The following is a 56,209-nucleotide window of genomic DNA, read 5'->3' as shown; positions in this document are numbered from 1 at the left end:
CTGCGCGATGCGATTGGTCAAGGCGTCAATCGCGGCCCGGGCGCGGTTTTCCTGATCGCTCAAGGTATCGCGCTGTACACCAAGCCGCTGCACGATAGCGGCCGCGATCGCTTCTTCCTCACGCAGCGGCGGCAAAGCCTCTTCGGCTTTTTGCCGTGCCACAGTGGCCTGACGTACGGCTTTTTCCGCCTCGGCGGCGGTGGCCATCTGGCTGCGCAGCGCTTCGGCCGTCGTTTGACGAGTATCCTCGGCCACGCGCCAGCGCCGATACAGCAGCACCCCTTCGGTCCGGCGCAGGGCATCCCCGATATCGCGATAACGCGCAGCCTGACGGGCCTGGCGCGCCAATTGCGAAAGCTGACTGGCAAGCTGTTCAACCACATCGTCAACGCGCGCAAGGTTGGCTTCGGTACCATTCAGCTTCAGTTCAGCTTCGTGACGGCGGGCATAAAGCCCTGAAATACCCGCGGCTTCTTCAAGGATACGGCGCCGGTTCTTCGGTTTGGCGTTGATCAGTTCCGAAATCTGGCCTTGGCGTACCAATGCTGGCGAATGGGCTCCCGTTGATGCGTCGGCAAACAGCATTTGCACATCGCGCGCGCGCACATCCTTTCCAGCCGCTTTATAGGCGCTACCGACATCACGGGTGATCCGCCGGATGATTTCGATGCTATCACCGTCGTTAAACCCAGCCGGCGCGAGACGTTCGGAGTTGTCGATATGCAACGCAACTTCGGCGAAGTTCTTGGCCGGACGAGAGGACGCGCCCGCGAAAATCACATCTTCCATACCGCCACCGCGCATAGCGGTCGGACGGTTTTCGCCCATCACCCAACGGAGCGCTTCAAGCAGGTTGGACTTGCCGCAACCATTCGGGCCAACAACGCCGGTTAGACCATCCGAGATGATCAGATCAGTGGGGTCTACAAAGCTTTTAAAGCCTGTCAGCCTGAGTTTGGAAAACCGCAATGTTCGTGCCCGCCTGATTCTTATGGATAGCCAGAATTGCGGATCATCGGGTTTAGAGTCAACGCGACCCCGCTAGGTAGAGCGGGAAGTAGCCGCCTTATCCACAAGATATTGTTATTCTATGCCTGTTATCGCGTTTTCCTTTCACTATGGTTGTTTGACGGTTCTACGCCTCATCCGCAGTCCAGCTTTCCGACGGCAAGCGCTTGATCCCCCGCGACATGCGTGACCTCGCACCCGCTGACCTGCGCCATCGCCCGCGCCGCACGGTCGCGGATTGGGCCGAAGCGGGGGGCGTATTCCATATTGGTGCGTATCGCTTCAGCCTGATTGCCGTTAACGCGCACGTCAAAGTCAGAACCGTCCACCGTTATGGCAGTGGCAGGCAGGCCACTGAAATGCGCGCTTGGCATGTTGCAGCCCGTGACAATCACCATCACCAAGGCGCACAGCAAGACGGTAAGGAATCGTGTATCTATCATCATGAGCCCATCTAACGCGCGGCACCCTAAGCAAGTGTTAATGCGGACCAACATTGTGCAGAAAACAATCGCGTTGCCGCCCCGCCCCTCCGGTCATATAATTTGACCAATCCAAGGAAACGCCGATGCCCTTTCAGCCTATCACCTCCGAAAAACTGTCAGCCGCTGTCGTTAGGCAGGTTGAACAGCTAATCCTGCGTGGCATTCTGCGGCCCGGCGAACGGCTACCCGCAGAGCGTGAGCTTGCCGAGCGTCTGGCCGTTTCGCGCCCCTCGCTTCGGGATGCTATTGCCCAGCTTCAGGCCAGCGGATTGCTGACCGCAAAGCCCGGCGCGGGGGTCTATGTCGCCGATGTGCTCGGCAGCGCGTTCTCCCCTGCCCTGACAGAGCTTTTTGCACGTCACGACGAAGCCGTGTTCGACTATCTTTCGTTCCGCCGCGACATGGAAGGGCTGGCAGCCGAACGGGCCGCGCGGCTTGGTTCTGACACCGACCTTGGGGTCATTCAGGCAGTTTTCGACAAGATGGAAGCGGCGCACCAGAAGCGTAACGCAGATGACGAAGCGCAACTGGACGCGCAGTTTCATATGGCGATCACAGAGGCGAGCCATAACGTCGTCATGCTGCATATGATGCGGTCGATGTATGATCTGCTGCGTGGCGGCGTGTTCTACAATCGCGAAGTCATGTTCAAACAGCGCACAACGCGCACCGCCCTGCTGGATCAACACCGCGCCATCAACGACGCATTACAGGCACGTGATCCCGCCGCAGCACAAGCCGCAGTTGAGGCGCATCTGACCTATGTCGAGAACGCCCTGCGCGATCATCAAAAAGCCGAGCGTAATGAAGATGTCGCGCGACAACGTCTTCAACACGAGACAAACACCTAGCCCAACGTAAAAAGGCCCCGGTCAATACCGAGGCCTTTTAAAGTCAGTTCGTTAAAACTTAGTGAAGCTTTGTGTCGACTTCTGCAATTGCACTGTCGATCAATGCATTGCCTTCCGCGGCTGTCATCTTCTTGGCGATAACATCCTTGGCAGCGGCAATAGCCACAACGACAGCTTGATCGCGGACTTCTTTAACGGCAGCAGCCTGAGCGGAGTCGATCTGCTCTTCGGCCGCGGCCATACGGCGCGCGATGGATTTCTCCAGGTCGGCACGTGCCTGATCCGCGGCTTCGTTCGCTTCGGCCTTGGCCGATGTCACGATACGGTCCGCTTGCTCTTTCACTTCCTGCTGCTTGCGTTCGTAGCTGGCAAGAAGCGTCTGCGCTTCTTCACGCAGCGCACGGGCTTCGTCCAGTTCGGACTTGATGCCTTCGGCGCGGCTGTCGAGCATGCTGCCCATCATCTTTGGCACTTTGAAATAGATCAAAACACCGACGAAAAGCAGGAAAGCCAGCAGGACGATAAAGTCCGTATTGCGCAGCGAAAAGAACACGTCACCAGCTGCAAAAGCAGGGGAGGCGACCAGACCGGCGATGAGGGCTGAGAAGGTCAAACGCATGGCTTATCCTTTCATCCGGGCATCGACGGCCGCGGAAATTGTTTTCGCGTCAGCAGAGCCACCGACGGCGGCGACGATTGCCTCGGCGGTGTCTTTGGCGACAGCTTCAACGTTCTCCATCGCGGAGGCGCGGATTTCGCTGATCGCTTTTTCGGACTCGGCGGATTTGGCGGCGATCTCGGCGTCTGCCTTGGCAATCGCTTTGTCCAGATCGGCCTGAATGTCGGCTTTCGCGGCGGCGATGATCTGCTGTGCTTCTGCACGGGCGTCGATCAAGGCTTTGTCGTAAGCGGCCTCTGCCTCCGTCGCTTTGACCTTCAGGTCTTCGGCGGCGGCGATGTCATTGGTGATGGTGCCCTGGCGCTCCGCCAGAACAGCGCCGATGCGTGGCAGGGCAACGCGCGACAGAATAAAGTAAATTGCGACCAGAGCGACGATAAGCCAGAAAATCTGGTTGCCGAACCAATCAATGCAAAGCTGTGGCATACCAATGGCGCTGCCAAATTCGTTGACACATGTGCCAGCGATTTCCCTAGTAATCGGTTCCGTCGCCATAGCGGGCTCCTGTCAAAGCGTGGAAGTCTTTCGGGCAGCGCGCCATAGCGCACTGCCCGAAGCGTAAGGACGTAGGTGTCTTAAGCTTAGACAGCGAACATCAGCAGCAGTGCGACGAGGAACGAGAAGATCCCCAGGGCTTCTGCAAAGGCGATGCCGATGAACAGAGTTGCTGTTTGACCAGCAGCAGCAGATGGGTTGCGCAGTGCGCCAGCCAGGTAGTTGCCTGCAACGTTGCCCACACCGATGGCTGCGCCACCCATGCCGAATGCTGTCAGACCTGCGCCAATGAATTGGCCCATTTGTGCGAGTTCGCCTTCCATGTCATTTCTCCTTACAATGGAATTTTGGTGATTGGTCAGGCGGGAATATCCCGCCTTGGTGTTAGTGGTGCGGGTGCAATGCGTCTTTCAGATAAACGCATGTGAGGATCGCGAAAACATATGCCTGGATGAAGGAAACCAACACCTCGAGACCATACATTGCCGTGATCGCAAGAACCGAGAAGGGGGCGATGGCAGCAAGTGCCGCGAAGCCCGCGAAAACCTTGATCACGGCGTGACCCGCCATCATGTTACCCGCAAGACGGATAGAGTGGCTGACCGGACGTACAAAGTACGAGATCAGCTCGATCACGGCCAGAACCGGACGCAGTGCCAGGGGCGCGCTGCTGACCCAGAACAGGCTCAGGAACGATGCGCCGTTCTTGACGAAACCCAGAATGGTCACACCGAAGAACACGGCAAAGGCCATCACGGCGGTGACCGAGATATGCGATGTCGGAGTAAACGCCATCGGCAGCAGACCCAGGAAGTTCGAGAAGACGATAAACATGAACAGGGTCATGATGTAGGGGAAGTATTTCACCCCTTCTTTACCGCAGATATCCTCGACCATCTTGTAGATGAAGCCATAGGCCAGTTCAGCGACCGACTGCATGCGCGACGGGATAACCGACCTTTTCGAGGTGCCCAGAACCAGCAGCGCAAAGATCGCCAGAACGGCAACGGCCATCCAGACTGTTGCGTTGGTGATTGTGTACCAGGATACAGCGCCGTCGCCAAAGAATGGCTTGACGATGAACTGATCCATCGGGTGAAAAGCCAAACCGCCTGTTTCTTCGCCGTGTGCTTCTGCCGCCATGTCAGGGCCCTTTTTCTTCATCGGCCACATCGGCCATCTTCTTTTCCTGGATTTCCTGCGCGGAGCGGAGCATCGTCTTCACCCCTGCCGCAAGGCCCAGCATTACAAACAGCACCATGAAAATCGGGAGCGTTCCTAAGAACCAATCCAACGAGTATCCGATGCCAAAACCGATCCCCAGACCGGCGCAAAGTTCGATCACCATTCGCCAGGCCAGCGATGCCTGGGAATAATGTTCATCCGCCCGGGGTTTTGGAGCCTGCGCCCGTTTGGCTGCTTCGATCTTTGCCTCAAGCTGCTTTAGCCGCTGCTGTTGGTCCGGATCGGTCACGCCAAAATCCCTGTTGGATGTGTTGCGCAGTAGCTACTTTCACACCGCTTCAGAGTCAACTCTGTTAGCCGACTACCCAAGGCACTGTAATCAAAAGATTTTACGCTGAGCCGCGGTTCATATTCAGGTGCAAACTCCCCGCACCCCTTGCAAATTCGCGCGGCAATCATATTCAACCTTTTGGTTAAGCGTGGTTTCCGCTACCTCATAAGAACCGCCCCTACCCGCGCATCAAGGACATCCAGACAGCCGTGCCCCAACCGCCCGCCACACAGCTCGACGCGATTTTTGCCGCGCTCGCCGATCCGACGCGGCGCGCCATTCTGGCGATGCTTCTTGAGGATGATATGGCCGTCACAGACGTTGCCGACCCCTTCGGTATTTCGCTCGCTGCGATATCGAAACATCTGTCGGTGCTGGAACGTGCAGGTCTGATCGTGCAGGAAAAGCGCGGGCGGCTCAAATGGTGCAAGCTCGAGCCGGCAGCCCTAAAAGCCCCGTCCGTGTGGATGCAGGGCTTCGGTCAATATGACCCGATCAATCTTGATGACTTTGAAAGGTTTCTGGCCGCCGAAATACGCGAAACGTCAGGGGATGCGGCGCAGAATGATCCGGGGACGTTGGAAGACTAGGTAAATATTGGCCCTCCTGCGACGAGGTTTTACACAGAAGGGCCAAACTTGATGTTATTAAATGACGCCGAACGCAAAGCGCAGGATCGCCAGAACAACAACAATCAAACCGATCAGATAAATAATGCTACGCATTAGAATAGTCCCTTTATAAACTTTATGTGATCTTAACGCTGGATATGTCGGATCGGTTCCCGCCCTTTTGATCAAACCGCTTTGGTATCGTCCCGCAACAGCAGATACAGCGCTACAATCGTCAGCCCGACGCCCCCGAAAACAAGCGGGCCGGGTGCGCCATTGCCCAATGCGACTTCCCAGAGAATAACCCAGCTGGGCGTCAGATAGGTATAGGCCATCACCTTGGCCGATGGCAGCCGCAGGGACGCGAATTGCAGCAACACAAAAGTCGCGGCAGACGCAGCGATCGCGACGTAGAGGATGGTGATCCAGACAATCGCGGGCAGCGCGGTCCAATCTGTCCCCAGCACATCGCGCCAGCCATAGATGAACAGCAACGCACCACCGGCGATCAGCGTGCCCAAGGTGAACACCACCGCCGGCTCTCCGCGGTTCAGCTTGCGCACCATCGGCGTATAAAGCGCATGGCTTACGCAGCCGACGAAATACACCGCTTCGCCATACCCGAGCTCGAACCGCCGCAGCGCGGCCAGATCCGCGCGAAAAATCACCCAAAGGGCGCCGACCGCACCGATGGCCAGCGCCAGCGCCATCCGCCCTGTCGTCACCTGCCGCAACAAGAGCCACCCAAACCCCGCAGCAATCACCGGCGTCAGCGTAAACACCGCCGCCGCACTGACGGGGCGCGCGGTCTTCAACCCTTCAAACATCAGCACGAAATAGACAGCGAAAAGCCCCCCAAGCACCAGATAGCGCCAGGGCGCGCACGAGGCCCCTTTCGGCACACCCGTCGTCGCAGCGACCGCCACGGCAATCACCATGCCCGCGATCACGAACCGCGCCGCATTCAACGCCGTGGGCGAGATCAGATTGGCCGACAGCGACCCAAGCGAAAATGACCCCGCCACCAGCGCCGAAAATGCCAGCATCGCCAGATGCCCCTGCAGATCAGAACGCATCACAGCCCCGTCTTCACGGCTTTTTTCAGGTACGACAGCAAGGCCTGCACCTTGGGCGTGCGGTGCAGATCAACATGGGTGACCAGCCACAGCATCGAATCCCATTCCGGCAGATGCGGGTGCACCTCGACCAGATCGGGGTTGGCGCGCCCCTCGATCAGATCGACAAACCCGATCCCCGCCGCCTCCAGCACCGCAACGCGGAGCGCGTCTGCATGGAGACCGCGAAAGGAGATCGCATGGGCAGGCACCACCTCGCGCATCCATTTGAAGAAGGGCGCACGCATCTGCGCGTCGTCATGGCCGACAAACCGATGGTTGCCATATTCCTCGACCCCTGACGGCATCCCGAAGGCGGCGATATAGTCCTTATGCGCGAACAGCCCCATCTGGAACTGATAGAAAGGCTGCACCACATTGTCCGGCTGCTCGGGCACCTGCCCCGCGCGGATCGCGATATGCGCCTCGCCATACTCCAGCCGGAACAATCGCTCCCCGGTCAGAAAGCGCAGAGTCACATCCGGGTTTTCCCTCTGGAACGCGACCAACAAAGGGGTCATCCAGCTTGAAAGCTCCATCAGGGAGGTCACGACCAGCTCGCCCGACACCGCTTCGCCGCGCCCCTTGATGCGACTGGCAAGCTGGCTGAACTGGTCATCCGTGGCAGAGGCCACACGCAGCAGATCCTCGCCTGCCTCCGTCGTCTTGTAGCCGCGCGCGTGCCGTTGGAAGAGCTTCACCGACAACCGTCGTTCCAGCGCATCCACATGGCGGATCACCGTCGCATGATGGACCCCCAGAACCTCGGCCGCGCCACTGACGGTGCCCATGCGCGCCACCTGATAGGCCGTCTTGATTTCTTCCCAATTGTCCATTCTCGGCCCCTCGCCTTCCACTGTGCATTATCGAACACATCACCTGCAGTTTCGCCAGTTGCGTTCGTACGGGCAAGGATCATGTAGAGGGAAGAAAGTTAACACGAAAGGATATCCTCCCATGTCTATCTTGCGTATCGATTCCTCTGCCAACACCACCAGCTCTGTGACCCGCGGCCTCACCGACCGGATCATCGCGCAACTGGGCGACAATGATGTAACCGTCCGCGATCTGGCTCTCGAACCCTTGCCCCAGATCACCGAAACATGGGCCATCGCCCGCGCCACCCCCGAGACAGGCCGCACGCCCGAGCAAAGCGAAGCGCTGGTTGAATCCGACAAGCTCGTCGCAGAGCTTCTGGCCGCCGACACCATCGTCATCGGCGCGCCCATCTATAACTTCAGCGTGCCCGCGTCGCTGAAGGCGTGGATCGATCTGGTCGCCCGTGTCGGCGTTACCTTCCGCTATACCGAAAACGGCCCCGAAGGCCTGGTCAAAGGCAAGCGCGTGATCGTGGCGATGGCCTCCGGTGGCGTGCCCGCCGGCTCCGAGGCGGATTTCAACACCGGCTATCTCAAGGCCGTTCTGGGCTTCATGGGCATGACCGACGTGACCATCGTGGCCGCCGACGCGCTGGCAACAGATGCCGAAGGCACCATCGCCCGCGCGAACGAAGCTGTGGATGCGCTCAAGGCAGCATAATCCTCGGGCGGTGCGGCGGGTTGACTCAGACCCGCCGCTCGCCTAAACGATCCGCAATCTCCGGAAGCACCATGTCTTCCGGTCTCTGGCGCGGCCAGAGATCGCCCCCCACCAGCGTGTTACGCCCGTGGGGGCATTTGCGTATTCAACGCGGGCATCCTATCTGAGGGGCACCGCAACCGATCGAAGGGGGCCATGGCCCATGTTTGAGAATCTTTCCGAACGCCTCTCCGGCGTCTTTGACCGTCTCACCAAACAGGGTGCCCTCTCGGAAGAGGATGTGAAAACCGCCCTGCGCGAAGTCCGCGTCGCCCTGCTCGAGGCCGACGTGTCCCTGCCCGTCGCGCGTGATTTCGTCAAAGCGGTGCAGGACAAGGCCACCGGTCAGGCCGTCACCAAATCGATCACCCCCGGCCAGCAGGTCGTCAAGATCGTCCACGACGCGCTGATCGACACGCTGAAAGGCGAAGGCGAACCCGGCGCGCTGAAAATCGACAGCCCCCCCGCCCCGATCCTGATGGTCGGTCTGCAAGGCTCCGGTAAAACCACGACCACGGCCAAGCTCGCCAAACGTCTGAAAGACCGCGACGGCAAGCGCGTGCTGATGGCCTCGCTCGATGTGAACCGCCCTGCGGCGATGGAACAGCTGGCGATCCTCGGCGTGCAGATCGGCGTCGATACCCTGCCCATCGTCAAAGGCGAAAACCCCGTCCAGATTGCCAAACGCGCAAAGACGCAGGCATCGATGGGCGGCTACGACGTCTATATGCTCGACACCGCGGGCCGCCTCTCCATCGACGAAGAGCTGATGCGCCAGGTCGAAGCGGTGCGCGATGTCGCCAACCCCCGTGAAACCCTGCTGGTCGTCGATGGCCTCACCGGCCAGGACGCCGTGCAAACCGCCGAAAACTTCAACGACCGCATTGGCATCTCCGGCGTCGTGCTGACCCGTATGGACGGCGACGGCCGCGGCGGTGCTGCGCTGTCGATGCGCGCCGTCACCGGCAAACCCATCAAATTCGTCGGCCTGGGCGAAAAGATGGATGCGCTGGAAACCTTCGAACCCGACCGCATCGCGGGCCGTATCCTTGGCATGGGCGACATCGTCGCCCTGGTCGAGAAAGCGCAAGAAACCATCGAGGCTGAACAAGCCGAAAAGATGATGAAGCGCATGGCCAAAGGTCAGTTCAACATGAACGACCTGAAAATGCAGCTTGAACAGATGCTCAAGATGGGCGGGATGCAGGGCATGATGGGTATGATGCCCGGCATGGGCAAAATGGCCAAACAGGTCGAAGACGCGGGCTTTGATGACAAGATCCTCAAACGCCAGATCGCCCTGATCCAATCCATGACCAAGAAAGAGCGCGCCAACCCCGCGCTGCTTCAAGCCAGCCGCAAAAAGCGCATCGCCAAAGGCGCAGGCATGGAAGTGTCCGAACTCAACAAGCTCATGAAAATGCACCGCCAGATGGGCGACATGATGAAAAAGATGGGCAAAATGGGCAAGGGCGGCATGCTCAAACAAGCGATGAAGGGCATGATGGGCAAAGGCGGCATGCCCGGTGGCATGGATCCGTCCCAGATGGACCCCAAGGCGCTGGAAGCCGCGGCCAAACAGATGGGCGGCAAACTGCCTGGTGGTCTGGGCGGAATAGGCGGCGGTGCCGGCCTGCCCGGCGGCCTCTCCGGTTTCGGGAAAAAGAAATGATCCGCGCTTCATTTTGCCAGATAAACTCCCGCCGGAGGCGCCTGCCCGTGCAACGCGCCCTCCCCTTCGCCGTGAAAGGAGCCGCCGCATGACCGATCCTGTCACCCGCGCCGCCGAGGTTCTGAAAGAACACCGCGCCTCCATCGACCGTCTGGACGCGATCCTGGTCTATACTCTGGGCGAGCGGTTCAAACACACGCAGGCTGTGGGGAAACTCAAAGCCGAACACGACCTTCCCCCCTCTGATCCGGACCGCGAAGCGAACCAGATCAAGCGGCTCGAAGATTTGGCGAAAGAGGCTGACCTCGATCCCGAATTCGCCAAGAAGTTTCTGAACTTCATCATCGCTGAAGTCATTCAGCACCACAAACAACACCAATCATAGGTCAGGGCGCGTCCCTGACCCTAGTCTCAACTAAAGGAAACTACCTATGTCCATGAAAATTCGTCTCGCCCGTGGCGGTTCCAAAAAGCGCCCCTTCTACCGCATCGTTGCAGCGGACAGCCGCATGCCACGTGACGGCCGCTTCATTGAAAAGCTGGGCACCTACAACCCGCTCCTGGCAAAAGACAGCGAAGAGCGCGTGAAAATGGACGTCGAGCGCGTTCAATACTGGATCAGCCAGGGCGCGCAGCCAACCGACCGTGTTGCACGCATGCTGGAAGCCGCTGGCGTGAAAGAGAAAACCGAGCGTAACAACCCCAAGAAGGGTACCCCCGGCAAGAAAGCGCAAGAGCGCGTTGAAGAGAAAGCCGCCAAGGCCGCCGCTGCGGCCGAAGCCGCTGCTGCACCTGCAGAAGACGCCGCCGAAGAATAATCGGCACATCCCCCGGCGCGGTTCCTGCCGCGCCGGGATTTCAGGTATATCCGACAGCCCGCATCTTTGCGCGTGCAGCCTGTCCGATGTACGTGGTACACGAAATGACACGTCCCGCCGCAGCGGCCCGCTCTCATCGGTCCCCTGCGCCCCGCCCCTGGACCAGATTGGAAGCTGACAATGTTTCGTCTTTTGCGCCTTCTTCTCATCCTCGGTATCGGTGTCGCCATCGGCATCTGGTTCGAACGCACCCTGATGAAATCGGAGTGCCGCGCGGGCGAGGGTCAGTGGACCGGTACAATTTGCTTAAACTCGGAGCTTTTGCAGTGAGCGATAAAATTTCGGTGGGCGCGATCTCTGGCGCATATGGTGTCCGTGGGGAACTGCGGATCAAAAGCTACTGCGCGGTGCCCGAAGATATCGAAAGCTACAGCCCGCTCTCGAGCGAGGATGGCACGCGCAGCTTCAACCTCGCGCTGGTGCGTCCGGTCAAAAACGGCTTTGTCGCGCGCATCACCGATGTCACCTCCAAGGAAGAGGCCGACGCCTTGCGCGGCACCGTGCTGTTTGCGCAGCGCGACCAGCTGCCGTCGCTGCCCGACGATGAATTCTACCACACCGACCTGATTGGGCTAGAGGTCTATGACACCGGCGGCACGCTGATCGGCAAGGTCAAGACCGTCCAGAACCACGGCGCTGACGATCTTTTGGAAACGCAGCTTGCGGGCAGCGCGCAGACCGTGTTCCTGCCCTTCACCAAGGTGGCGGTTCCCACGGTCGATCTGGCCACGGGCCGCATCATCGCCGACCCGCCCGAGGGCATCCTGCCTGATGCAAAAGACGTCTAAGCCCGTACGAAAGGCCCGCATGACACAGGCCGCGATCACATGAGCACCCCTTCACGCTCCCACGGGCGGCAATCTGTCCGTCCGACGTTCAAGCCGCGCGAGCTGATGCAGGACACGCCCGATTACGCCGGCGTCTGGCGGGCCGAGATCGTGACCCTTTTCCCCGAACTGTTCCCCGGTGTGCTGGGGGCCAGCCTGACGGGCCGCGCCCTGCAAGAAGGCACATGGCAGCTGCGCACCCATGATCTGCGCGGCTACGGCGTAGGCAAACACCGCAATGTTGACGACACCCCCGCGGGCGGCGGGGCAGGTATGGTCATGCGCGCCGATGTCGTCGGCCCCGCGATCGAGGATGCGATGGCCGGTGCCGCCGGACGCTGGCCTATCCTCTATATGTCTCCGCGCGGACGGCGGTTTGATCAGGCGATGGCGCAGGATCTGGCCACCTGTTCCGGCGTGACTATCCTTTGTGGCCGTTTCGAAGGCGTCGACGAGCGTGTGATCGACCATTACGGCATCACCGAAGTCTCCCTTGGCGATTTTGTCATGACGGGCGGAGAGTTGGCCGCGCAAGCCATGATCGACGCCACCGTGCGGCTCTTGCCCGGTGTGTTGGGCAATGCCGACAGCGTGGTCGAGGAAAGCCATTCCTCCGGCCTGCTGGAACACCCGCAATACACCCGCCCCGCCGAATGGAAAGACCGCCCCATTCCGCCGGTTCTCATGTCCGGCAACCATGGCGAAATTGCCAAATGGCGGCAGGCCCAGTCAGAAACCCTGACAGAACAACGACGCCCCGACATGTGGGCGACATATACGTCCAAGAAGTGACCCCCACGGAAGGCAGACCATGACAGACCTGACCCGCACCCTTGATCACGCCCGCATTGATGAGCTGCCGAACCCCTATTTTGGCAAGGTGCGTGACTGCTACGACCTGCCCGACGACCGGCGCATCCTGATTTCCTCTGACCGTATTTCGGCCTTTGACCGTATCCTCACCTCCATCCCCTTCAAGGGTCAGGTGTTGACCCAGACCGCGCGGTTCTGGTTCGACAACACCTCCGACATCTGCCCCAACCATGTGCTCGACTACCCCGACCCCAATGTGGTGATCGGCAAGCATCTGACCATCCTGCCTGTAGAGATCGTCGTGCGCGGCTATCTCGCCGGCTCCACAGGGACATCGGTGCTGACGCTATACAAGAAAGGTGAACGGGAGATGTACGGCCACCGCTTCCCCGATGGCCTACGCGACAATCAGGCGCTGCCCGCGCCGATCATCACCCCCACCTCCAAGGAATTCGACGGCGGACACGATGCCCCGCTAACCGCCCAAGAGATCGTAACCCAAGGGCTGCTGACCCAAGCGCAATGGGACCAGATCAGCGACATCGCCCTGAAACTCTTTGCGCGTGGTCAGGAAATGGCGGCGAAAAACGGGCTGATCCTCGTGGACACAAAATATGAATTCGGCACCGATGCGCAGGGCAATATCCTGCTGGCCGATGAAATCCACACCCCCGACAGCTCGCGGTTCTGGCTCGCCGAAGGCTATGACGCCGCGCTGGAAAACGGCACACGCCCGCCGTCCTTCGACAAGGATGTGATCCGGTCCTGGGTCGATGCCCGCTGCGACCCCTATCACGATGACATCCCCGAAATCCCCGCCGACCTGATCGCCGCCACCTCGCAAGTCTATATCGACGCGTTCGAGGCGATTACCGGCCAACGTTTCGTCCCCGATCTGGAGGGCGACACCGTGCTGGACCGCGTGCGGCACAATCTGCGCCCCTATTTCACCGGCTGAAAACATGCACGAGTACGGGTGATACGCTCTTGATCTGAAGGGGCATCCCGCCTATACGACGCGCAAGTCTGGAATCGCGCATGTGCGGCTCCAGTCTTTTCTGCATCCGCAGATGACAAGCAAAGATGACCCTACCTTCGATGGGACGCCACGGCGGGCCCGCCAGACAGACCGAAGCTCTTGGATCGCACAAAACTTCGTGGACTAACCGCGAGCATTCATAGGAGACGATCAGATGAACCTGATTGCACAGATCGAGGCGGAACAAATCGCCGAACTGGGGAAAGAAATCCCAGACTTCCGCGCCGGTGACACCATCCGCGTGGGCTTTAAAGTGACCGAAGGTACACGTACCCGCGTTCAGAACTACGAAGGCGTCTGCATTGCACGCAACAACGGCCACGGCATTGCCGGTTCGTTCACCGTGCGCAAGATTTCCTTTGGTGAAGGCGTAGAGCGCGTATTCCCGCTGCACTCCACCAACATCGAAAGCATCACCGTTGTCCGTCGTGGCCGTGTGCGTCGTGCGAAACTGTACTACCTGCGCTCGCGTCGTGGTAAGTCGGCACGTATCGTTGAAAACGTACACTACAAGCCAAAATCTGGCGCGAACGCGTAAGGAGAGCTGTCATGAAAGCCGATACACACCCCGATTACCACACCATCAACGTCAAAATGACAGATGGCACCGTTGTGGAAATGAAATCGACCTACGGCAAAGAAGGCGACCAACTGGCGCTGGATATTGACCCCTCCGTGCACCCTGCATGGAACGGCGGCACATCCCGCCTGATGGATACCGGCGGCCGCGTGTCCAAGTTCAAAAACAAATACGCAGGTCTGGGCTTCTAAACCCTTTCCATTGCGGAATTCAGAAATGGCGTGCCCTCGCGGGCGCGCCATTTTTCGTTTCACGACTGTGACTTAGCCCGAGGCGCGACATCGCGTCCTTGCCCAAGGGTCAGGTCGCTTTTTACGGAACAAAGCGGCGGCTGTTTAGGTTTTAGAAAGCAACTACGGCCCATAGTCTTCTCAGCCCTCCACGAAAGGTTCGCTGATGCCCGCTTTCCCGCTCTCTACCCCACCCCGACCGCCTCGCGGTGCCAACAGCGGCAAGGCCCCGCGCGCGCAAGCTGATCCCGCCCCCCTCCCGGCCGAGGATTTGACCGCGGCTCGCGATCTGGTCGCCCGTGGCAGCTATGCGCAGGCGCTGGTGCTTGCTGGCGCGCTGGAACGTCTGCACAGGCCCCATGATGCGCTGACCCAGATCGCCGCTGATTGCCGCGCCCATCTGGCTGTGCCCCAGGATACCGCCGTCGCGATCAACACCGGCGGCATGGGCGCGCACACCCCGCCGCTGCGCCGATCGGGCTAGCAGGCACTGCCCAAGCACGGCGCGTTCCAGCGGGTGAATTTCGCAACAATAACCACAATCTAGAGCCACAAACGCTTTCAAAAGCGCCATCGCTGCCATATGGTTTTTCCCAATGTGACCCCGATAAAAACGGGGAGTGAAAGGGACAAAAGGCAATGGCGCATATCATCGTCGTCGGGAATGAAAAAGGCGGGGCGGGGAAATCCACCGTTTCGATGCATGTGGCGACAGCCCTTGCACGGATGGGGCATAAGACCAGCGTGCTGGATCTGGACCTGCGCCAGCGCACCTTCGGGCGCTATGTCGACAACCGTAAATCCTTCCTCGCCAGTGCCGAGCTCGACCTCCCTTCGCCCGAGATGCACGAATTGCCAGAGATCGAGGCAAGCAGCCTGCAGCCCGGCGAAAACATCTACGACCATCGCCTTAGCGCCGCCGTCGCAGAGCTTGAACCGACCTCCGATTTCATCCTGATCGACTGCCCGGGGTCCCACACCCGTCTCAGCCAGGTGGCGCATTCGTTGGCTGACACGCTGATCACGCCGCTGAACGACAGCTTTATCGATTTCGACCTGCTGGCGCGCACCGACGCTATGGGCGACAAGATCACCGGCCCCTCCGTCTATTCCGAAATGGTCTGGAACGCGCGGCAGTTGCGGGCTCAGGCGGGCCTTGCCCCGATCGACTGGATCGTCGTGCGCAACCGCATGGGCGCGCAGCGCATGGTGAACAAGGACAAGATGGAACGCGCCATCGCCAACCTGAGCAAACGCATCGGGTTCCGCATTGCCCCCGGTTTTAACGAACGCGTCATCTTCCGCGAGCTTTTCCCCCGTGGCCTGACCCTGCTCGACCTCAAGGATATCGGCGTCAAGCAGCTGAACATCTCGAATGTCGCGGCACGGCAAGAGCTGCGCGACCTGATGAAAGCGCTGGACCTACCCGGCGTCGACATCAACTTTTGAACCGGCGCGCGGGGGCATGTGCCCCCCGTCGCCCCCCTTCGCCCTCCGGCCCCCCGACAGCTCGCCGTCAGCCCGCGCTGCCCTGTCCCGCCGCCAGCTTGACCAGCAACCGCTTCAGCGTCTCCCGCTCCGCCGCCGTTAAATCCGCAGTCAGACGCGCGTCATAGGCCTTTGCCACCTCGTAAAGGTGCTCATAGGCCGCGCGCCCCTGTGTCGTCAGGGACAGCATCTCGGTCCGCCGATCCTGATCGCCGCGCAGCCGCGTGACGAACCGCCGCTCTGTCAACTTTTGCACCGCACGGCTGATCTTGGTCTTATGCATATTCCCCCGCTGCCCGATATCGCTGGCCGTCATCTCGCCATAAAGCCCCAGATGAAACAGCACCCGCCACTCGGTCCGCAGCATCCCGTAGCGATCTTTATAGGTGCGCTGAAACGCCAGACTGCTCGCTTCCGCTGCCTGATTTAGAAGGTAGGGCAGAAAATGGGTCAGCTCGAAATTCTGGTCTGGCATCAGGGCAATCGCTTGTTAGTTACACAAAGGACTATTACCAACAAAGCAGATTTTGCAAGGTAGCTTTCAGGCACCCGCAGCGACACGCAAGGAACACCGATGACATTGCTCACCTCTTGGGTTGAAAGCGCGAACAGCGCCGACACCGACTTCCCGCTCAACAACCTGCCCTACGGTGTGTTTTCCACAGACACGCTCGAACCGCGCTGTGGCGTGGCGATCGGGGATATGGTGCTCGACATGGCCGCGGTAGAGGCCGAAGACCTGATCCTCCTCCACTTCGATCCTGTCTTCGATGTGCCCTATTGGAATGACGTCATGGATCTGGGCCCCGACGCTTGGGCGACCCTACGCGACCGCCTGACCGATCTGCTGGCAACCGGCAGCCCCGACCAGGCCAAGGTCGCCCCGCATCTTGTCCCTATGGCTGACATCCGCCTGCACATGCCGATTGTCGTCTCGGAATATACCGATTTCTACGCGGGCCGGCACCATGCCACCAACGTCGGCACCATGTTTCGGGGCGCGGAAAACGCGCTGCCCCCGAACTGGCTGCATATGCCCATCGGCTATAACGGCCGCGCCTCGACCGTTGTCGTCTCCGGCACTGACATCCGGAGACCCAACGGGCAGATCAAACCGGCGGATGCCGCGACCCCGCATTTCGGCCCCAGCCAGCGCCTTGATATCGAGCTCGAGATGGGGGCCATCGTCGGCACCTCCACCGATATGGGCGACACCCCCAGCGTGGCCGAAGCGGACGAGATGATCTTTGGCTATGTGCTGCTGAATGATTGGTCTGCGCGCGACATTCAGGCGTGGGAGTATCAACCGCTCGGGCCGTTTCAGGCCAAGGCCTTCGCCACCAGCATCTCTCCGTGGATCGTGACGAAAGCGGCGCTTGAACCCTTCCGCGCCTCCACGCCCGAGCGCGAGGTTGATCTGCTGCCCTATCTGGCAGAGCCGAAACCGATGCTCTACGACATTGACCTCTCGGTGATCATCCAGCCCGATGGCGGCGCACAACAGGTCATCGCGCGCACCAATTACAACACGATGTATTATTCCGCCCCGCAACAGCTAGCGCATCACGCGGCGTCTGGCTGCGCGATGAACGCGGGCGATCTGCTCGGCTCCGGCACCATATCCGGCCCCGACAAAGATGCCCGCGGCAGCCTGCTCGAACTCAGCTGGGGCGGCGCGGAACCGATCGCGCTGAACGATGGCACCACCCGCAGCTTTGTGCAGGACGGGGATACGATGATCCTGACCGGCCACGCCGCAGGCGACGGCTATCGCATCGGCTTCGGGGCCTGCGCCGGTACGATCCTGCCTGCGAAACCCACGCCATAACCGCGCTTCATTTTGCCAAATAAACTCCCGCCGGAGGCGCCCAACAGCGCGCCCCCGATCGCGCGTCTGATCCTGAACCGGATCGGGCGCGCAGTGCGTTTTGTGCAAACTCCGGGGACCGCCGCTGCTGTGGGTTGACGCACCGCCGCGCAATGCTTGAAACTCTGTGATACATGCTAGTTACATTCCTAGCCAATAAACGCAGCAAAGCTGCATCACCGCAAAGCATCCAGCGCCTGTGCTTGTGCTTCGTATCCGCCGCCCGAACCACAGGGGCAGCACCCGACCAGAGAGGAAGATCATGACGTTCTTAACCCGTACCGGCACCCCCTTACCCGCCGCCATCCACGCCTCTGCCGAAGCTGCCAAACGCGATCCGGTCAACCGACGCGAGTTTCTGGCCCTCGCCAGCGCCTTTGGGGCCACGGCGACAACCGCCTATGCGATGATCGGCATGGCAGCGCCCGCACAAGCGGCCGCGCATAAATCCGGCGGCACCGTACGGATGCAGATGGAGGTCCGCGCGTTGAAAGACCCGCGCACCTACGACTGGTCGCAGATCGCCAACATCACCCGCGGCTGGCTTGAATATCTCGCGATCTGGGAGAATGACGGCACCTTCACCCCCGCATTGCTCGAAAGCTGGGAGATCAACGAAGACGCCACCGAATATGTGCTGAATGTGCGCAAAGGTGTCACGTGGAACGATGGCACGCCCTTCACCGCCAACGATGTGGCGCGCAACATCACGGGCTGGTGTGATAAATCGGTCGAAGGCAACTCGATGGCCGGGCGCTTTGCCACGCTGATCGACGAGGACTCCGGTCAGGCGATCGAAGGCGCGATCACCGTGGTGGATGACCATACCGTCAAGCTGTCGCTGCCCCGCCCCGACATCACCCTGATCCCCGGCATGGCCGATTACCCCGCTGCCATCGTCCCCGAAGGGTTTGATCCGGAAACCATGCTCGACAACCCTGTCGGCACCGGCGCCTACCTGCCCGAATCTGTCGAAGTCGGGATCAAGGCCGTATTGGTCAAGAACCCCGACCACACGTGGTGGGGCACCGAGGTCTACGGCGGGCCCTATATCGACCGGCTGGAATACATCGACTACGGCACTGACCCTTCGGCCTTTGTCGCCGCCGCCGAAGCAGAAGAGATCGACGCCACCTATTCCATCGAGGGTGAATTCATCGACGTGTTCAGCACGCTGGACGGCTGGAACCAGAACGAAATCGCCACTGGTGCGACGATCGTGATCCGCCCCAACCAACTGGCCGAGGTGGATGGCAAGACACCCTACGCCGATGCGCGTGTCCGCCGGGCGCTGGCCATGGCGGTCGACAACGCCGTGCTGCTTGAACTGGGTTATGCCGGTCGCGGGCTGGTGGCCGAAAACCACCACGTCGGCCCGATGCACCCCGAATATGCCGAGCTTCCCCCGCGCGAGGCGGACCCCGAAGGTGCTCGCGCCCTGATGGAAGAGGCCGGCATGGCCGACTACGAGCACGAGCTGTTTTCGATCGACGATGCATGGCGCAAGGACACCACAGATGCGGTCGCCGCACAGTTGCGCGACGCTGGCATCAAGGTGAAACGCACGATCCTGCCGGGGTCGACCTTCTGGAACGACTGGACGAAATACCCCTTCTCCTCGACCAACTGGAACGCCCGTCCGCTGGGTGTGCAGATCTGGGCGCTGGCCTATCGCTCGGGCGAGGCATGGAACGAATTTGGCTGGTCCAACCCCGAATTCGACGCCCTTCTGACCGAGGCCCTCTCGGTCGCCGATGTCGAAAAACGTCGCGCTCTGATGGCCAAGGGCGAAGCGTTGATCCAGAACGAAGGCGTCACGATCCAGCCTTACTGGCGCTCGCTTTATAACCACACCCGCGAAGGGCTGGTCGGGGCCGGACACCACATCGGCTTTGAATACCACCCTGCGCGGATGGCCTGGACGTCGTAACCACCCGTTTGCCATTCCCAAAACAAAAGGGCCGCGTCAGACGCGGCCCTTTTTTCGTGTCACATCGCTGTGCCCTGTCAGGGCAGCAGGAACAGCGTGATCGCGGGGAACATCACCAGAATGATCACCCGCACGATGTCGGAGCCGACAAAATACATCACGGCCTTATAGGTCTCTGTCATCGGGGTTTCACGGTCCATCGAGTTGATGATGAACAGGTTCATCCCCACCGGTGGCGTGATCAGACCGACCTCGACCACGATCAGCACAAGGATGCCGAACCAGATCGCCAGATGCTCTGTGCTCATCCCGAAATCCATCGCCGAGATGACGGGGAAAAAGATCGGCACGGTCAGCAGGATCATCGACAGGCTGTCCATCAGGCAGCCGAAAACGAGGTAGAAGACAAGGATCACGACCAGCACGAACCACGGGCTATAGCCCTGCCCCACGACCCAATCAGCCATGAACTGCGGCACGCCCGACAGGGCCAGAAAGCCGTTATAGAACCCTGCCCCCAGCACGATGAAAAAGATCATCCCCGTGGTCTTGGCCGTGCCCATCAGGCTTTCGCGCAAGACTGCCCAGTTCAGACTACCCGCCAGCAAAGCCGCCAGACCAGTGCCCGCAGCGCCCACAGCCGCGCCTTCGGTCGGGGTGAACCACCCCAGATAGATGCCGCCCACGACGACGAAAAAGATCACCAGCACCGGCCATGTATTCGCCAGCGCCTTGAAGCGGTCCCCCATGGGCACCGCAGGGCGCACACCCGCCGATTTGGGGTTCAGACGCACGTAGATCGAGATCGTGATAACATAGCCGATGGCCGCCAGCACACCGGGCAGGAAGGCCGCCAGAAACAGCTTGGCGATATTCTGTTCTGTCAGGATCGCATAGATCACCAGAATGACCGACGGCGGGATCAGGATGCCCAATGTCCCCCCCGCGGCCAGTGTCGCGGTGGAAAACCCGCCGGAATAGCCATAGCGGCGCAGCTCGGGCAGCGCGACCTTCGACATGGTCGCCGCTGTCGCCAGCGAGCTGCCGCAGATCGCGCCAAAGCCCGCGCAGGCCCCCACGGCCGCCATCGCCACACCCCCGCGACGATGCCCCAGAAAGCTTTCTGCCGCTTTGAACAGGGCTTGGCTCATCCCCGATAGGGTCGCGAATTGGCCCATCAGCAGGAACATGGGAATGATGCTCAGCGAATAGCTGGAAAACGTCGTATAGGTCTCGGACTTGAGCTTTGACAGCAGCGGCGTGGGGTTGCCCCCCATCGCCAGATACCAGCCGCCAAACCCGCACAGCAGCATCGCCAGCCCGATAGGGGCGCGCAAAAAGATCATCAGCAGCAGCACAGGAAAGGACCAGAAGCCCAGTTCTAGGTTGGTCATCTTAATGGGCCCCTTGTTCGCTGGGAAGAATATCGGTGCCGCGGATCGCCTCTATCACGCGGATCACGGCGCAATAGACAGACACAACACTGGCAATCACGCCGGACGCAAAGCTGGCGGCATAGGCCCACCACACCGGAAATTGCAGGAACAATGTCGTCTCGCCATTGCCAAGATAGCGTTGCATCCCCTCGTAGAGACGCCAGATGATCAGCACGATCACCGCGGCCAGAACGACCTCCCAAAAGGCCATGATCCAGCGGTTCACCCGCGCCGGCAGGAAAGAGGTAAACACATCCACCGTGGCATGGGCGCCGTAATACTGGCAGATCGGCAGGAACGAGAAGATGGCGAAGGCGACCCCCGCCTCCAGCAATTCGTAATTGCCGTTGATCTCGCCGATGCCCATGTCAATCAACCCCTGTGACAGGCCGGTCAGCTTCTCCTGAAAGAAGGGGCTATGCAGCATCTTGTTGACCGTGCGCCCGATGATAGAGGCCGTGGTCATCAGCACCAGCGCCATCAGCACCAGCCCTCCGATCACGGCGGTAAAGCGGGCAAGAAAATATATCAGCCGACGCATGGTTCTCTCAATCTTGTCTAGGTATTTTGGGGTGTATCAAGCAATCAGGCCCGCGGCGCAGGAATGCACCGCGGGCCTGCTATCGTCGTCAGGGATTATTTGCCGTAGGCATCCATCAGTTCACGCGCCTCATTGATCAGCGCCTGACCGTCGATGCCCTTGCTGTCCATATCGGCAATCCAGCTGTCATAGATCGGCTGCGACGCATCGCGCCAGACCTGGGTCTCTTCTTCGTTCAGCTCGACAATGTTGTTGCCCAGATCAACCGCGACCTGACGCGCAGGGCCATCGGCATCCGCCTGCGTGCCCCCCGCAAAGACCGAAAATTCCAGACCGGAGTTTTCATCCAGAACCTTCTTCAGTTCATCCGACAGCCCGTCATAGCGGTCCTTGTTCATCGCCAGCACGAAGGTCAGCGTATAAAGTGCAGCACCGTCAAATTCGGTGTGGTTCTTCACCAGTTCCGGCACTTTCAACGATGGCGTCACTTCCCACGGGATCGTGGTGCCGTCGATCACGCCCTTGGACAGACCTTCGGGAATCGCCGGAACCGGCATGCCCACTGGCGTCGCGCCGGTAATCTCGAGCAGCTGGTTCACCAGACGCGACCCGCCGCGAATCTTCAGACCCTGCATATCGTCGGGCGACCGCACCTCGGTGTTGGTGTGCAGCATCCCGGGGCCGTGAACCCACGTGCCCAGAATATGTACGTCCTTGAACTCGGTGTCTTTCATGTGCTTTTCGAACATCTGCCAATAGGCAGAGCTCGCCGCGCGGGCGTCGGTGACCATAAAGGGCAGCTCGAACACTTCGGTCGTGGGATAGCGGCCGGGGGTATAGCCCACCACGGTCCAGACGATATCGGCCACACCGTCAATCGCCTGGTCCATCAGCTCAGGTGGCTTCCCGCCAAGCTGCATGGAGGGGTAGCGTTCAATCTTGATCTTGTTGTCGCTGGCGGCTTCGACCTTATCGGCCCAGACATCCAGAATAAGTTTGGGCACATTGGCCTGTGGCGGCAGGAACTGGTGCATGCGCAGGGTAACCTCTTGCGCCATCGCGCCGGTCGCGCTCATGCCAACGGCAAGGGCCGCACCCGCGATCCCCATCAGGGTTCTTCTCATCATCATTCTAATCTCCCGTGTTCAGTCAAAACGGACCGCTCTGTTGCCGAGCAGTTCCGAGCCTTTAGCTGAGTGACACTCTGACACCAGCGACAGGGGATTATCAATCACCTCCGGTACAAGCGGATGAAAAACACGCAGCTCGGGAACACGACACACGACCGGCCATGCTGAACAACAGCTATCCTACAAAAGTCATATCTGTGCGGGGGGGAGATGGTGGCGTTACCTGGATTTGAACCAGGGACCTAACGATTATGAGTCGTTCGCTCTAACCAACTGAGCTATAACGCCATCGGCGCTCCGAGTATGACAGGCTTCGGCCCCCGTCAAGAGCCAAAGCCAATCTTATTTGATTATTCGCCCTCGCGCACCGTATCAATCATGCGCTGCACATTGTCAGGGTCGGCATCCGGCGTGATCCCGTGGCCTAGGTTAAAGATGTGCGGGCCCTTGGAAAAGGCTTTGACGATCTGCCGCGTCTCATCCACCAGCGCCTGCCCGCCGGTAACCATATGGGTCGATGCAAGGTTGCCCTGCACGCAACCGTCCACCTGCACATGTTTGGCCGCCCAATCCGCCGAGACGGAATTATCGAGCGCCACACAATCCACCCCCGTCGCCTTGGCGAACCCGATGTATTTATCGCCGGCCTCGCGCGGGAAACCGATGATCGGAATACCGGGGTGGCGCTTCTTCAGCTCTTGCGTGATCTCGCGTGCAGGGGCCAGCGCGTATTTCTCGAAAGCATCGCCCGGCAGCGACCCCGCCCAGCTGTCAAATATCTTCATCACCTCGGCACCTGCGTCAATTTGCGCAGACATATATTCGATGGTCGCCTTGGTAATCAGGTCCAACAGCTTCTCGAACAGGGCGTTATCCTGGGTGCGCAGCTGATGCGCAGGCCCCTGATCCTTGGTCCCCTGCCCCGCGATCATATAGGTCGCCACAGTCCAGGGCGCACCGGCAAAGCCGATCAACGTCGTCTCGCGCGGCAGTTCACCGGCAAGGTTGCGCACCGTCTGATAGATCGGGTTCAACGTCTCGTGGATATCGCCCACGGGCCGCAGCTGGTCAAAATCCGCCTGTGTGGTGACCGTGGACAGGCGCGGCCCCTCGCCGGTGACAAACCACAGATCAGCGCCAAGTGCCTGAGGTACAAGCAAAATATCCGCAAAGAGGATCGCCGCATCAAACCCGTAACGACGGATCGGCTGCAAGGTGACCTCGGTCGCCAGCTCGGGGTTGTAGCACAAAGACAGGAAATCCCCCGCCTGCGCCCGCGTCGCCTTATACTCGGGCAGATAGCGTCCGGCCTGCCGCATCATCCAGATCGGCGGCACCGGCAGCGTCTCTCCGGCCAATGAACGCAGAATGGTTTTGCTTTGCGTGTCGGTCTGCGGCATCGGGATTCCTACTCTTCAATGGTTTTGTCTTAGGTCAAGATGTAGCGTCGCGATGTCAAGGCAATGGCACCGCTTGTCAGATCAAATCCACACCCCTAAAGAAGAGCCATGACTGTGAACCTGCCCACCCCCGAAAACCCCATGCGCATCGGCACCCGCGGCTCGCCTCTGGCGATGGCCCAGGCCTATGAAACCCGCGCCCGTCTGGCCGCCGCGTTTGAAATTCCACAGGCGGCGTTTGAAATCGTCGTGATCAAAGTCACCGGCGATGTCATTCAGGATCGCCCGCTCAAGGATATCGGCGGCAAGGGCCTGTTCACCCGCGAAATCGAAGAAGACCTGCTGGCAGGCAAAATCGACATCGCCGTGCATTCGATGAAAGACATGCCCACGATCCAGCCGGGGGGCCTGCTGCTTGATACCTACCTGCCGCGCGAAGACCCGCGCGACGCCTTTGTCGCGCCCACTCTCTCGGCGCTGGACCAACTCGCCGAAGGCGCGGTTGTCGGCACCTCCAGCCTGCGCCGCCGTGCGCAGCTGCTGCACCAGCGTCCCGACCTGCAGGTCGTCGAATTCCGCGGCAATGTGCAGACGCGGCTGAAAAAGCTCGCCGATGGTGTGGCCGAATGTACCTTCCTCGCCGTGGCCGGTCTGAACCGTTTGGGCATGCAACACGTCCCCGCCACGCCGATCGACGACACGCTGATGCTGCCCGCGGTCGCGCAAGGGGCCATTGGCATCGAACGCCGCGCCGGAGACCTTGATACCGAAGCCATGCTCGCCGCGATCCACGACACCCCCACGGGCCAACGTCTGGCCGCCGAACGCGCCTTTCTGCTCACGCTTGACGGATCCTGCGAGACACCGATCGCCGGGCTGGCCACGCTGGACGGCGACACGCTCCACCTGCGCGGCCAGGTCCTGCGCCCCGACGGGTCAGAGGCGATTGCCGGCGACCGCAGCGGCCCTATTGCGCAAGGCGGTCAGATGGGCGTCGACCTGGCGCAGGACCTGCTGGCCCAGGCAGGCCCCGGCTTCTTCGATTGGCACGTCAAAGGATAACATCCAAAATAAATTCGCGCTCTGTTTGAAACTAAGCGCAGCATGGCCCCGTTGCTTCGGCATGATCAACAAATGATCACGATATAAACCGAGGAGAACACCATGACTTTCGCTAAAAAGATGATGACCGCAACCGCAGCCCTGGCCCTGACTGCCGGTGCGGCTTTCGCCGACGAGATGAAGAACCCCATGGTCGGTGGTGCTGAAATGTTCGCCGACAAGAACATCGTTGAAAACGCCGTGAACTCTGCCGACCACACCACATTGGTTGCCGCTGTGAAAGCTGCCGGTCTGGTTGATACCCTCGCAGGCGAAGGCCCCTTCACCGTGTTCGCCCCCACCAACGCCGGTTTCGACCGTCTTGAGCCAGGCACCGTCGAAATGCTGGTCAAGCCCGAGAACAAAGAACGTCTGACCGAAATCCTGACCTGCCACGTAGTGGGCAAGGCCGTGATGTCCGACGCGCTGCAAGGCATGATCAAGGACGACGGCGGTGAGCACCCCGTGCCGACACTGGGCGGCTGCACGCTGCAAGCCTCCTACGCCGATGATGGCCGCATGAAGCTGGTGGATGAAAACGGCAACGCCGCCTTCGTAGAGATCGCGGACGTCAAACAGTCCAACGGTGTGATCCACGTTATCAACGGCGTGATGCTGCCAAAGCAATAAGCTGATACCGGTTTAGACGAAAAGGCCCCCGACCTGCATGGTCGGGGGCCTTTTTCATTCCAAATGGCAGCTATCCCGGGGGAGCCCGCAGGGCGGGGGCTGGCCCCCTAGATCCACTTCGCCAAAGGCGGCAGGCTCATGAGAACCGCATTGGCGTCATGGCCGGTTTCCAGCCCGAATTTCGTACCGCGGTCATAGACAAGGTTATATTCCGCATAAAGCCCGCGATGCACCAACTGCGCTTCTTTGTCTGCCTCTGACCAGTCTTGCGTGATCCGCTTTTGCACCAGCGGCAGATAGGCGGGCAGGAAGGCGCGGCCGATATCCTGCGTCAGGGCAAAATCCGCCTCCCAATCGCCTGTCGCGTGATCATCCATAAAGATACCGCCGACCCCGCGCGCGCGATGACGGTGCGGGATATAGAAATACTCGTCCGCCCAAGCCTTCAGCCGCGGGTAGAGATCGCTGCCATGAGGGTCCAGATGCGCCTTTTGCACGGCGTGGAAATGCGCGGTGTCTTCGTCATATTCGATGCAGGGGTTCAGATCGGACCCGCCCCCGAACCAGCTGGCATGGGGGGTCCAGAACATGCGGGTGTTCATATGGACCGCCGGGGCATGGGGGTTCTGCATATGCGCGACCAGACTGATGCCCGACGCCCAGAACCGCGGGTCTTCGGCCATGCCGGGGATGCCCTTGCGCGCCGCCATCGCGACTTGCGCACGCTCTCCCAAGGTGCCGAACACCGTAGAGACGTTGACGCCGACCTTTTCGAACACACGCCCGCCACGCATCACGCTCATCAGACCGCCGCCCGCGTCACTGCCGTCGTCGCTGCTGCGTTTGGTCGGGGTCACCTCGAATGTGCCGGGCGCGGCATCAGACAGCGGGCCCTCGGCGTGGTCACGCTCCAGCGTCTCGAATGCCTCCACGATCTGGTCGCGCAGGCTGCGGAACCACTTAGCGGCGCGGGTCTTCTCCGCCTCGAAATCAACGGTCATGCGCAAAGCCTTTCGTTACTGCGTATTCTAGTGTGCCGGCGCGTCCACGGCGTCCAGCAAGGACCGCCCCCCGTCCACAACGATCACTTCGCCTGTCAGGAAACTGGAGCTGTCGGCGGCAAGATACTGGATCGTGTCGGCCAGCTCTGACGGCGATGCGATGCGCCCCAGAGGCGTGTGGTTGCGGATGTCGTCGCGCCACTCGCGGTTCTCGGCGCAGGACGCTTTCAGCGACCCGCTCATCACCGACCCGAAAGCCACAGCGTTCACCCGGATGCGATGCGGGGCCAGCGTCAGCGCCATCGACCGCGTCATCTGCTCAAGCGCGGCCGCCGCCATGGAATAGGCCATCAACTCGGGCCGCGTGTGCCGCGAGGTGGTCGAGCTGAGGTTGACGATGCTGCCCACGCTGCCGTCTTCCTTGCCCTCGGACTGTTTGATCATGCGTTTGGCGACCTGCTGAGTCAGCTGCATCGCGGTCATCACGTTTTCCTGCCACAGGGTTTCAACGCTGGTATCATCACTGTCCAGCGCATCCGTCGGCAGGAACTGCCGCGACGCATTGACCAACACGTCGACCTCGTCAAAGGCGTCAATGGTGGCAGAGACGAGGTTCGCAATCGTCAACCGTTGCCGCAGATCGCCCGCGAAAAAGCGGATGTTGCCGTCGTCCTTGGCATCGCCCAGCTGTTCGACCAGCGCTTTCTCGTCGATGTCGGCACACATCACATTTGCGCCCTTGTCGGCGAATTGCCGGGCAATCGCCAAACCGATGCCGTTCGCGGCCCCGGTGACGATGACGCTTTTGCCAGAGATTGAGAATGACATAAATCGTTCCTTAATCAGGCGCGGCCCGCCTATCGGCGTTTGCGCAAAGGCCGTGCCGCGTGAAACAGTTTGAACCGCGCATCGCCGCCGATTTCCTCGACATGGGCGAAACGGGTTTTCAGCTCTGCCTCATAGGGCAGATGACGGTTCGCGACCATCCACAGCTTGCCTTGCGGCGACAGGATGCGTGCCGCCGTGGCAACAAACGCCTGCCCGATCTGCGGTTCAGCCGCGCGACCGATGTGGAAGGGCGGGTTCATGATCACGCTGTCCATGCGGTGGGGCGGCTCCCAGCTTGTGGCATCCTCCCATGCAAAGGACGCGCGATCATCGGTGACATTGCGGCGCGCACATTCCAGCGCCATATGTCCCGCTTCAACAAGGTAAAGGTTCTTGATGTCAGGCCGTGTCAGCGCGTGGGCCGACAAAAAGCCCCAACCGGCCCCCAGATCGGCAACCTCGGACCCGAGCTTCTCGGGCAAGGCATCCACCAGCAGTGCCGAGGCCAGATCGACACCATCGGCGGAAAAGACCCCCGGCGCGGTCCAGAACCCGCCTTCGGTCAGCTCCGGCCCCTGACGCCAGTCGGAAAAGAACTCCGCCGCCGGTTCCGAGATCCAGAACATCTTGCCGTGAGCCTTCGAGATCGGGCCCTGCACGGTCACACGGTCGCGCATCTCGCGCAGGACACTATCGGCGCCGTCGGTCTTTTGCCCGTCGATCACAACGATCCCGTCGCAGACCTCGCAGGCGGCGGCAATCACGGCGCGGGCTTCGGCCTTGGCGCGTGGCAGGCAGACGATACAGGCCGCATAGCGGTCCTTGATGGTGCGCACGACATCATAACCGCGCGCGGCCCATGCGTCATAATCCGGTTTGAAATCATGGATAATCTGCACGCGGTCTTTGTCCAGACCTGGCAAATCACTGTCACGGGGGGGCTGAAAGACGGCAATCGTCCCTTCAGCTGGCAACTCAAGACCACCGCCGTCAAGCGCCAGTTGCAGACGTGCATCAATCACGTGTTATTCTTCTTTTTCCATGGTGCATTGCAGCGGGTGCTGGTGACGCCGGGCGAAATCCATCACCTGCGCGACTTTGGTTTCCGCGATCTCGTGGCTGAACACGCCCACGACCGCCAGCCCCTTTTTATGCACGGTCAACATGATCTCGAAGGCTTGGGCATGGTTCAGCCCGAAGAAGCGTTCAAGCACGATCACCACAAATTCCATCGGGGTGAAATCGTCGTTCAACAGCATCACCTTGTACAAAGGCGGCCGCTTGGTCTTTGGTTTGGTCTTGGTCAACAGATCGGTTTCGTCGTCGTCCCGGTCTTTGCCCGCCATCATAAGATCATCAAGGCGCATTGCTGCTCCTGCCTGAGAAGTCGTTTCAAGTGAGTCGTGTAGGCGTCTATATAACCCTAAAGCAGAATTAGAAAAGAGGGCGCGCCAAAGATGGGCAATCCGCTAACGACCATCGGTTTTGATGCCGATGACACTTTATGGCACAACGAACGCTTCTTTGCTTTGACACAGGTCAAATTCGCGGAACTTCTTGCCGATTACACCGACCGCGACAGCCTGATGGACCGGCTGCTGGAGGCAGAGCGGCGCAACATCCCCCACTACGGCTTTGGCATCAAGGGGTTCACCCTCTCGATGATCGAAACCGCGATAGAGGTCACCGAGGGCCGCGTGCCGGCCGATGTCATCTCCGAACTGCTGGCGGCGGGGCGTGATATGCTGGCCCATCCGGTCGAACTGCTGCCCGATGTGCGCGAAACCCTCCAAACCCTGCAAGACGACTATCGGCTGGTATTGGTGACCAAGGGCGATCTGCTGGATCAGGAACGCAAGCTCGCTGAATCCGGGCTGCGTGATATGTTCACCGCGATTGAAATCGTGTCGGACAAGACCCCGCAAACCTACCAGCGCATCTTTGATACCCACGGCGACGGCCCGGCCCGCGGCATGATGATCGGGAACTCCATGAAATCGGACGTGGTGCCGATGATCCACGCGGGCGGGCATGGCGTCTATATCCCCCACGGCGTCACCTGGGCGCTGGAGCACGCCCCCGCCCCGAGTGATTCGCCCCGCTTCCACCAGATCACGCGCCTGTCCGAAGTGGCAGAACTGCTGCCCTGAACGCCGCTGTATTCTCGCCTTACCTTCGCTGCGTTGTCGCCCAACTCTTGCCACATTCCCGCCACAATCGCCCCTATAGTGGCGGAGTTTTGGGCACACGCTATATGTGCTGCGCGGAAATCGCCGCTTTTCCGGGCTGCACCACATCGAACGCCTTTATCGAAAACACGTCCTATGGTAACCTTACCTTAATAATAATAATGGTCAGTTGAAAAATCGACGGCCGAGGCAGAGCAAAGGCAGTTATGATGAGAGTGCGGCGTGTGCAGCCAGCCCGGTATGGGCTATTTATTCTTGCGGCTATATGGATCTTGCTGATCCTGCCGCTCAGCGCAATGGCGGCCCCCTATGCCGCCTATGTGATCGACGCCCGAACCGGCGAAGTGCTGCACTCCCGAAACGCGGATACCCGTCTGCACCCGGCCTCCCTCACCAAAATGATGACACTTTATATCGCATTCGAGGCGATTAAGCGTGGTGAGATCTCGCTCGACAGCAAGGTCAAGATCACCAGCCACGCGGCGTCCGAACCGCCCAGCAAATTGGGGCTGAAATCGGGCCAGACCATCGCCCTGCGCTACCTGATCCGCGCCGCGGCCGTCAAATCTGCCAATGACGCCGCCACCGCCATCGGGGAAGCCATCGAAGGGTCCGAAGCCAAGTTCGCCCGCCGCATGAACCGCACCGCCAAGGCGCTTGGCATGACCAACACCACCTTCAAGAACGCCCACGGCCTGACAGAATCCGGCCACATGTCGACCGCACATGACATGACCATCATGGGCCGCCACCTGCTGTATGATCACCCCGAATACTACAACCTGTTCTCGCGCATCACTGCCGATGCGGGCGTGCGCAAGGTCAGCCACACCAACCGTCGCTTCCTGTCGTCCTACAAAGGCGCCGACGGGATCAAGACCGGCTACACCCGCGCCGCTGGCTTCAACCTCACCGCCTCGGCGGAACGGGGCAATGAACGCATTATCGTGACCGTCTTCGGCGGCACCTCCACCAGCGCACGGAACGCCAAAGTGGCCGAGTTGATGGATCTGGGCTTCCGCCGCGCCCCCTCCAGCGCACCGCTGAAAAAACCCTCCAAACCTGCTTACGCCGATGTCGAAGATACGCCCGTTGCATCCGACGGGGCCGCGGGCAAGGTCATCCGCCTTGTCGGGGCCGTCACCACTTCCAAACGTCCCACATTGCGTCCGGGCCACCAGCCTCAGGTCGTGGTTGCCACCGCAGAGGTGCCCCAAGCGACCTCGCCGATCCTGAACTCGGACATCACCGCCGCGCTGAAAGAGGCGCAGAAAACCGCGCCGCCCGTCGTGGCAGAGGCCCCTGCCCCGACACCGGAACCCGCAGCAGAGGCGGAAACCCTGCTCGCCTCGGTCTCGGTCCGGCCCACGCTGCGCCCCTCGGCTGCCGCATCGCTGGTTGAAACCGCCGCGGTCAAACAGGTCACACCCAAAGCGCCCCCCGCCCCCGAGGTCATCACACGCGTGTCGACATCTGGTGGGCGTCACTGGGGCGTGAATGTGGGCCGCTACCCCAGCCGCTATGCCGCCGAGAAAGTGTTGCTGAAAACCGCATTGTCCGAAATCTCGACCCTCGACGGCAGCCTGCGCAAAGTCGTGCGTCGCCCGCAAGGGTTCGACGCCAACTTCCTTGGCATGACCCGCGAGACAGCCGATCTGGCCTGCCGCCGTCTGGTCGCCCGCAATGTGAACTGCTTTATGATCGGGCCAAGCTCTTAAGCTTGGCCTGCTCAGGTCGTCGCCTGTAGCAAGGTGCGCGTATAGTCTGACTGCGGATTGTCATACAGCGTATCGACATCGCCGTATTCGACCACATCCCCCCGCTTCATCACCATCACCTTATGCGACATCGCACGCACGACCTTCAGGTCGTGGCTGATGAACAGATAGGCCAGCCCGTATTTGCGCTGCAGATTGCGCAGCAGGTCCACGATCTGCACCTGCACGGTCATATCCAGCGCCGAGGTCGGCTCGTCCAGCACCAGCAGCTTGGGCCGCAGCACCATCGCCCGCGCAATCGCGATCCGCTGACGTTGCCCGCCGGAAAATTCGTGCGGATAGCGGTCCATCGTGGCGGGATCCAAGCCCACCTCGATCATCACATCGCGCACCAGTTCACGCGGATTGCGGTCGGGGTCCACCTTATGCACGCTCAGCCCTTCGGCGATGATCTGCATACAGGTCATCCGCGGCGACAGGCTGCCGAACGGATCCTGAAACACGATCTGCATATCCTTGCGCAACCGCCGCAACTGCCGCGTAGACCAACTGCGCACGTCCTGCCCCATAAAGCTGATCCCCCCTTCAGAGGAGATCAACCGCATGATCGCCAGTGCCAGCGTCGTCTTGCCCGACCCGGATTCACCCACGATACCAAGGGTTTCCCCCGCGCGCACCGACAGCGACGCGTCGTTTACCGCCTTCACGTGATCCACAGTCTTGCGCATGAACCCCTTCTGGATCGGGAACCAGACCTTCAGATGATCGGTGCTGGCGATCACCTCGGCATCCGGCGCAACCGGGTCCGGTCGCCCCGACGGCTCCGCCCCCAAAAGCTTGATCGTATAGGGGTGCTGCGGGTTGTCAAAAATCTCGCGCGTAGGGCCGTGTTCGACAATCTCGCCCTGTTTCATCACGCAGACGCGGTCGGCAATGCGGCGCACGATGCCCAGATCATGGGTGATGAACAGCAGGCCCATGCCCTCGCTGTCTTTCAGCTCTTTCAGCAAGTCCAGTATCTGCGCCTGAATGGTCACGTCCAAGGCCGTGGTCGGCTCATCCGCGATCAGCACATCGGGCTTGTTGGCCAGCGCCATCGCGATCATCACCCGTTGCCGTTGCCCACCCGACAGCTGATGCGGGTAGGCACCCAACCGGCTCTGTGCATCCACGATCCCGACCTTGTCCAGCAGTTCAAGGATACGCGCCCGCGCCTCGGCCCCTGCTACGCCCTGATGCAGCGCCAGCGATTCCGCCAGCTGCTTTTCGATCGTATGCAGCGGGTTCAGCGAGGTCATCGGCTCTTGAAAGATAAAGCTGATGTCATTGCCACGCACCTTGCGCAGCAGCTTATCGCTCGCCCCGACCATCTGCTGCCCGTCATACAGCACCGATCCCGACACCTCCGCACTGTCGCCCAACAGCGATACAGTGCTCAGCGCCGATACGGATTTACCCGAGCCGGACTCCCCCACCAACGCCACGGTCTCCCCGCGCTGCACAGCAAAGCTCACGCCCTTGACCGCATGGGTCAACGCGCCTTCCTGACGGAAGGAGACGCGCAGGTCATCCACTTGCAGCACCGCGGCGTTCTGGGTCGAAGGCGTCATGAGAACGTCTTTCTCGGGTCAAAGGCGTCGCGGATCCCTTCAAAGATAAAGATCAGCAGCGACAGCATGATGGCAAAGGTGAAGAACGCGGTGAACGCCAGCCAGGGTGCTTGCAGGTTCTGCTTGGCTTGCAACGTCAGCTCGCCCAGGGACGGGGCCGACGACGGCAGGCCGAAGCCCAGAAAATCAAGGATCGCAAGCGTGCTGATCGTGCCGGTGATGATAAACGGCAGCATGGTCAGCATCGCGACCATCGCATTGGGCAGCATGTGCCGGAACATGATCGTCATATTCCCCACCCCGAGCGCGCGCGCCGCACGCACATATTCAAGGTTCCGCGCGCGCAGGAATTCGGCCCGCACCACACCCACCAGCGATGTCCAACTGAACAGCACCAGCAAGAACACCAGCAGCCAGAAACTGCGCCCCAGAATGGCAAACATGATGATGATCACATAAAGCGACGGGGTCGAGGTCCAGATCTCGATCACGCGCTGGAAGATCAGATCCGTCCAGCCGCCAAAGAACCCCTGCACCGCCCCCGCGATGATCCCGATCAACGATGCCGCCCCGGTCACAATCAGGGTAAAGATGATCGACAGCCGGAAGCCATGAATGACCCGCGCGAGCACGTCGCGTTTGGTGCCATCGGTGCCCAGCAGGTTCTGCCCGTTCGGCGGCAGCGGGGCCGCGCCGGGCCGGTCCACGGCGGTGTCAAAGCTATAGGGGATGGGGGGCCAGATCGACCAGCCCGCCGAAATCGCCTCGCCCGCGACCTCGCCATCCTGCGCGTCCTCGATAATCCCCTCGGGGTCGTCCAGACAGTCGATCAACCCGCCCGAGGCAATCAGACATTGCACTTCGGGGTCGCGGTACACCGCTTCGGTCAGGAAATCACCGCCGAATTCGGTCTCCGGGTAGAACTTGAAGATCGGCATGTAATAGTCGCCGCGATAGTTCACGAGGATCGGTTTGTCGTTGGCCACAAATTCAGCGAACAGCGAGATTCCAAACAGGATCGCGAAAATCCAAAGGCTCCAATAGGCGCGGCGGTTACGGGTAAAGTTACGCCAGCGGCGTTGGTTCAGCGGGGATAGCGCCATCGGGTTCAGCCCTCGCGTTTTTCAAAGTCGATGCGCGGGTCGACGACCACATACATCAGGTCAGACAGGATACCGACCAGCAGACCGATAAGGCCAAAGATGAACAGCGTGCCGAAGACGATCGGATAATCCCGCGCGACCGCAGCCTCGAACCCCAGACGGCCCAGACCATCAAGGCTAAAGATCGTCTCGATGATCAGCGAGCCGCCAAAGAACACACCGATAAACACCGCCGGAAAGCCCGCGATCACGATCAGCATCGCGTTGCGGAATACGTGGCCGTACAACACCTTACGCTCCGACAGCCCCTTGGCCCGCGCCGTGACGACATATTGCTTCTTGATCTCGTCGAGAAAGCTGTTCTTGGTCAGCAACGTCAGCGTCGCAAAGGCCGAGATGGTCGAGGCCAGCACCGGCAGCGTGATGTGCCAGAAGTAATCCGCGACCTTGCCCAAGGGGCTCAGCTGGTCAAAATTATCCGAGGTCAGCCCCCGCAGCGGGAATATCTGCCAGTAGGACCCGCCCGCGAACAGCACCAGCAGCAGGATCGCGAACAGAAAGCCCGGGATAGCATAGGCGGCGATGATCGCGCCCGATGTCCATGTATCAAAGGCCGTGCCATCCTTGACCGCCTTGCGGATGCCAAGGGGGATCGACACCAGATAGGCAATCAACGTGGACCACAGCCCCAGCGTGATCGACACGGGCAGCTTTTCCTTGATCAACTCGATCACGCTGATCGACCGGAAGTAGCTGTCGCCGAAATCGAACCGCATGTAATTCCACAGCATGTTCACGAACCGCTCTACCGGCGGCTTATCAAAGCCGAACTCTTTCTCAAGCTCTGCGATGAATTCGGGCGGCAGGCCCCGTGCGCCAACGTAATTCTCGTTGCCGCCGGTATCTGCGGCATTCCCCGCATCCGATCCCCCGCCAGAGAACCCTTCGAACACGTCCCCACCGCCCTGAATACGCGCAATCGCCTGCTCAACAGGGCCACCCGGCACAAACTGCACCAGTGCAAAGTTGATCAGCATGATCCCAAGCAACGTCGGTATGATCAGCAACAGCCGTCGAAGAATATATGCGCCCATGGCCGGCGTTTACCTCAGTGCGCCCGCAGCGCGCAAGGCGTCTGCTTTATCGGCATTGTACCACCAGAAATCGAGGTAACCCAAAGCGTAAGGCGGCTGCGTTTCGGGGTGTTCGTACTGGTCGTAATAGGCGGTCCAGAAACTGTCGTTATACCAGGTCGGGATCATGAAAAATTCATAGCGCAGTGCCCGATCCAGCGCCATCAGGCTGGCGTCCTCTTCCTCTTTCGTGTCGGCCGCCAGCGACGCGGTCACAATCGCATCCACCAGCGGGCTGGCAAGCCCCGCAGGGTTGAACAGCGAATAGGCCGCCGCCTCTGACCCATAGCGTTGTTCCAGCCCGGTGCCTGTGCCCAGAAACGCCCCATAGCTGTCATAGACCATGTCGTAATCGCGGTCTCGTTCGCGGGCCGTGTATTGGGAACTGTCGACTTTCTCGAGCACGGCATCAATGCCCATGTTCTGCAAATTCGACATAAAGTTTTCGATCACCGCCGACAGCGTCGCCGACCCCGAGGAGTTCAGCAAAAACCGCAACTGCAAGGGTTTGCCCTGCGCATTATAGCGTTTGCCGTCATCGCCCACGGCCCAACCGGCCTCGTCCAGCAGCTTCATTGCGCGGCGCAGGTTGCGACGGTCCGACAGGCGGCTCGCGTCCGACGTATGCGGCACCACCGCGTCTTGCGTCAGCAGTTCGGGCGGCACGACATCGCCAAGGCTTTCCAGCAGCGCCAGTTCCGCCCCTTGGGGTGCGCCCGTGGCCATCAGGGGCGTATCCTGCGTAAACGACGCACGCGGTTTGAACAGCCCGTATTGCAGCGATTCATTAGTCCATTCAAAGTTGAACCCCAGGGCCACGGCCTCGCGCACGCGCTTATCCTGCAAGACCTCGCGGCCAAGGTTGAACACGATGCCCGAGGGCGTGGGGGGCGACCCGTCGGGGATATCCTCTTTGACCACCTGCCCCGCGGTCACCTTGGGGAAGTCATAGGATGACGCCCATTGTTTCGAGCTGCCCTCGGTGCGGAAGGTATATTCACCCGCCTTGAAGGCCTCGAACGCGGAATTCTCGTCGCCGAAGTATTCGACACGTATTTTATCGAAATTGTTGCGGCCCACGTTGAACGGCAGGTCCTTGCCCCAGTAATCGGGGTTGCGTTTATAGACGATGCGACGGTTCACATCGATGCTGTCGATCATATAGGGGCCGGACCCGGGCGAGGTTTCCAGCCGCGATTCGTCGAGCCGCGCGCCGGTTTCCTCGTACCATTTTTTCGACCACGCGGGCACGCCGCCGACCTGTTCGATCAGGCTGCGCCGAGACACGCCGGGGCTGAAATAGAACTTGATGGTGTAATCGTCGATCACCTCGACCTTGGGGATCAGCTTGCGCACTGCATCGGCATAGGATTTCAGCCCCTGATCCAGCAGCAGGTTGTGGCTGAAGGCGATGTCTTGGGCCGTCACCGGATCACCGGTCGAGAATTTGGCGTCCTTACGCATGTGGAACACCACCCAATCCTTGCTCTCGGGGTATTCAAGGCTCTCGCACAGCAGGCAATAGGCTTCGCCATAAACATCGGCGGGCACGATCTCTCCGCCGACGCCCTCGCCAAGCAGGCTTTCATACATCACCGTGCTCAACGCGCCGCCGCGGCCCTTGCGCGAATAGGGGTTCATCGAATCAAACGTCCCGAGGGTCGAGATTGAAATCTCGCCGCCTTTGGGGGCGTCGGGGTTCACATAGTCGAAATGGGTGTAATCGGCGGGGTATTTCAGATCGCCGTAAAAGGAATAGCCATGCGCGGTGATGATCTTGTCACTGCCCTGCGCGGCGTCATCCTGCCCCCAAGCGGCACCACCCAGCATCGCGGCCCCGAAAACAAGCAAGGCCGCACCAGCGACGCGCAGCATGGGGGTTTGCGATTGTGTGTCAGCACGGGCATGGGTCCGGGGCATCGGGCGTATCCTTTATAACAACAGGCGATAGACAAGGGTCGTCGCGGCAGATCACTGCCGGATACACGCTAACGGCCCGACCGCCCAAGTTACAAGTTGCGAATATGTTACCTGACTGAAAACAGGACACTTCACAGCAAAAGGCCGCCCACGAGGGGGCGGCCTTGCAATCGGGATATGGGGTGGATCAGTTGTCCAGGCTGTCGAGATAGGCGATCACATTCGCCCGGTCTTCGATCTTGGGCAGACCCGCGAAACCCATCGTGGTGCCTGGCGCGAAACCCGCAGGCTTGGTCAGGAAGGCGTTCAGGTTCTCGGGGGTCCATGTCTCTGCCACTTTCTCAAGCGCGCCGGAGTAGGACGCATACCCGTCAGCGGAATCAACCGGACGCCCGACAACACCGTAGAGGTAGGGACCAACCGCATTCGCGCCATCTTCAACCTTGTGACAGGCCGAACATTTGCGGAAAACCTTTTCACCCTTGGCCGGATCGGCGGCCGCCATGATCTCGGCGAAATCGACTTCTTCAGCGGGCTCACCGCCACCAGAGGCGTCTGCCACTTCAATGACATAGCCTTGTTCGCCATGCGCTTCGGCATGATAAAGCTCTTCGCCCGCGAATTTGCCAAGCAGAAGGACAAGCCAAGCGCCAAACAGGCCGGCAGCGATTTTGGTAACGGTCATTGTATCGAACATGCGTGAAGGTCCATCGTTGGTATTCGGGCATCGTATTGCAGGCGTATCTATTGCTTTCCCTTCGTCGGGGCAAGGTGTAGTTACCGCGACCAAACGCCATAGTTGGCAACGGCTTGAAGAAGGATGCCCCTGATGACCAGTAAAACCGCGCCGCGCATCGCTTTTCAAGGTGCTTTGGGGGCCTATAGCCACGAAGCCTGCCTGCAAGCCCGCCCCGACATGATCCCCGTGCCCTGCATGACCTTCGAAGGGGTGATCCGCGCCGTGCGCGAAGGCCGCGCCGATCTGGCGATGCTGCCGGTCGAAAACTCGACCTACGGGCGGGTTGCGGACATCCACCGGCTGTTGCCGCAAAGCGGGCTGCGCATCATCGCGGAGGCCTTCGTGCGCGTGCGCATCAGCCTGATGGCCCATGACGGCGTGAAGCTCGAAGACATCAAACACGTGCGCGCGCATATGGTGCTGATCCCGCAGGCGCGCAGCTGGCTGGACGCCCATGGCATCACCTCAGAGGCAGCGGCAGACAGCGCAGGGGCTGCGGCGGATCTTGCGGTGTCGGAGGAACGCGATGTCGGTGTGCTGGCAAGCGAGGTTGCGGCGGATATTCACGGGCTCAAGGTGCTGGCCCGCGACATCGAGGATCTGGACCATAACACCACCCGCTTTTTGCTGATGTCGCCCGAGCTGGACCAGACCCGCCGTGCGGAAAACATGCTGACCACCTTTGTCTTTCAGGTGCGCAACATCCCGGCGGCGCTTTACAAGGCCATGGGCGGTTTCGCGACCAATGGCGTCAACATGACCAAGCTGGAAAGCTACATGGCGGGCGGGTCGTTCACGGCGACACAGTTCTATGCCGATATCGAAGGCCACCCCGAAGACCCCGCCGTCGCCCGCGCGCTGGAGGAGTTGGCGCATTTCACCAACTTCATCGATATTCTGGGCGTCTACCCCGCGCATCCCGACCGTCACGGCCAGTAAGTGCGGCAATCACCGCAAACCCCCTAGCGGGGTTTGTGGTAGCGGTCTTCCATGTCCTTGGCGTAGTCGCCGACACGTTTCTTGAACTTCTTGGTCAGCGAATTTTTGGCCAGTTTCAACGACTGCACCAGCAGACGGGCCGACAGGTTTTGCGGCTTGAGCTCTAGCGCGACCATGATGCGGGTGCGGCTGCGTGACAGGGCGACGAGATCAAAGCTCATGTCGCCGGTCAGCCCCTGCGAACGGGTGTTCAGCTTCATTTCGGTCGGGCGGTCAAAACGGTCCATCTCGACCTGAAGCTCGCGTCGTTTGCCGCGCATGTCGAAGGCAGCTTCCCACTGCATCCCCGGTCCCGCTTCTGCCAGCCGGTCCACGCGCTGCACCTCTGCGCCGCGGCGCATGGCGGCGCGTTCGAACTGGTCAAATTCGCACAGCATGTCGAATACCGCATCAATCGGCGCGTCGATGTCTTCTTTGGTGGAAAATTTCATGTTCTGCCTTGTTCGTCGTCTTTCCCGAAGGTTGCCTTAATCCAGCGTATCCGCAAGCCAGTTTTCCAGCAGGAAATGCGCAATCGCCCCCTTTCGGGCCGGTTTGATCTTGGGGTGTTGCCCGGCAAAGACATCCATCATGTCCTCTTTCGACACCCAAAGGGCCTCTTCGATCTCTTTGGGGTCGATGGTGATCTCGTGGCTTGTCGCCTCTCCGGCGCAGCCGAACATGAGCGACGCGGGAAACGGCCAAGGCTGGCTGGCAAGATAGCTGACCTGACCGACCTGCACGCCCGCCTCTTCAAACACCTCGCGGCGCACGGCGGCTTCGAGCGTTTCACCCGGTTCAACAAACCCAGCCAGAAGCGAGAACATCCCCTCGGGCCAGCCCGGCGACCGCCCCATCAGGACAGAGTTGCCGTGGGTAATCAGCATGATCACAACCGGATCGGTGCGCGGAAAATGCGACGCGCGGCACGCGGGGCAGTTGCGTTGCCAGCCTGCGTCATTCACCACGGTTTCAAAGCCGCAGCGGGCGCAGTAGCCGTGATTTTCGTGCCACGCCAGAATGGCCTTGCCGGTCGCGGCGAGTTCGGCGTCACGCGGGCTGAGCCATGTCATCACGCGGCGCATTTCGACGAAAGCATAGTCGGGCGGCAACATCGGGTGGCGCTGTTCGCTTTGATCCACGAAAGACCCCAGCTGGCGCGGGTCGAAGTCATCGGGCATCCACGGCGACAGGTCATAGGCAAAACGCGCGGCCCCCTCTTCGCGCCCCAGCAAGATCGGAGCAGAGCCGGCATCCGCCAGAACGGGGTGATCCAGCGGCAAACGCACAACAGACGCGGGGCGTGCGGGGTCGATCAGGACCTTGCCCCGCCAGAACAGAATGGCGCGGGCGGCATCATCGGCGCGCAATGCGGCCACGGCCTCCTTGTCGGCGCGAACCTCTCCGGCGCGGTCAAGCGTTGACCCTCCGAAAGTGACCGTCTCGGCGTGCTTCATGCGTATCCTCCCGTTTGCGTGCACCATGCCTATTGGCCAAACCGCGCGATGCCAAGGCTGCATGGCGCCGTGCCCGCTAAAAACGCCCGAGATAAAATCGCCTTTGGGCCCGTCTTGCATCCCATCCGGCCCTATACTATATGGGCGGTGAGAGGTTGGTGCGGGCAGGTGCCTCGCCAACCCGGTCAGATCCGGAAGGAAGCAGCCGTAACGAGACCCACTTGGGTCGTTATCAGCCTCTCACCCCAGCGTATTTTGCGCAGCAAAATACGCGTCGCCCCGCAGGGTCATCCAAAGGATGGCCCGAGAGGGGCACCCCACCCTGCCATAATATAGATTGCTTATTGTCCCTGCCCCGCAGCGCCCCGATGCGGTTGGCTATCGGCATTTCGGCACGTCCACAGACAACAGGTCAGGTTACCCATGGGTAACTTAACCTGTTGTTTATACTCATTATTTTTCCGTTACAGCACCGAACGTTGTTACAATTGCTCTGCCGCGAATGTGTCGCATTGGCCGACCTGACCGCTGTCGAACCCGCGCTGGAACCAGCTTGAACGCTGCTCGGACGTGCCGTGGGTAAAGGTGTGCGGCTGGGGGACGCGACCGGCCTGACGTTGCAGGTGGTCATCGCCGATCTTGCGCGCGGCGTTCAATGCCTCGTCCAGATCGCCCCGCTCCATCAGACCTTTGACGTTCTTGGCCCAGATGCCCGAGAAACAATCGGCCATAAGCTCAAGCCGCACAGTCAGGGCGTTCGCCTCGGCGGTCGAGGATTGGCGGCGCAGCGCGTCGACCTTGGGCAGGATGCCCAGTTCGTTCTGGACGTGGTGGGCGACCTCGTGGGCAATCACATAGGCAGCGGCGAAATCCCCGCCTGCGCCCATGCGCTGCGCCAGAAGATCAAAGAATTGCGTGTCGATATAGGCCTTTTCATCCGCAGGGCAGTAGAACGGCCCCGTCGCGCCAGAGGCCCCGCCACAGGCACTTTGCGTGACGTTGGAAAAGACAACGAGCTTTGGCGGCACGTATTCACGACCCAACTGCTGTGGGAAAATCTCGCCCCAGACATCTTCGGTGGTGGCCAGCACCTGCGCGGTGAACTGCGTGGCCTGCGCGTCAGAGTCAGAGACCGGCGCGCCCTGCTGGGTTTGCGGCGCGCCGCCCCCGTTCAGCAAGGGCGATACGTCGATGCCGGTGAAATAGCCGATCGCCAGCACCGCCAAGACGCCGACGATCCCCAGACCGCCCGCACGCCCGGCACCGCCCCCGCGCCCGCCGCGGCGGACCTCAACGTTTTTGCTTCTTCTGATGCCGCGCAACCGCATAAATCTGTCCCCGTTATGTCAAATATTATTGTCAGCGTAACGCGCGACGCGCACAATAGTTCAATGAATAAAAGCAATGATCTGGCCGAGAACCGCACCGACTGGGCCGAAGACCGCACGATTTTGGCGAACGAGCGCACCTTTGCAGGATGGATGCGCACGGGGATGGCGTCGCTTGCGGTGGCGATCGGGCTTAAGGCGGTGTTCGGTGATTTTGACCCGACCTGGGCCGCGAAAAGCGTGGCGACGATCTTTGTCGTCGCGGCGGTCTATATCTTCTGGGCGGCCCATGATGCGGCGACCAAGACGCTGGACCGGCTGAACGACCACCATGCCAATGCGCAACCCAATGCGCGGATGAAGACGCTGGCGGTGATTTTCAGCTTTGCCTCGGTTGCGGTTGGCGGCATCCTTTGGATGCTCTAGGTTCAGGGCTTCAATCGAATCTTGCAGGATCGTCATGACAGCACCCTCTGCCTATCGCGTATTGGCCCGCAAATACCGGCCTGAAACCTTTGCCGATCTGGTCGGGCAGGACGCGATGGTGCGCACGCTGAAAAACGCGTTCGAGGCGGATCGTATCGCGCAGGCGTTTATCATGACCGGCATCCGCGGGACCGGTAAAACGACGACAGCGCGGATCATCGCCAAGGGGATGAACTGCATCGGGCCGGACGGCACTGGCGGGCCGACGACGGAACCCTGCGGGGTCTGCGAACATTGCGTCGCCATCATGGAGGGCCGCCACGTCGACGTGATGGAGATGGACGCTGCATCGAACACCGGCGTCGGCAATATCCGCGAGATTATCGACAGCGTGCATTACCGCGCGGCCTCGGCCCGGTACAAAGTCTATATCATCGATGAGGTGCACATGCTGTCGACCGGCGCGTTCAACGCGCTGCTCAAGACGCTTGAGGAACCGCCAGAGCACGTCAAATTCATCTTCGCCACGACCGAGATCCGCAAGGTGCCCGTAACCGTGCTGTCGCGCTGCCAACGCTTTGATTTGCGCCGGATCGAGCCCGAGGTGATGATCGCGCTGATGCGCAAGATCGCCACCGCCGAAGGGGCCGAGATTGCGGAGGATGCGCTGGCGCTGATCACCCGTGCCGCCGAAGGGTCGGCGCGCGATGCCACGTCCTTGCTGGATCAGGCCATCAGCCACGGGGCGGGCGAAACGACGGCGGTGCAGGTGCGCGCGATGCTGGGGCTGGCGGATCGCGGGCGGGTGCTGGACCTGCTCGATATGATCCTGCGCGGCGATGCGGCCGGCGCGCTGGACGAGCTGGGCAACCAGTATTCCGACGGGGCCGACCCGATGGCCGTGCTGCGCGATCTGGCCGAGATCACCCATTGGGTATCCGTGGTCAAGATCACCCCCGATGCCGCCGAAGATCCCACCGTCTCGCCCGAGGAACGCAGCCGTGGCGTCACCATGGCGGAAACCCTGCCGATGCGCGTGCTGACCCGTCTGTGGCAGATGTTGCTCAAAGCGCTGGACGAGGTGGCAAGCGCGCCCAATGCGATGATGGCCGCCGAGATGGCCGTGATCCGCCTGACCCATGTCGCCGATCTGCCCAGCCCTGAAGAGCTTGCCCGCAAGCTGGCCAATACCACGCCTCCTCCCTCCCCGCCGCAGGGTCCGGGGGGCGGTGCCGCCGTGCCCGCCGGGGGTGGATCGACCAGCGCTATGGGCAGCCAGCAGATGTCGGGCGGGCCTGCGGGCGGCGCGACGATGGCGGCACTTGCCCCGGCGGTGGCGCAGGCTTTGGCGCAGTACCCGACGTTTGAACATGTGGTCGAGCTGATCCGCAGCAACCGCGACGTGAAACTGTTGGTGGAGGTCGAGACCTCGGTCCGGTTGGCGGCCTATCAACCGGGGCGGATCGAATTCACCCCGACCGACAGCGCCCCCCGCGATCTGGCGCAGCGTCTTGGCACGCGGCTGCAACTGTGGACCGGCAACCGCTGGGCTGTGACCATCGTGGGCGACAGCAGCGCCAAAACCATCGCCGAGGTCCGCGACGCCAAGGAAAACGCGCTGAAATCGCAAGCTGAGAACCACCCGTTGATGCAGGCCGTCATGGCGAGCTTTCCGGGGGCCAAGATCCTGTCGATCCGCACGCCCGAGGAAATCGCCGCCGCCGCCGTGTCCGAAGCGCTGCCCGAGGTCGAAGACGAATGGGACCCTTTCGAGGACGACTGACCCCGCCTGCCCCTGCTCTGCCCGCGACCTGTCCACGCCGGGGCACCCCTTGTCGGGGGGCGGCAAAGACCGCATATACGTAAGCAAATAAAGCTACAGGAGACGACCACATGCTTAAAGGTTTGGGTGCCATGGGTGACATGGCCAAGATGATGAAGACGGCGCAGCAGATGCAGGGCAAGATGGCGCAGCTGCAAGAAGACATGCACAATATCATCGTCGAAGGGGAATCCGGTGCCGGTCTGGTCAAGGCGACCTGCACTGCCAAGGGCGAGCTGAAGTCGCTGGATATCGATCCGTCGATCTTCAACGGCGACGAGAAAGAAGTCGTCGAGGACCTGATCCTCGCCGCGATCAAGGACGCGCAGACCAAAGCCACCGACCGCGCCCAATCCGAGATGAGCAAGCTGACCGAAGGCATGGGTCTGCCCGCGGATATGAAGCTGCCGTTCTGATCCTTCCAAATGGGGTTAAATCCTCGCCGAAGGCATTAAAACTCTTTCACACCAACGCCATGGGGGTCCACAGATGAGCAGCACACGCGACATTGATGCGCTCATCGACCTGATGGCGCGGCTGCCCGGATTGGGGCCACGCTCGGCCCGCCGGGCGGTGCTGCATCTGATCCGCAAGCGCGCGCTGTTGCTGACCCCTTTGGCCGATATGATGCAGACCGTGGCGGCGACGGCGCGCGAATGTATCAACTGCGGCAATGTGGGGACCGCCGATATCTGCGACATCTGCACCTCGGAAAAACGCGCCAATGGCGAGATTTGCGTGGTCGAGGATGTTGCCGATCTGTGGGCGATGGAACGGTCGGGCGTGTTCAAGGGGCGTTATCATGTGCTGGGTGGCACGCTGTCGGCGCTGGATGCCATCGGCCCGCAGGAATTGCGCATCCCCCGACTGATGGACCGTGTGCGCGACGAGGCCGTGTCGGAGGTTATTCTGGCGCTGAACGCCACCATCGACGGGCAGACCACGGCGCATTATATCGCGGACCAGCTTGAGGGTCAGGTGCGGTTGACCTCTCTGGCCCAGGGTGTGCCGATCGGCGGGGAACTTGATTACCTGGACGATGGGACGATCACTGCCGCGATGCGCGCGCGCAAATCGATCTAGGGTCGCGTGGCCTCAGGCTTTCCGATCCGCCAGCCGTTTGCGCATCTGTGCAAGTTCGATCAGGGCGGCGTCGCGTTCGGCCTCTAGCTGGGCGATGCTGCGGCCTGCGGCCTCAATGCTTACCCCGTCGACCAGACGTGCGCAGGTATCGGCGTCGAGCGTAGGCGCGCCGAGATTATCCCAACGTTTCTGCTGGCTTGGCCCGAGATGGGCCAGATAGCCCGCCATGCCTCCGGCACCCCCGCCAAGGTGATAGGCCATATGCGCCCCCAGCACCGACCAGCGCAGCCCCGGGCCGTTGACCAGCGCCTGATCCACCGCGTCGACATCGGCGATGCCCTCGGCGACGATATGCACCGCCTCGCGCCAGAGCGCCGAGGACAGCCGGTTGGCGATATGCCCCACCGCATCTTTTTTCAGCCGCACGGGCGCGGAGCCGAGGCTGCGGTAGAACCTTTCGGCCCAGTCGAGCACCTGAGGATCGGGGCCGTAGACTTCGACCAGCGGCACCAGATGGGGCGGATTGAAGGGATGTGCGGTGATCAGCCTGTCGGGGTGCTGCATCCCCGGCACAAGATCCGACCACGGGTGCGCCGAAGTGCTGGAGGCAATGATCACATCCGGCGCGACGATGCCTTCGATCTGTGCGTAAAGCTGGTGTTTCAGCGGCACGTTCTCGGGCGCGTTTTCCTGGATCAACACAACGTCTTGCAGGGCGTCTTGCAAACTCTCGTGGGTTGAAAGCGCGCCTTGGCGGGCCGCCCCCGCCGAGATTTCTTGCAGTTGCGCCAAGGGCCCCGCCACGCGGGCGGCGAAACCGTCGCGGGCACCTGTGTCAGGGTCCCACGCGCGGACGGTGTGGCCTGCGTGCTGGAACAGCGCGGCCCAGCTTGCACCGATCAACCCGCAGCCGATGACGGCCACGGTGCAGGGGGGCATCATCGAGGTCGTGTCAGTCAACCGACAGCACCGTTTCCTGCCCGTTTTCAAGCACATAGACGCAGCCCTGCCGGTTTGACAACTGGCCCAGCTCGGCCCGGCTCAACCCGCAGAGCGCACCGCGCAAAAGCTGGCCGCTGAGCCCGTGAGCAACCACGACGGTGGGTTCGGTCAGCGTGTCGACAAAGGCATTCACCCGCGCCTGAAACACGTCAAAGCCTTCGCCACCGGGAGCGGCGCAATAGAATTCCATATGGGGGCTTTGCGCCGTGATGCCTTCGGGCAGGTTCTTGAAGATATCGGCGCGCAGGTGGCCTTCCCAATCGCCGGCGAAAATCTCTTTCAGGCGATCGTCGGTCTGGTAGTCCCGCCCGCCAAGGGCGATATCCGCGGTCTGGCGCGTGCGTTTAAGCGGCGACACGATGCAGGGCGGGTTATGCGCAAGGATAGGCGCCATCAGCTTGGCCTGCTGCTGCGCATGGACCCTGCCCCGTTCGGAGAGCACGGATTCGGTCTGGCCCTGCACCCTCCCTTCTGCGTTCCATTCGGTTTCACCGTGCCGCAGGAACCAGACTTTGGGATAGGATTTCATGACGTGGGGCCTTTTATCGCGTTGAGTTGCCTAGCACTTTGGCTCAAGCGCGCGCAGAACGCCACCCACACAAAAATCAAGCAAGAGCGGGCGATACACCATAGGGCTTTCGCGCCGATCACTTTGCGACAGGCCCGCAATGCGGATGCCGCTTGCGACGATAGACACCATCGAGGACACGGTCAGCGACAGCACCGCGGCAAGCTGTTCACGGTCGGAATCGGGACGCAGACGCGCCATCTCATCAAGGTAGATAGAGGCGACGCGATCATAAAGCGGCCCTGCCTCGCGGTAATAGCGTTCGTCAGACATGATCCGCGCCACCAGCTGCGCATAGGCCCGCCATTGCGGATCCCCGCGCGAGGCGATTTCGAGATACGGGGTGACATAGGCGTCGATCAGCGTTTCCAGCGTGAGCCGCTCTGTCGATTTGAGCGCATCGAGCCGCGCCATGCGCATGGCGTTGAGCGTTTCGACCCGCCGTTTCAGCACGGTCACGAAAAGCTCTTGCTTTGTACCCCCGTGAAAGCCGACCACACCCAGCGTGACTTCGGCCTCGCGTGCGATCCGGCGGATGCTGACCGCATCAAAGCCAAGCTCGGCGAAGCACCGCTCTGCCGCATCGAGCACGCGTTCGCGGGTGATCTCGCCGCGGGCGACGCGACCATCCTTGCTTGTGCCGTCTTCCTTTCGGTCCGTCATGACACCCCGGTCCCTCTGATCAGGCCATCAAGGTGCATGACCTGCGCGTTGCGCGGTCCGGCAGTGGTCACACATGCCCCGCGACTGTTATTATTGCGGCGCTTCAGCATGTTTCGCAAACTTTATCAAAAATCAAAGTAAACCAGTTCGTTGCCTCGGGATTTGGGTGCGCTTAGCGACATCGGCTTTGGTTTGCGACCAAGAATTGCACCGAATCACCTGTTACCAGAGGGCACATCCCCCTGATGGTTGAACAAATGGGCAGCGCGACACGGTATAGGCTAACTGCCCGCACTTACCGCGTGTGTGAGCGTTAACGGTATCAACCCCGCTCTGCCCAAGGAGAGGTGAGTGATTCGTTTTGCAATGCTGCGGGGGGCGCTATGTGGTGGCTTGGGCATCGCCCTGCGCGTTTCGCCGCCGCTGGCCGCAGTTTCGCGACCTTCGCGACGCGGGGGAGGTGGATATTTCAAACTAAGTGTACTATCGCATACCAAACTTCAGGAAAGGCTGGATACCATGGCTGAGACACAGACACCCGACATCATTTACACGCAGGTCGATGAGGCCCCCGAACTGGCAAGCTATTCGCTGCTGCCGATCATCCGCAGCTTTGCCGATGCGGCAGGGGTTTCTGTGGGCACCCGTGATATCTCTTTGTCGGGGCGTATTCTGGCGGCCTTCCCCGACGCGCTGACCGAGGCGCAAAAACAGTCCGACGATCTGGCGATCCTGGGCGATCTGGTGAAAACGCCCGACGCCAATGTGATCAAGCTGCCGAATATCTCTGCCTCGGTGCCGCAGCTGGTGGCGGCGATCAAGGAATTGCAGGGTCAGGGCTATGCGCTGCCCGACTATCCCGAAGCGCCAAGCACCGACGCGGAAAAGAAAGCCCGCGCGGCCTATGACGCGATCAAGGGCTCTGCGGTGAACCCCGTTCTGCGCGAAGGCAACTCGGACCGTCGCGCGGCCAATGCGGTCAAGAAATACGCGATGGCGAACCCCCATTCGATGGGCACATGGTCCAAGGACAGCAAAACCAAAGTATCGTCGATGTCGGGCGGTGATTTCTTCTCGAACGAGAAATCCCTGACGCTGACCGACGCGCAGGCCGGTGCCGCCAAGATCGTGCATGTTGCCGCCGACGGGACCGAGACCGTGTTGAAGGATGGCGTTTCTTTCCCCGCGGGCACTGTCGTCGACACCACCTTCATGTCTGCCAAGGCGCTGGACACATTCCTGGCCGAGCAGATCGAAGAGACCAAGAAAGACGGCACGCTGTTCTCGTTGCACATGAAAGCGACGATGATGAAAGTGTCGGACCCGATCATCTTTGGCCACGCTGTGCGGGAATATCTGAAGCCCGTCTTCGACAAATACGGTGACGAACTGAAAGCGGCGGGTGTGAACCCGAACGCAGGCATCGGCGACATGATGGAGCGGATCAAGGACAACGCCGAGATCACCCAAGCCGTCGAAGACGCGATGGCGGCACGCCCGCCGATGTATATGGTGAATTCCGACAAAGGGATCACCAACCTGCACGTGCCATCCGACGTGATCATCGACGCGTCCATGCCCGCGCTGATCCGCGCTGGCGGCAAGGGCTGGGGCCCCGACAACAAGGAACACGACACCAACTGCGTGATCCCCGACAACTCATATGCTCCGGTCTATGAAGAAAGCATTAATTACTTCAAGGAAACCGGCGCGCTGGACCCGACGACCTCGGGCACTGTGCAGAACATCGGTTTGATGGCGCAGAAGGCCGAGGAATACGGGTCGCACCCCACCACGTTCGAGATCCCCGCGGACGGCACCGTGAAAATGATCGCCGCCAATGGCGACGTGATTTCCGAGCACAGCGTCGAGGCGAACGACATCTGGCGCGCGGCCTCGGCCCGCAAGGCCCCGATCGAGGACTGGGTGCAGCTGGCCATCGACCGTCAGAAAGCCGAAGGCTGCGAGGCGATCTTCTGGCTGGACGAGAACCGCGCCCATGACGCAGAGCTGATCGCCTATGTGAAGCCAATCCTTGAAGCCAAGGGCGTGGCCGACAAGTTCCAGATCATGTCCCCCGCCAAGGCCACGCGCCAGACGCTTGAGACAATCCGTAAGGGCGAGAATTCGATCGCGATCACCGGCAACGTGCTGCGCGACTATCTGACCGACCTGTTCCCCATTCTGGAACTGGGCACCTCGGCCAAGATGCTGTCGATCGTCAAGCTGATGCAGGGCGGTGGCTTGTTTGAAACGGGTGCCGGCGGGTCTGCCCCCAAGCACGTGCAGCAGCTTGTTGAAGAAAACCACCTGCGGTGGGACAGCCTGGGCGAGTTCTGTGCGCTTGGGGAAAGCCTCAAGTTCCTCGCGGACCAGAAGGACAATGCCAAGGCCGCCGTCCTGGGCAAAGCCGTAGACGCTGCGACCCAGGGCATTCTGGACAACAACAAGTCGCCATCGCGTAAAGTGGGCGAGCCGGACAACCGCGCCAGCCACTATTACTTTGCCCTCTATTGGGCACAGGCGCTGGCCAGCCAGAGCGACGACGCCGCATTGGCCGAACATTTTGCCCCCATCGCCGAAAAACTGGCGGCGAATGAGGACAAGATCATGGCCGAGCTGGCAGAGGTTCAGGGCAAGCCTGTCGATCTGGGCGGGTACTTCCATTCGGACCCCGCCAAGACCGAAGCGGTGATGCGCCCCTCGGCCACGTTGAACGCCATCATCGGCTAAGGCACCACAGCATCGCGACCTATCCGCCCCGTCCTTTTGCAAAAGGGCGGGGCGTTTTCTTTGGGAACCATTCGCAGGCACTGCCGGTTGTTTGACCGGCACCTTGCCGCCCCGTCGGCAACAAACCGTCCCGCGCCCTTGCTGTCAGTTGATCCCTGCACGCATTCCTTCTATCGAAGAGGGCAGTATTTTAACGCTGATAGATCAGGATATTTCATGACCAAGCCGTTGCCCAAAGTCACGCCGAACACATGGGAATTTCTGCGCGACCCCATGATCGCCCCCACCGGTTTTCGCGAATATGACGCGCGCTGGCAGTACCCCGAGGCGATCAACCTGCCGGGCATCACCGCGCTTGGCCTTGGTCTGGGCACGCAGATGCAACAGCGCGGGATCGAGCCCGTTATCGCTGTGGGCAATGATTACCGCGACTATTCCCTATCGATTAAAAATGCGCTGATTTTGGGCCTGATGCAGGCGGGTATTCACGTTAAGGATATCGGCCCCTGCCTGTCGCCCATGGCCTATTTCGCGCAATTCCATCTGGATGCGCCAGCGGTGGCGATGGTCACCGCCTCGCATAACCCCAATGGCTGGACCGGCGTGAAGATGGGCTTTGAACGCCCGCTGACACACGGCCCCGACGAGATGGCAGAGCTGCGCGATATCGTTCTGGAAGGGCGTGGCGAACAGCGCGAAGGCGGCAAGTATGAATTCGTCGATGGCGTGCGCGAAGCCTATCTGGATGATCTGGTGGGTGACTTCAAAATGACCCGCAAGCTCAAGGTCGTCTGCGCCACGGGGAACGGCACCGCGGCCGCCTTTGCACCCGAACTGTTCAGCCGTCTGGGGGTCGAGGTGGTCGATAGCCACAACACGCTGGATTACACGTTCCCGCATTACAACCCGAACCCCGAAGCAATGGAAATGCTGCATGATATGTCCGACAGCGTGAAAGCCTCGGGCGCGGATTTCGCGCTTGGGTTTGACGGCGACGGCGACCGCTGCGGCGTGGTGGATGACGAGGGCGAAGAGATTTTCGCCGACAAGATGGGCGTCATCATGGCGCGCGATCTGTCTGCGATTTACCCCAACAGCACCTTTGTCGCCGATGTGAAATCGACCGGGCTTTATGCCTCTGACCCTGTTTTGCAGGCCAATGGCGTTACGGCGGACTATTGGAAAACCGGCCACAGCCACATGAAACGGCGGGTCAAACAGTTGGGTGCGCTGGCGGGGTTCGAGAAATCCGGCCACTACTTCCTGGCTGAACCCATCGGGCGTGGCTATGACTGCGGCATGCGCGTCGCGGTCGAGGTCTGCAAACTGATGGACCGCAACCCCGCCATGAAGATGTCGGACCTGCGCCGCGCCCTGCCCCACACATATTCCACCCCCACCATGTCGCCCTATGCGTCGGATGAGGACAAATACGATATCCTCGACCGGATCGTCGCCAAGTTGAAAGACGTGACCGAATTGGGCGGCCGCCCCGTGAAAGAGGTCGTGGCCGTGAATGGCGCGCGGGTGATCCTGGACAACGGCAGCTGGGGGCTGGTGCGCGCCTCTTCGAACACGCCGAACCTTGTGGTGGTCTGCGAAAGCTCTGAATCCGAGGAAGAATTGCGCGCAATCTTTGCCGATCTGGACGCGGTGATCCGGACAGAGCCGGAGGTTGGCGACTACGACCAAACCTTCTGATTGCATCAAGACTCGCCAGAATCCTATAAGTTGAGTAAATGTTGATGTGTCTGCCCCCTCGGGCAGGCACATTTTTCGTTTAGGGGCCCTGATGGTAAAACGCGCGCTGATCACCGGCATCACCGGTCAAGACGGGTCCTATCTGGCGGAGTTGTTGCTGGACAAAGGATACGAGGTGCATGGGATCAAGCGGCGGTCGTCATCTCTTAATACGCAGCGGATTGATCATATTTATCAAGACCCTCACGAGGATGATCCCGATCTGATCCTGCATTATGGCGATCTCACCGACAGTTCGAACCTGACGCGGATCATGCGCGAAGTGCAGCCGGACGAGGTCTATAACCTTGGCGCGCAAAGCCATGTCGCGGTCAGTTTCGAGACGCCCGAATATACGACAGAGGTGAACGCCAACGGGGCCCTGCGGCTGTTAGAGGCGATCCGGTTTCTGGGGTTGGAAAAAAAGACCCGCTTTTACCAAGCATCAACTTCTGAGCTGTATGGCTTGGTCCAAGAGACACCACAGACCGAGGAAACACCCTTTCACCCGCGCAGCCCCTATGCGGTTGCCAAGATGTACGCCTATTGGATCACGGTTAATTATCGCGAGGCCTATGGGATCTATGCCTGCAACGGCATCCTTTTTAACCACGAAAGCTCCCGCCGTGGCGAAACCTTTGTCACGCGCAAGATCACGCGCGGCTTGGCCAATATCGCGCAGGGGTTGGAGGGGTGTCTTTATATGGGCAACCTCGACGCGCTGCGCGATTGGGGGCACGCCAAGGATTATGTGCGCATGCAGTGGATGATGCTGCAGCAGGACGTGGCAGAGGATTTCGTGATCGCCACCGGCGTGCAGTATTCCGTGCGCCAGTTCATCACATGGTCGGCGGCAGAGTTGGGGATCACCCTGCGGTTCGAAGGGATGGGCGTGGAGGAATGTGCGATTGTCGATAGCGTCATTGGGGAGGATGCCCCGAGTGTGCGCCCCGGCGATGTGGTGATGCGCATTGATCCGCAGTATTTCCGCCCCGCCGAGGTGGAAACGCTGCTGGGGTCGCCCGCCAAGGCGAAGAAGAAACTCGGGTGGGAGCCGCAAATCACCGCGCAAGAGATGTGTGCAGAGATGGTGGCGAATGACCTCAAGGTCGCACGGCGGCATGCGTTGTTGAAAGAGCACGGGCTGGATCTGCCGATCTCGCTTGAGAACGGATAAGCCTATGCGGAAGATTTATATTGCAGGGCATCGCGGCATGGTCGGCGGGGCGATCTTGCGGCAGTTGCAGGCGCGACAGGATGCTGGGGAGGCGTTGGAACTGGTGACGCGGACCCGTGCAGAACTGGACCTGACCGATCAAGCGGCGGTGCGAGACTTTATGCGTTCTGAGGCGCCGGATGTGGTGATCCTCGCCGCGGCCAAGGTTGGCGGGATCATGGCGAACAACACATATCCCGCTGAGTTTATTTACGAAAACCTGATGATCGAATGCAACGTGATCCATCAGGCGTTTGCGGCGGGGGTTCAACAGCTGCTGCAACTGGGCAGCTCTTGCATCTATCCGCGCGACGCGGCGCAGCCGATGGCCGAAAATGCCCTGCTGACCGGCCCGCTTGAGCCCACGAACGAGCCCTACGCCATCGCCAAGATCGCGGGCATTAAACTTTGCGAAAGTTATAACCGGCAATATGGCGTGGATTATCGCAGTGTGATGCCAACGAATCTCTATGGGCCGGGGGATAATTTTCATCCGCAGAACAGCCATGTTTTGCCCGCCCTGATCCGCCGTTTTCATGAGGCTGCACGCGACGGGGCGGCGGAGGTCGTGATTTGGGGCAGCGGCAAACCGATGCGGGAATTCCTGCATGTGGACGATATGGCGGAAGCGTCGCTGTTTGTGTTGGACCTGCCGCGTGATGTTTACGCTGCGCAGACGCACCCGATGCAAAGCCATATCAACGTCGGCACGGGCCGCGACATCAGCATCGCGGCGCTGGCGCAGATGGTGGCGGAGGTGACGGGGTTCAAAGGGCGGCTGGTGTTTGACACGTCGAAACCTGACGGGACGATGCGCAAGCTGATAGATGTCTCGCGTTTGGCGGAAATGGGGTGGCGCGCGCGGATCGATCTGAAAGACGGGCTTCGGGAGACGTATGATTGGTTTTTGCGACAGGATCACCTGCGCAGCTAAATCTAAAGCATTTGATTAATCTCTCGTTAGAATTTTTCAGATTAACTGCCTCTCATGATGCACGCTATTCTCCTTTGCGGCGGGTCGGGCACACGTCTTTGGCCCCTGTCGCGCAAATGCTACCCCAAACAGTTTGCCAAGCTGATGGGGGATGAAAGCCTGTTCCAGATTTCGGCTAAGCGTCTGACCGGCCCCGGATTCGCCGCTCCGATTGTGGTGACGGGCGACCCGTTCCGGTTCATCGTGACCGAACAACTGGCGCAGGTAGAACGGGCGGCGCAGGCGATCCTGATCGAACCCGAGGGACGCAATACCGCCCCTGCGATCCTTGCCGCGGCGCTGTATATTGCGCGCACTGACGCGCAAGCGCTGATGCTGGTCGCGCCGTCGGACCATGTGATTCCCGACTGCGATGCTTTTGCCCAGACGGTGCAGGCCGCGGTGCCGCGCGCGCAGGCCGGTGATCTGGTCACCTTTGGCATCACGCCTACGCGGGCCGAAACGGGCTATGGCTATCTTGCGCTGGCTAAAGGTGCGGATGCGAGCGCTCAAACTCCGCAACCCCTTGCGCGCTTTGTCGAAAAGCCGGATCGCGCACAGGCGCAGGGGATGTTGCAGGCGGGGAATTTTCTGTGGAATGCCGGGATCTTCTTGTTCACGGCGCAGACGATTATTGACGCCTATCAGACCCACGCGCCCGAGATGGTGCGCGCGGTGCGCGCATCGCTTGACGGGGCGACCTCTGATCTGGGGCTGACCCGTCTCGCGCCCGAGGCTTGGGGGCAAGCCGATGATATCTCTATCGATTATGCGATCATGGAGAAGGCGGATAACCTCGCGGTGATGCCTTTCGCCGCCGGATGGTCCGACTTGGGCGGTTGGGATGCGGTCTGGCTGGAAAGCGGGCCGGACGCGGCGGGAAATGTCTGTTCCGACAATGCCACGGCGATTGATTGTGCGGGCACGCTGCTGCGGTCTGAAACCGACGGGTTGCAGCTGGTCGGCATCGGGCTGGACAACATCATCGCCGTCGCCATGGGGGATGCGGTGCTGGTGGCGGATAAATCGCAAGCGCAGCGGGTGAAGGAAGCGGTTGAGGCGCTCAAAAGGCGGGATGCCAGCCAAGCGGTCCAACTGCCGCGCGATTACCGGCCGTGGGGGTGGTACGAAAGCCTTGTGATCGGCGGGCGGTTTCAGGTGAAACGCATCGTGGTGAACCCCGGCGCAGCCCTGAGCCTGCAAAGCCATCACCACCGGTCGGAACATTGGATTGTGGTCGAAGGCACCGCGAAAGTGACCGTGGACGATACCGTCAAATTAATCAGCGAGAACCAGTCAGTCTACATCCCGCTCGGGTCCGTGCACCGGATGGAAAACCCCGGCAAACTGCCTATGGTGCTGATTGAGGTGCAGACCGGCAGTTATTTTGGCGAAGATGATATTATCCGCTACGAGGATGTCTATGCGCGGGGGTAAGGCTTCGTCTGCCTTGGCACGAAAAAAGCGCCCCCCTCTAGGGGCGCTTTCGCTGTTTCAGGCTTTGCGTCGGATCAGCTGCGCGACAGGACGCTGGCGGGGCGCGCTTTGGCCAGACCGCTGGTGATAAAGCCTGCAAGCACCGCTTTGATGATGTCACCGGGGATGAACACGGTCACCAGCGCGGCGGATTCCAGCAGCGATTTATCCAGCGCGATCGACAGGCCGATGATCCCGAAGATATAAAGCACGACGATCCCGCCGATGACCGAGGCAACCGCCGCAACGATGGTCAGCGAGGGCCCGTACCATTTTTCGACGATCAGGCCGGTGACAAAAGCCGCCACGGGGAAGCCGATCAGGAAGCCCGAGGACGGCAGCATGAAGGCACCCAGCCCCCCGTTGCCACCGGCCAGAAGCGGCAGCCCCAAAGCGACCAGCAGCAAGAAGAGCAGCACGGCCAGCGCGCCGCGTTTGGCCCCCAGCACGGTCCCGCAAAGCATGATGCCCAAGCTTTGCGCCGTGATTGGCACGCCAAAGCCAAGCGAGAATTTCGGGATCAACGCAAGTGCTGCAATCAGGGCAGCGAACAGCGCAACGAGGGTCAGGTTACGTTCCATAACAAAGGGTCCTTTGCGTAAA

The 56,209-nt window shown here is 60.7% G+C and carries 59 protein-coding genes, 1 tRNA gene and 1 other RNA gene (1 of these 61 running past the window's edge); 30 read left to right on the top strand and 31 right to left on the bottom strand.

Annotation, left to right across the window (positions count from 1 at the left end; translation table 11 throughout):
- A protein-coding gene (gene smc / locus IV89_RS04065) for a chromosome segregation protein SMC (RefSeq protein WP_037941258.1) crosses the window boundary here: on the bottom strand, window positions 1–969 show its start. Its footprint begins 2,487 nt before the window's first position; 969 of the gene's 3,456 nt are visible here — the first part of the coding sequence; it begins with the start codon at window positions 967–969; its stop codon lies beyond the left edge, outside the window.
- A 173-nt stretch (window positions 970–1,142) separates the two neighbouring features.
- On the bottom strand, window positions 1,143–1,451 hold the full coding sequence (locus IV89_RS04060) for a hypothetical protein (RefSeq protein ID WP_308811044.1): 309 nt from the start codon (window positions 1,449–1,451) through the stop codon (window positions 1,143–1,145).
- 125 nt (window positions 1,452–1,576) lie between these two features.
- Here IV89_RS04060 and IV89_RS04055 point away from each other — a divergent pair, with 125 nt between their 5' ends.
- Window positions 1,577–2,344: an FCD domain-containing protein gene (locus tag IV89_RS04055; protein ID WP_037941254.1), complete on the top strand. Its 768-nt coding sequence runs from the start codon at window positions 1,577–1,579 to the stop codon at window positions 2,342–2,344.
- 58 nt (window positions 2,345–2,402) lie between these two features.
- Here the strand turns inward: IV89_RS04055 and IV89_RS04050 are convergent, their stop codons facing one another.
- The 5 genes from IV89_RS04050 to IV89_RS04030 all read right to left on the bottom strand — a co-directional run bounded on the left by IV89_RS04050 (window position 2,403) and on the right by IV89_RS04030 (window position 4,992).
- On the bottom strand, window positions 2,403–2,963 hold the full coding sequence (locus tag IV89_RS04050) for a F0F1 ATP synthase subunit B (protein ID WP_037941252.1): 561 nt from the start codon (window positions 2,961–2,963) through the stop codon (window positions 2,403–2,405).
- A 3-nt stretch (window positions 2,964–2,966) separates the two neighbouring features.
- On the bottom strand, window positions 2,967–3,518 hold the full coding sequence (locus IV89_RS04045) for a F0F1 ATP synthase subunit B' (protein ID WP_005849969.1): 552 nt from the start codon (window positions 3,516–3,518) through the stop codon (window positions 2,967–2,969).
- An 86-nt stretch (window positions 3,519–3,604) separates the two neighbouring features.
- Window positions 3,605–3,841 carry a F0F1 ATP synthase subunit C gene (locus IV89_RS04040; RefSeq protein ID WP_005849971.1) on the bottom strand — a complete coding sequence of 79 codons (237 nt, stop codon included), beginning with the start codon at window positions 3,839–3,841 and terminating at the stop codon, window positions 3,605–3,607.
- Window positions 3,842–3,902: 61 nt separating this feature from the next.
- Entirely contained in the window at window positions 3,903–4,661 is a 759-nt protein-coding gene (locus tag IV89_RS04035; protein ID WP_037941251.1) for a F0F1 ATP synthase subunit A, read from the bottom strand.
- A 1-nt stretch (window position 4,662) separates the two neighbouring features.
- Window positions 4,663–4,992, bottom strand: coding sequence for an AtpZ/AtpI family protein (locus IV89_RS04030; RefSeq protein WP_005849975.1), 330 nt, complete (start codon window positions 4,990–4,992; stop codon window positions 4,663–4,665).
- Between the two features lie 251 nt (window positions 4,993–5,243).
- Between IV89_RS04030 and IV89_RS04025 the strand changes: the two genes are divergently transcribed.
- Window positions 5,244–5,624 carry a metalloregulator ArsR/SmtB family transcription factor gene (locus IV89_RS04025; protein ID WP_037941249.1) on the top strand — a complete coding sequence of 127 codons (381 nt, stop codon included), beginning with the start codon at window positions 5,244–5,246 and terminating at the stop codon, window positions 5,622–5,624.
- A 206-nt stretch (window positions 5,625–5,830) separates the two neighbouring features.
- Here IV89_RS04025 and IV89_RS04020 read toward each other — a convergent pair whose 3' ends face one another.
- Window positions 5,831–6,721, bottom strand: coding sequence for a DMT family transporter (locus tag IV89_RS04020; protein ID WP_037941247.1), 891 nt, complete (start codon window positions 6,719–6,721; stop codon window positions 5,831–5,833).
- The gene (locus IV89_RS04015) at window positions 6,721–7,596 is read right to left on the bottom strand and encodes a LysR family transcriptional regulator (protein ID WP_005849981.1); all 876 of its coding nucleotides are present in this window, start codon (window positions 7,594–7,596) and stop codon (window positions 6,721–6,723) included. The genes IV89_RS04020 and IV89_RS04015 overlap by 1 nt, the downstream gene beginning before the upstream one ends.
- A 121-nt stretch (window positions 7,597–7,717) precedes the next feature.
- Between IV89_RS04015 and IV89_RS04010 the strand changes: the two genes are divergently transcribed.
- The 11 genes from IV89_RS04010 (at window position 7,718) to IV89_RS03960 (ending at window position 15,826) form a co-directional block, all read left to right on the top strand.
- A complete protein-coding gene (locus IV89_RS04010) occupies window positions 7,718–8,299 on the top strand; it encodes an NAD(P)H-dependent oxidoreductase (protein ID WP_037941245.1) in 582 nt (193 codons plus the stop codon).
- Window positions 8,300–8,501: 202 nt separating this feature from the next.
- Complete coding sequence (ffh, locus tag IV89_RS04005) at window positions 8,502–10,010, top strand: signal recognition particle protein (protein ID WP_037941243.1); 1,509 nt, start codon at window positions 8,502–8,504, stop codon at window positions 10,008–10,010.
- Window positions 10,011–10,098: 88 nt separating this feature from the next.
- Complete coding sequence (locus IV89_RS04000; RefSeq protein ID WP_005849985.1) at window positions 10,099–10,395, top strand: chorismate mutase; 297 nt, start codon at window positions 10,099–10,101, stop codon at window positions 10,393–10,395.
- 46 nt (window positions 10,396–10,441) lie between these two features.
- Window positions 10,442–10,828: a 30S ribosomal protein S16 gene (gene rpsP, locus IV89_RS03995; protein WP_005849986.1), complete on the top strand. Its 387-nt coding sequence runs from the start codon at window positions 10,442–10,444 to the stop codon at window positions 10,826–10,828.
- Window positions 10,829–11,154: 326 nt separating this feature from the next.
- Window positions 11,155–11,676 carry a ribosome maturation factor RimM gene (rimM, locus tag IV89_RS03990; RefSeq protein WP_037941241.1) on the top strand — a complete coding sequence of 174 codons (522 nt, stop codon included), beginning with the start codon at window positions 11,155–11,157 and terminating at the stop codon, window positions 11,674–11,676.
- A gap of 39 nt (window positions 11,677–11,715) precedes the next feature.
- Complete coding sequence (gene trmD / locus IV89_RS03985) at window positions 11,716–12,507, top strand: tRNA (guanosine(37)-N1)-methyltransferase TrmD (protein ID WP_037941238.1); 792 nt, start codon at window positions 11,716–11,718, stop codon at window positions 12,505–12,507.
- 19 nt (window positions 12,508–12,526) lie between these two features.
- Window positions 12,527–13,486 carry a phosphoribosylaminoimidazolesuccinocarboxamide synthase gene (locus IV89_RS03980; protein WP_037941237.1) on the top strand — a complete coding sequence of 320 codons (960 nt, stop codon included), beginning with the start codon at window positions 12,527–12,529 and terminating at the stop codon, window positions 13,484–13,486.
- A 235-nt stretch (window positions 13,487–13,721) separates the two neighbouring features.
- Complete coding sequence (gene rplS, locus IV89_RS03975; protein ID WP_005849991.1) at window positions 13,722–14,105, top strand: 50S ribosomal protein L19; 384 nt, start codon at window positions 13,722–13,724, stop codon at window positions 14,103–14,105.
- A gap of 11 nt (window positions 14,106–14,116) precedes the next feature.
- A complete protein-coding gene (rpmE, locus tag IV89_RS03970) occupies window positions 14,117–14,338 on the top strand; it encodes a 50S ribosomal protein L31 (RefSeq protein ID WP_005849993.1) in 222 nt (73 codons plus the stop codon).
- Between the two features lie 205 nt (window positions 14,339–14,543).
- Window positions 14,544–14,861: a hypothetical protein gene (locus IV89_RS03965; protein ID WP_037941235.1), complete on the top strand. Its 318-nt coding sequence runs from the start codon at window positions 14,544–14,546 to the stop codon at window positions 14,859–14,861.
- Window positions 14,862–15,016: 155 nt separating this feature from the next.
- Complete coding sequence (locus tag IV89_RS03960; RefSeq protein ID WP_005849997.1) at window positions 15,017–15,826, top strand: division plane positioning ATPase MipZ; 810 nt, start codon at window positions 15,017–15,019, stop codon at window positions 15,824–15,826.
- Between the two features lie 67 nt (window positions 15,827–15,893).
- On the opposite strand, the gene IV89_RS03955 is transcribed toward IV89_RS03960, so the two are convergent.
- Window positions 15,894–16,340, bottom strand: a complete 447-nt coding sequence (locus IV89_RS03955; protein WP_037941233.1) for a MarR family transcriptional regulator — start codon at window positions 16,338–16,340, stop codon at window positions 15,894–15,896.
- 99 nt (window positions 16,341–16,439) lie between these two features.
- On the opposite strand from IV89_RS03955, the gene fahA reads away from it, so the two are divergent.
- Entirely contained in the window at window positions 16,440–17,693 is a 1,254-nt protein-coding gene (fahA, locus tag IV89_RS03950; RefSeq protein WP_037941231.1) for a fumarylacetoacetase, read from the top strand.
- Between the two features lie 301 nt (window positions 17,694–17,994).
- Entirely contained in the window at window positions 17,995–19,662 is a 1,668-nt protein-coding gene (locus IV89_RS03945) for an ABC transporter substrate-binding protein (protein WP_037941228.1), read from the top strand.
- Window positions 19,663–19,739: 77 nt separating this feature from the next.
- On the opposite strand, the gene IV89_RS03940 is transcribed toward IV89_RS03945, so the two are convergent.
- The 5 genes from IV89_RS03940 to hemE form a co-directional block, all read right to left on the bottom strand.
- Window positions 19,740–21,056 (bottom strand): TRAP transporter large permease, encoded by a 1,317-nt coding sequence (locus tag IV89_RS03940; protein ID WP_037941225.1) that lies wholly within the window; start codon window positions 21,054–21,056, stop codon window positions 19,740–19,742.
- 1 nt (window position 21,057) lies between these two features.
- Window positions 21,058–21,639 carry a TRAP transporter small permease gene (locus tag IV89_RS03935; protein WP_005850008.1) on the bottom strand — a complete coding sequence of 194 codons (582 nt, stop codon included), beginning with the start codon at window positions 21,637–21,639 and terminating at the stop codon, window positions 21,058–21,060.
- A gap of 95 nt (window positions 21,640–21,734) precedes the next feature.
- The gene (locus IV89_RS03930; protein WP_037941222.1) at window positions 21,735–22,769 is read right to left on the bottom strand and encodes a TRAP transporter substrate-binding protein; all 1,035 of its coding nucleotides are present in this window, start codon (window positions 22,767–22,769) and stop codon (window positions 21,735–21,737) included.
- Window positions 22,770–22,980: 211 nt separating this feature from the next.
- Window positions 22,981–23,057 (bottom strand) — tRNA-Met (locus IV89_RS03925).
- 62 nt (window positions 23,058–23,119) lie between these two features.
- Window positions 23,120–24,169, bottom strand: coding sequence for a uroporphyrinogen decarboxylase (hemE, locus tag IV89_RS03920; RefSeq protein ID WP_037941220.1), 1,050 nt, complete (start codon window positions 24,167–24,169; stop codon window positions 23,120–23,122).
- 108 nt (window positions 24,170–24,277) lie between these two features.
- Between hemE and hemC the strand changes: the two genes are divergently transcribed.
- A complete protein-coding gene (gene hemC / locus IV89_RS03915) occupies window positions 24,278–25,231 on the top strand; it encodes a hydroxymethylbilane synthase (RefSeq protein WP_005850014.1) in 954 nt (317 codons plus the stop codon).
- Between the two features lie 102 nt (window positions 25,232–25,333).
- Complete coding sequence (locus tag IV89_RS03910) at window positions 25,334–25,900, top strand: fasciclin domain-containing protein (RefSeq protein ID WP_037941218.1); 567 nt, start codon at window positions 25,334–25,336, stop codon at window positions 25,898–25,900.
- Between the two features lie 107 nt (window positions 25,901–26,007).
- On the opposite strand, the gene hemF is transcribed toward IV89_RS03910, so the two are convergent.
- From hemF to clpS, 4 genes are read right to left on the bottom strand one after another with little or no spacing between them, the layout of a single operon-like run.
- Window positions 26,008–26,901, bottom strand: a complete 894-nt coding sequence (gene hemF, locus IV89_RS03905; protein WP_037941216.1) for an oxygen-dependent coproporphyrinogen oxidase — start codon at window positions 26,899–26,901, stop codon at window positions 26,008–26,010.
- Between the two features lie 27 nt (window positions 26,902–26,928).
- Window positions 26,929–27,729: an SDR family oxidoreductase gene (locus IV89_RS03900; protein ID WP_005850022.1), complete on the bottom strand. Its 801-nt coding sequence runs from the start codon at window positions 27,727–27,729 to the stop codon at window positions 26,929–26,931.
- A gap of 29 nt (window positions 27,730–27,758) precedes the next feature.
- Complete coding sequence (locus IV89_RS03895) at window positions 27,759–28,751, bottom strand: class I SAM-dependent methyltransferase (protein WP_005850024.1); 993 nt, start codon at window positions 28,749–28,751, stop codon at window positions 27,759–27,761.
- 3 nt (window positions 28,752–28,754) lie between these two features.
- The gene (gene clpS, locus IV89_RS03890; RefSeq protein ID WP_005850026.1) at window positions 28,755–29,096 is read right to left on the bottom strand and encodes an ATP-dependent Clp protease adapter ClpS; all 342 of its coding nucleotides are present in this window, start codon (window positions 29,094–29,096) and stop codon (window positions 28,755–28,757) included.
- Window positions 29,097–29,186: 90 nt separating this feature from the next.
- Between clpS and IV89_RS03885 the strand changes: the two genes are divergently transcribed.
- On the top strand, window positions 29,187–29,879 hold the full coding sequence (locus IV89_RS03885; protein WP_037941213.1) for an HAD family hydrolase: 693 nt from the start codon (window positions 29,187–29,189) through the stop codon (window positions 29,877–29,879).
- A gap of 248 nt (window positions 29,880–30,127) precedes the next feature.
- Entirely contained in the window at window positions 30,128–31,636 is a 1,509-nt protein-coding gene (locus IV89_RS03880; protein ID WP_037941210.1) for a D-alanyl-D-alanine carboxypeptidase family protein, read from the top strand.
- Between the two features lie 11 nt (window positions 31,637–31,647).
- Here the strand turns inward: IV89_RS03880 and IV89_RS03875 are convergent, their stop codons facing one another.
- From IV89_RS03875 to IV89_RS03855, 5 genes are all read right to left on the bottom strand, one after another.
- A complete protein-coding gene (locus IV89_RS03875) occupies window positions 31,648–33,246 on the bottom strand; it encodes an ABC transporter ATP-binding protein (protein WP_037941208.1) in 1,599 nt (532 codons plus the stop codon).
- Window positions 33,243–34,349 carry an ABC transporter permease gene (locus tag IV89_RS03870; RefSeq protein ID WP_037941205.1) on the bottom strand — a complete coding sequence of 369 codons (1,107 nt, stop codon included), beginning with the start codon at window positions 34,347–34,349 and terminating at the stop codon, window positions 33,243–33,245. Before IV89_RS03870 ends, IV89_RS03875 begins: the two co-directional genes overlap by 4 nt.
- Window positions 34,350–34,354: 5 nt before the next feature.
- Window positions 34,355–35,443, bottom strand: a complete 1,089-nt coding sequence (locus IV89_RS03865) for a microcin C ABC transporter permease YejB (RefSeq protein WP_005850034.1) — start codon at window positions 35,441–35,443, stop codon at window positions 34,355–34,357.
- Window positions 35,444–35,452: 9 nt separating this feature from the next.
- On the bottom strand, window positions 35,453–37,402 hold the full coding sequence (locus IV89_RS03860; RefSeq protein ID WP_037941202.1) for an extracellular solute-binding protein: 1,950 nt from the start codon (window positions 37,400–37,402) through the stop codon (window positions 35,453–35,455).
- 187 nt (window positions 37,403–37,589) lie between these two features.
- Window positions 37,590–38,099, bottom strand: coding sequence for a cytochrome c family protein (locus IV89_RS03855; RefSeq protein WP_005850037.1), 510 nt, complete (start codon window positions 38,097–38,099; stop codon window positions 37,590–37,592).
- 132 nt (window positions 38,100–38,231) lie between these two features.
- Between IV89_RS03855 and IV89_RS03850 the strand changes: the two genes are divergently transcribed.
- Window positions 38,232–39,080, top strand: a complete 849-nt coding sequence (locus tag IV89_RS03850; RefSeq protein WP_037941199.1) for a prephenate dehydratase — start codon at window positions 38,232–38,234, stop codon at window positions 39,078–39,080.
- A gap of 23 nt (window positions 39,081–39,103) precedes the next feature.
- On the opposite strand, the gene IV89_RS03845 is transcribed toward IV89_RS03850, so the two are convergent.
- Window positions 39,104–39,571, bottom strand: coding sequence for an SRPBCC family protein (locus tag IV89_RS03845; RefSeq protein WP_005850040.1), 468 nt, complete (start codon window positions 39,569–39,571; stop codon window positions 39,104–39,106).
- Between the two features lie 36 nt (window positions 39,572–39,607).
- Window positions 39,608–40,576: an NAD(+) diphosphatase gene (gene nudC, locus IV89_RS03840; RefSeq protein ID WP_037941197.1), complete on the bottom strand. Its 969-nt coding sequence runs from the start codon at window positions 40,574–40,576 to the stop codon at window positions 39,608–39,610.
- Between the two features lie 148 nt (window positions 40,577–40,724).
- On the opposite strand from nudC, the gene ffs reads away from it, so the two are divergent.
- Window positions 40,725–40,822, top strand: an RNA gene (gene ffs / locus IV89_RS03835) — signal recognition particle sRNA small type.
- 236 nt (window positions 40,823–41,058) lie between these two features.
- On the opposite strand, the gene IV89_RS03830 is transcribed toward ffs, so the two are convergent.
- Window positions 41,059–41,904 carry a neutral zinc metallopeptidase gene (locus IV89_RS03830; protein ID WP_005850043.1) on the bottom strand — a complete coding sequence of 282 codons (846 nt, stop codon included), beginning with the start codon at window positions 41,902–41,904 and terminating at the stop codon, window positions 41,059–41,061.
- 63 nt (window positions 41,905–41,967) lie between these two features.
- Here IV89_RS03830 and IV89_RS03825 point away from each other — a divergent pair, with 63 nt between their 5' ends.
- From IV89_RS03825 to recR, 4 genes are all read left to right on the top strand, one after another.
- Complete coding sequence (locus tag IV89_RS03825; protein WP_005850045.1) at window positions 41,968–42,330, top strand: DUF202 domain-containing protein; 363 nt, start codon at window positions 41,968–41,970, stop codon at window positions 42,328–42,330.
- A 34-nt stretch (window positions 42,331–42,364) separates the two neighbouring features.
- Window positions 42,365–44,113 carry a DNA polymerase III subunit gamma/tau gene (locus tag IV89_RS03820; RefSeq protein WP_037941195.1) on the top strand — a complete coding sequence of 583 codons (1,749 nt, stop codon included), beginning with the start codon at window positions 42,365–42,367 and terminating at the stop codon, window positions 44,111–44,113.
- Window positions 44,114–44,223: 110 nt separating this feature from the next.
- On the top strand, window positions 44,224–44,568 hold the full coding sequence (locus tag IV89_RS03815) for a YbaB/EbfC family nucleoid-associated protein (RefSeq protein ID WP_005850050.1): 345 nt from the start codon (window positions 44,224–44,226) through the stop codon (window positions 44,566–44,568).
- Window positions 44,569–44,641: 73 nt separating this feature from the next.
- A complete protein-coding gene (gene recR / locus IV89_RS03810; protein ID WP_005850052.1) occupies window positions 44,642–45,235 on the top strand; it encodes a recombination mediator RecR in 594 nt (197 codons plus the stop codon).
- Between the two features lie 12 nt (window positions 45,236–45,247).
- Here the strand turns inward: recR and IV89_RS03805 are convergent, their stop codons facing one another.
- The 3 genes from IV89_RS03805 to IV89_RS03795 are packed head-to-tail and all read right to left on the bottom strand — an operon-like array spanning window position 45,248 to window position 47,468.
- A complete protein-coding gene (locus IV89_RS03805; protein ID WP_235183665.1) occupies window positions 45,248–46,195 on the bottom strand; it encodes a 3-hydroxyacyl-CoA dehydrogenase NAD-binding domain-containing protein in 948 nt (315 codons plus the stop codon).
- Window positions 46,188–46,766: a histidine phosphatase family protein gene (locus IV89_RS03800; RefSeq protein ID WP_037941190.1), complete on the bottom strand. Its 579-nt coding sequence runs from the start codon at window positions 46,764–46,766 to the stop codon at window positions 46,188–46,190. The genes IV89_RS03805 and IV89_RS03800 overlap by 8 nt, the downstream gene beginning before the upstream one ends.
- 30 nt (window positions 46,767–46,796) lie before the next feature.
- Window positions 46,797–47,468, bottom strand: a complete 672-nt coding sequence (locus IV89_RS03795; protein ID WP_037941187.1) for a TetR/AcrR family transcriptional regulator — start codon at window positions 47,466–47,468, stop codon at window positions 46,797–46,799.
- A gap of 519 nt (window positions 47,469–47,987) precedes the next feature.
- Between IV89_RS03795 and IV89_RS03790 the strand changes: the two genes are divergently transcribed.
- The 5 genes from IV89_RS03790 to IV89_RS03770 all read left to right on the top strand — a co-directional run bounded on the left by IV89_RS03790 (window position 47,988) and on the right by IV89_RS03770 (window position 55,567).
- Entirely contained in the window at window positions 47,988–50,201 is a 2,214-nt protein-coding gene (locus tag IV89_RS03790; RefSeq protein ID WP_037941185.1) for an NADP-dependent isocitrate dehydrogenase, read from the top strand.
- 216 nt (window positions 50,202–50,417) lie between these two features.
- Window positions 50,418–51,902 (top strand): phosphomannomutase/phosphoglucomutase, encoded by a 1,485-nt coding sequence (locus IV89_RS03785; protein WP_037941183.1) that lies wholly within the window; start codon window positions 50,418–50,420, stop codon window positions 51,900–51,902.
- Window positions 51,903–51,993: 91 nt separating this feature from the next.
- Window positions 51,994–53,118, top strand: a complete 1,125-nt coding sequence (gmd, locus tag IV89_RS03780; RefSeq protein WP_037941182.1) for a GDP-mannose 4,6-dehydratase — start codon at window positions 51,994–51,996, stop codon at window positions 53,116–53,118.
- 4 nt (window positions 53,119–53,122) lie between these two features.
- Window positions 53,123–54,091, top strand: a complete 969-nt coding sequence (locus tag IV89_RS03775) for a GDP-L-fucose synthase (RefSeq protein ID WP_037941181.1) — start codon at window positions 53,123–53,125, stop codon at window positions 54,089–54,091.
- A 54-nt stretch (window positions 54,092–54,145) separates the two neighbouring features.
- Window positions 54,146–55,567, top strand: a complete 1,422-nt coding sequence (locus IV89_RS03770) for a mannose-1-phosphate guanylyltransferase/mannose-6-phosphate isomerase (protein ID WP_037941180.1) — start codon at window positions 54,146–54,148, stop codon at window positions 55,565–55,567.
- Between the two features lie 74 nt (window positions 55,568–55,641).
- On the opposite strand, the gene IV89_RS03765 is transcribed toward IV89_RS03770, so the two are convergent.
- A complete protein-coding gene (locus IV89_RS03765) occupies window positions 55,642–56,187 on the bottom strand; it encodes a biotin transporter BioY (RefSeq protein WP_005850072.1) in 546 nt (181 codons plus the stop codon).
- Window positions 56,188–56,209 lie beyond the last annotated feature (22 nt).

Origin of the sequence: Sulfitobacter sp. CB2047, from assembly GCF_000735125.2 — a bacterium.
GTDB classification, from domain to species: Bacteria; Pseudomonadota; Alphaproteobacteria; order Rhodobacterales; family Rhodobacteraceae; genus Sulfitobacter; species Sulfitobacter pontiacus.
This window is presented reverse-complemented; position numbering and strand designations above follow the sequence as displayed.

Coding starts and splice junctions, on each gene's coding strand:
- IV89_RS04060 (WP_308811044.1), bottom strand. CDS start 1,451: ATGATAGATACACGATTCCTTACCGTCTTGCTGTGCGCCTTGGTGATG.
- IV89_RS04055 (WP_037941254.1), top strand. CDS start 1,577: ATGCCCTTTCAGCCTATCACCTCCGAAAAACTGTCAGCCGCTGTCGTT.
- IV89_RS04050 (WP_037941252.1), bottom strand. CDS start 2,963: ATGCGTTTGACCTTCTCAGCCCTCATCGCCGGTCTGGTCGCCTCCCCT.
- IV89_RS04045 (WP_005849969.1), bottom strand. CDS start 3,518: ATGGCGACGGAACCGATTACTAGGGAAATCGCTGGCACATGTGTCAAC.
- IV89_RS04040 (WP_005849971.1), bottom strand. CDS start 3,841: ATGGAAGGCGAACTCGCACAAATGGGCCAATTCATTGGCGCAGGTCTG.
- IV89_RS04035 (WP_037941251.1), bottom strand. CDS start 4,661: ATGGCGGCAGAAGCACACGGCGAAGAAACAGGCGGTTTGGCTTTTCAC.
- IV89_RS04020 (WP_037941247.1), bottom strand. CDS start 6,721: ATGCGTTCTGATCTGCAGGGGCATCTGGCGATGCTGGCATTTTCGGCG.
- IV89_RS04015 (WP_005849981.1), bottom strand. CDS start 7,596: ATGGACAATTGGGAAGAAATCAAGACGGCCTATCAGGTGGCGCGCATG.
- IV89_RS04010 (WP_037941245.1), top strand. CDS start 7,718: ATGTCTATCTTGCGTATCGATTCCTCTGCCAACACCACCAGCTCTGTG.
- ffh (WP_037941243.1), top strand. CDS start 8,502: ATGTTTGAGAATCTTTCCGAACGCCTCTCCGGCGTCTTTGACCGTCTC.
- IV89_RS04000 (WP_005849985.1), top strand. CDS start 10,099: ATGACCGATCCTGTCACCCGCGCCGCCGAGGTTCTGAAAGAACACCGC.
- rpsP (WP_005849986.1), top strand. CDS start 10,442: ATGTCCATGAAAATTCGTCTCGCCCGTGGCGGTTCCAAAAAGCGCCCC.
- trmD (WP_037941238.1), top strand. CDS start 11,716: ATGAGCACCCCTTCACGCTCCCACGGGCGGCAATCTGTCCGTCCGACG.
- IV89_RS03980 (WP_037941237.1), top strand. CDS start 12,527: ATGACAGACCTGACCCGCACCCTTGATCACGCCCGCATTGATGAGCTG.
- rplS (WP_005849991.1), top strand. CDS start 13,722: ATGAACCTGATTGCACAGATCGAGGCGGAACAAATCGCCGAACTGGGG.
- rpmE (WP_005849993.1), top strand. CDS start 14,117: ATGAAAGCCGATACACACCCCGATTACCACACCATCAACGTCAAAATG.
- IV89_RS03965 (WP_037941235.1), top strand. CDS start 14,544: ATGCCCGCTTTCCCGCTCTCTACCCCACCCCGACCGCCTCGCGGTGCC.
- IV89_RS03960 (WP_005849997.1), top strand. CDS start 15,017: ATGGCGCATATCATCGTCGTCGGGAATGAAAAAGGCGGGGCGGGGAAA.
- IV89_RS03955 (WP_037941233.1), bottom strand. CDS start 16,340: ATGCCAGACCAGAATTTCGAGCTGACCCATTTTCTGCCCTACCTTCTA.
- fahA (WP_037941231.1), top strand. CDS start 16,440: ATGACATTGCTCACCTCTTGGGTTGAAAGCGCGAACAGCGCCGACACC.
- IV89_RS03945 (WP_037941228.1), top strand. CDS start 17,995: ATGACGTTCTTAACCCGTACCGGCACCCCCTTACCCGCCGCCATCCAC.
- IV89_RS03940 (WP_037941225.1), bottom strand. CDS start 21,056: ATGACCAACCTAGAACTGGGCTTCTGGTCCTTTCCTGTGCTGCTGCTG.
- IV89_RS03935 (WP_005850008.1), bottom strand. CDS start 21,639: ATGCGTCGGCTGATATATTTTCTTGCCCGCTTTACCGCCGTGATCGGA.
- IV89_RS03930 (WP_037941222.1), bottom strand. CDS start 22,769: ATGATGATGAGAAGAACCCTGATGGGGATCGCGGGTGCGGCCCTTGCC.
- hemE (WP_037941220.1), bottom strand. CDS start 24,169: ATGCCGCAGACCGACACGCAAAGCAAAACCATTCTGCGTTCATTGGCC.
- hemC (WP_005850014.1), top strand. CDS start 24,278: ATGACTGTGAACCTGCCCACCCCCGAAAACCCCATGCGCATCGGCACC.
- IV89_RS03910 (WP_037941218.1), top strand. CDS start 25,334: ATGACTTTCGCTAAAAAGATGATGACCGCAACCGCAGCCCTGGCCCTG.
- hemF (WP_037941216.1), bottom strand. CDS start 26,901: ATGACCGTTGATTTCGAGGCGGAGAAGACCCGCGCCGCTAAGTGGTTC.
- IV89_RS03900 (WP_005850022.1), bottom strand. CDS start 27,729: ATGTCATTCTCAATCTCTGGCAAAAGCGTCATCGTCACCGGGGCCGCG.
- clpS (WP_005850026.1), bottom strand. CDS start 29,096: ATGCGCCTTGATGATCTTATGATGGCGGGCAAAGACCGGGACGACGAC.
- IV89_RS03885 (WP_037941213.1), top strand. CDS start 29,187: ATGGGCAATCCGCTAACGACCATCGGTTTTGATGCCGATGACACTTTA.
- IV89_RS03880 (WP_037941210.1), top strand. CDS start 30,128: ATGAGAGTGCGGCGTGTGCAGCCAGCCCGGTATGGGCTATTTATTCTT.
- IV89_RS03875 (WP_037941208.1), bottom strand. CDS start 33,246: ATGACGCCTTCGACCCAGAACGCCGCGGTGCTGCAAGTGGATGACCTG.
- IV89_RS03870 (WP_037941205.1), bottom strand. CDS start 34,349: ATGGCGCTATCCCCGCTGAACCAACGCCGCTGGCGTAACTTTACCCGT.
- IV89_RS03865 (WP_005850034.1), bottom strand. CDS start 35,443: ATGGGCGCATATATTCTTCGACGGCTGTTGCTGATCATACCGACGTTG.
- IV89_RS03860 (WP_037941202.1), bottom strand. CDS start 37,402: ATGCCCCGGACCCATGCCCGTGCTGACACACAATCGCAAACCCCCATG.
- IV89_RS03855 (WP_005850037.1), bottom strand. CDS start 38,099: ATGTTCGATACAATGACCGTTACCAAAATCGCTGCCGGCCTGTTTGGC.
- IV89_RS03850 (WP_037941199.1), top strand. CDS start 38,232: ATGACCAGTAAAACCGCGCCGCGCATCGCTTTTCAAGGTGCTTTGGGG.
- IV89_RS03845 (WP_005850040.1), bottom strand. CDS start 39,571: ATGAAATTTTCCACCAAAGAAGACATCGACGCGCCGATTGATGCGGTA.
- nudC (WP_037941197.1), bottom strand. CDS start 40,576: ATGAAGCACGCCGAGACGGTCACTTTCGGAGGGTCAACGCTTGACCGC.
- IV89_RS03830 (WP_005850043.1), bottom strand. CDS start 41,904: ATGCGGTTGCGCGGCATCAGAAGAAGCAAAAACGTTGAGGTCCGCCGC.
- IV89_RS03825 (WP_005850045.1), top strand. CDS start 41,968: ATGAATAAAAGCAATGATCTGGCCGAGAACCGCACCGACTGGGCCGAA.
- IV89_RS03820 (WP_037941195.1), top strand. CDS start 42,365: ATGACAGCACCCTCTGCCTATCGCGTATTGGCCCGCAAATACCGGCCT.
- IV89_RS03815 (WP_005850050.1), top strand. CDS start 44,224: ATGCTTAAAGGTTTGGGTGCCATGGGTGACATGGCCAAGATGATGAAG.
- recR (WP_005850052.1), top strand. CDS start 44,642: ATGAGCAGCACACGCGACATTGATGCGCTCATCGACCTGATGGCGCGG.
- IV89_RS03800 (WP_037941190.1), bottom strand. CDS start 46,766: ATGAAATCCTATCCCAAAGTCTGGTTCCTGCGGCACGGTGAAACCGAA.
- IV89_RS03795 (WP_037941187.1), bottom strand. CDS start 47,468: ATGACGGACCGAAAGGAAGACGGCACAAGCAAGGATGGTCGCGTCGCC.
- IV89_RS03790 (WP_037941185.1), top strand. CDS start 47,988: ATGGCTGAGACACAGACACCCGACATCATTTACACGCAGGTCGATGAG.
- IV89_RS03785 (WP_037941183.1), top strand. CDS start 50,418: ATGACCAAGCCGTTGCCCAAAGTCACGCCGAACACATGGGAATTTCTG.
- gmd (WP_037941182.1), top strand. CDS start 51,994: ATGGTAAAACGCGCGCTGATCACCGGCATCACCGGTCAAGACGGGTCC.
- IV89_RS03775 (WP_037941181.1), top strand. CDS start 53,123: ATGCGGAAGATTTATATTGCAGGGCATCGCGGCATGGTCGGCGGGGCG.
- IV89_RS03770 (WP_037941180.1), top strand. CDS start 54,146: ATGATGCACGCTATTCTCCTTTGCGGCGGGTCGGGCACACGTCTTTGG.
- IV89_RS03765 (WP_005850072.1), bottom strand. CDS start 56,187: ATGGAACGTAACCTGACCCTCGTTGCGCTGTTCGCTGCCCTGATTGCA.